This window comes from Pseudomonas sp. CFBP13509, assembly GCF_005233485.1.
Taxonomy (GTDB): domain Bacteria; phylum Pseudomonadota; class Gammaproteobacteria; order Pseudomonadales; family Pseudomonadaceae; genus Aquipseudomonas; species Aquipseudomonas marginalis.
Genome location: NZ_QGAA01000001.1, coordinates 507181 through 564851 on the forward strand (window position 1 = coordinate 507181; position 57671 = coordinate 564851).

The following is a 57671-nucleotide window of genomic DNA, read 5'->3' on the forward strand; positions in this document are numbered from 1 at the left end:
CAACTTCTCTTTAGCGCGTAATAAATCTCGACCCGATCGGAAAGAAAAAAACCTTAATATTCAATATTATAAATATTAACTGTCATCCACTAATTACATCCAAACATCACTGATACTACTTATATAAATCATAAAGCTGTAGGAGATCGGCCACACGACTAGAGCGGGCTTGAGCCTGCATACTTCTAGAGCAAACACTCCAACTAACAACTGTATTTAATATTCATGCAAATGCCATGTTTTCGCCCACTTAAAGGCGAGCAGTGCCACGCTCCGCTCACCCCTACCGACCACCCGCCAAGCGCAGATTTGCTTGCGCTACCGTTCGTCAGACGATTTTGCGCTCTTCATAAGATATATCTTAAGTTGTATCTTAATTAGACAGGAGAGAACGATCATGAGAGACCCTCATCACCACCGAGACCACGGTGACGACCGCGACGGCTTCGAAAAACGCCCCGTCCGCGAACGCGGCGGCCGTGGCCCGCGCGTCTTTGCGCCGGGCGACCTGAAGCTGCTGCTGCCCGCCCTGATCGCCGAACAGCCGTGCCACGGCTACGACCTGATCCGCCAGATCGAAGGCCTGTTTGACGGCGCCTACACCCCAAGCCCAGGGGTGATCTACCCGACGCTGACCTTCCTGGAAGAAAGCGAATTGATCAGCGGCGACGCCGAAGGCGGAAAAAAACGCTACACAATCACCGACGCCGGACGTCTCTTCTTAAGCGAACAGGCGGTTGCGCTGGACGGTGTGCGCATGCGCATCCAATTGAGCAAACGCTCGCTGCGCGGTCATGACCGCCCGCCGCAAATCCACGAGGCCGTGCACAACCTGCGCCATGCCTTGCATTCGCACCACGGGCGCTGGAGCCCGGAAGAAATCGTTCGTGTCGCGGCGCTGCTCAACGGCGCCGCCCAAGCCATTGCCGACGGGACAGCTCAATGAATACGCAAGCCATCCACCGTGTCACCCACGAAATCAAACGCCGCCGCCTTGAAGTATTGCGGGTAGTCGACCTCACCCCGCGCATGCGCCGCATCACCCTGGGCGGCCCGGAACTGGCGGGCTTTATCAGCCTGGGCAGTGACGATCACATCAAGCTGCTGTTCCCACAGAACGCTGCGGAACAAGCGGCGCTGGAAAGCCCGACCTTCAACATCAAGGGCGACGGCCCGCAGCCGGCGATGCGCGACTACACGCCACGCCGCTTCGACCTGAACATCGGCGAACTGGACATCGACTTCGTGCTGCACGGCGACGGCCCGGCCTCCACCTGGGCTGAACAGGCCAAGGTCGGCCAGCACCTGTATATCGGCGGGCCACGGGGCTCGATGATCGTGCCGGATATGTTCGACAGCTATTTGCTGATCGGCGATGAGACGGCGATCCCGGCCATTGCTCGGCGCCTGGAAGAATTACCGGCCGGGCGCAAGGTGCTGGCGGTGATCGAAATCGCCAATGCGGCGGAACGGCAGGCACTGGCAAGTGCTGCCGATGTGGAGGTGAAATGGATCGTGCGCGGCCAGGACGACCTGCTCGACACCGTGCAGAAACTGACGCTGCCGAGCGGTTCGTTGTACAGCTTTGTCGCCACCGAAACCAGGCTGTCGCGCCAGGTCCGCCGGGTGCTGCTGGACACACACAAGGTCAATGAGGCGTTCCTCAAGGCGGTGGGTTACTGGCGTGCGGAAGGCAGCGAAGAGGAGTAAGCCTCAGGGCACCCCCATTACAAGGACGCCGCTGCCGCTGACAACCCCAGCGGCAGGCAGTGAACCGAAACGCCGTACGAGGGAAAACGTCACATCGTCGCTCCCCACACTGTTGGTGATTTGGGTCAGGAATGAACCACCGACTTGAACCGCGCTTGCGCCACGAACCAGGGCCGTGCCCACGTCCGGGTTGGTCATGCGCAGCAGGCGCGTGTCGAACGACGAGGCGGTACCTTTGTAGGTGATGGTGATCGGCGTGGTAATCCCGCCGTCCGGGCATGAATAGGTGAGCCGGCGGTTGCTGCGGATGGTCGTGGTCAGCGGATCGGTACCTATTGCTCTTTGGTGCACATTGCCGAAGTTGATCTCGATCGGGTTGTTATTGTTGATCGTGCAGGTGGACGGGGAGATGGTGAAGTTGTTGGCAGCCGTATACGTGACCGTGAGTTGCGGCCGTGTCGCGTCGTAATTGTTCGAGCTGGTGAGACGCAACAGGCCGAGGGTATCTCCTGTTCGTATATCGATCGGATTGGAGGGACTGTGACGCACCAGGATGTAAGGGGTGATATTGATCGGATAGCCGATCCCGTTGTTGGGCATGGTAGCCACCCGTATACCCGCCGGAACCGGGGTATTGAGGAAAGCGCCATTGATACGCAAACCACTCCGTTCACTGACGAACTTGGGGCCGGATGTCCAAGGTGTCCCAGAGGCATTGCCGGTTTCCCAATAGTCCGCCCCCCAAGCCGGGCCTGCTCCAGCCGTAAACCGACATTCGAGCCGGGCACCTTCCATCAGGATCCTCGTGCGATCCGCATCGAGTCGTACCGTTACGGGGACGGTCAGATGAGTGACGCGCGCCCACTCACCGCCATTGACCCGACAGTCTACGGCCTGCGCGGTCGTGCTGACGCCAATCAGCAGGAGAAGCACAATGGCGCTGTCATATAGTCGTTTCATGTTGATCTCTCGTTGCTTATCTACACAGGCGCCATCCAGCGAACAATCAGTTCGTGCAGACCTGATTGATCTGGAGCCCCATGCGTATGCGCCCGGTTGTCGAGCGTTTGAATTACGGATAATCCAGCGTAAAAGTAGAGGTCGCGGTATAGCTGCCGTGCCCTATGGTCTGGTCCCTGATGGCCATCGGCTCCCCTTGCACGTAGGCTTTGAGTTCGATGACATTGCTGCCATTACTCAGTACCTGTTCGTCGCTGGTTTTATTCAGCGGCAAGGGCTTGTTACCCAGCGTCTCTATACCGATCCCGATACCGGAGGCGCCGCTTCCACCATCGAGTGCGAGCAACCCCGGAAGCTCCCGGTTTTCTACGCCGCCGAACGTGATGGTCACCGTGTCGCCGATGGTGGTGTCGCAGTCCTCCAGGTGCAGCTTGAAACCTTTGCCCACCGAACGCGTATTGATGTAGAGGTGCTTGCTGGTCAGGTCCCAGAGTTCCAGGCTGATTGCCTCGTCACCCGGGCGGATGGTGCAGGCTTCTTCAACCAGGTTGCCCTTGAAATTCAGGTTATCCGCCGCGTGTGCTTCGCAGATCAGGCCGAGGGCCGGCAGGCACGCCAGCACGGCGTACAGCCTGGCCCTATGAACAGTTTCATGTCCCATATCCAACTCCTACTGGTACTCGGCCAACAACGTCGCCACCGCGGTAAACCTGGCGGGGGCAAGCGTTGCACCGGGCTGTTTGACCGGCACGACTTCCAATACCGGCGGGGAAGACAGGGTGATGTCCAGTGGCGTATTGAGTCGAAACGGCAGGTTGTTTTGGAATATCCGAATACCCAGGTCAGGTGCACTGGTCTGCAATGCCGCGCCGTCGAACGTCGTGGGGGTACCGTTGACACTCAACTTGAGTACCCACGGGAGCGTGTCGACGCCACAATTGATGGTGTAACCCACCCCCCGGCGATATTTCACCCCATCGACCCGCTTGACCCCCACATCCCCAAAGTCGACTTCAATCTTGTTGCCCGCATCAATGGTGCAGGGCGGGGGCTCGTTAAGCGTTCCGCTGAACGTTACGTTGGCCGACGCACTATGGCAGAGGCCGATGGAACACAAAGCGAGCAAGGCTCGCTGCTGCCAGCATGTCATTGCGCGCTCCTCATCACTGGTAATCGATCACGAAGGTGGCGGCAGCGTCGAATGCGCCTCCCACCAGCCGGCTGCCCGCGCGCTTGACAGGCACCGCCTGCACCACGGGAAAGTTCGGATAGGTAAAATTCACGCTCGAATTCAGCGCCCAGTCAGCGCCATTGAGCGACAGCTTGACCCCCAGGTCCGGGTTGCGGGTCGAGAGCACACGCCCATCGAACGAAGCCCCGGTCCCCCTGAGCTGGAGAGTCATCGCGTTACTGAACGGGGCGTCACAGGTGACGGTGTAAGGCACGTTGCGACGGTAGTTGACCCCGTCGATCCGTGACGTAAGAAGGTCATTGCCAAAAGGCACATTGAGCGTACCGCCGCCATTGATGACGCAGGGCGGAGGCGCAATGATGACTGCGCGGATGATCAGGCTGGTCTCGGCCTGCGCGCCTTGACTGACCGCCCACAACAGGCCCCCCACGATAAGAATGGCCCGCGAGCCGACTGACTTAGCCATTGTTTTGCCCTTACTCATAACTGAGCCTGAAATCCACCACGGCCCGAAACGCTCCGCTGGTCAACGGCGCGGAGGTACGCGTGGGTTGAACATTCCACGTCTGGGTCGTGCTGCCCTCGCTCAGAAACAACGGTTCGCCCCTGGAGCCCAGCTGTACATCGCGCCCCAGGGCATCGGTCAACCGCAGTCCCATCCCGGTGATGCCTTGCACTTTGACCAGTCGTGGGTCGTCGGCATCGGCAGGGGCAACAAACGTTACCGACAACACCGGTTGGTGAGCGCTCCATGCCAGGTTCCCGGTACGTTCGCTGCGGATACTGCCTGCGGTGCGCTGGCAATCCTGAAAACGCAGTTGAAACGGCTTCGATGGGGCCTGATCGCCAGGTCGTTGCAGCTGACTGGCAGACACGGCGCCCAAGTCGACCGTTTGATGCAACGATGTCATCTCCAGCGTGCAAGGGGACTCATGCATGGATCCGGAAACGTTCAACCGGCCACGCTGGCCATCGATTCCATCGTCATCCTCGGCGCCCGCGCGCGTTGCCAGGACCAGTAACACACAGCCCAGGACTTTCACGTTGTGCAACTTCATGACGCTCTCCCGCTGCAGGCTGCTACTCATTAGGCGTCGAGACTTGCAAGTTCACCTTGCATGTTTCGCCCGTGCAGGTGAACGCCAGTAATGGACGCCCGCCGTAGTCATTCACGTAGGCCAGGTAGGGTGAATTGCCCAGCGCCTTGGCCGTCGGCCCGAGGGTTTGCGTGCCTTTAGGCGGGATCATCACGGGCTCGAAACCCGGCACGGTCTTGCCGTCTTTGCTGCTGCGAGCATCCACCAGAGACACGTAGTAAGGCGTAGGGTTGTTCACCTGGTAACGGTCGCCCTGGCGGGTCAGGGTCAGCTTTTCCTGCCAGGGGTTGGACAGGTCTTGCTGACTGGGAGCGATGGCCTGCGGTCGGTAGAACAATTTAATCCGGGTCTGCAGCGCGATTTGCAGGGTGTTGGATTTGTCGCTGCGCGGTGGAATCTCCCGCAGGTTGAAGTAGTAGACCGTCTCGCGATCCTGCGGCAACGACTTGGCCGCCGGCAACGCCTGCACTTTCACCTGGCTTTGCTTGCCGGGCTCCAAGCGTTGAACCGGCGGCAGCACGATCAAGGGCGAGGTGATCTTGTTGCCCTCCTCGTCCTCGATCCAGCCTTGGGCCAGGTACGGCAGTTGGGTGTTGTTATTGGTGATATTCACGCTGGTCGCATCCTTGCCACCGTCAAAAATCACCCGGGTTCGGTCCAGGCCAACCGCGGCGCCGGCACTCTGGCTCAGACCCAGAGCCAGCAGTGCGAAGACCAGGAGTGTGGGGTGCGTATTGAGCATCATGAGGCGTTGTTCTCCGTATCGGTACGCTTCCCGGTCAGCGCTGCTGGCTCGGGTGAGGATTGATCAGTGGCTACGCTCTGGCAGCGCAATTGCAAGGCATCGGTCAAACTGTCTGCGGGCAGCGCGACGGGCAGCGTGAGCAGGCAGCGTTCGATGCCGCCCCAACTGACGATCATTTGCTCACCGGCCTGAATACCGCTCAGGTAAACAGCGCCACCGTCGTTCACAATCCCGGTGTCCTGCTGTTTGGTGTTCTTCACCGTCGCGCCGAAGGGCGGTGCACTGCCATCCGGCAGGCGCAGGACAGCCATGGCCTTCTCACCGGCAATCACGTCCAGGGACCGATAACCAATGGCCCCTTCGGTAAGGGTCAGTTGGGTCACCGATTGAGTGGCTTCAACGTTGCTCGGCAGGTTCTCCAGGTCGACACTGGCGGCCGTACGCTGGTAGCTGCTGATATCGGAAATCACTGCCTTGCCGAACGCGTTGGTGCGGGTCGATGTGCCGTAACCACGCACAGGCACATCGGGCACACCTCCGGTGTCGAGCATCAGGCGGGTGCCACCGGTGCCATTGGTTCGGTGCAGCGCCGCACCGTAGGGCGTGAGCGTGCCGCCGCCGCGAATGGATGCACTGAGGGTCCTGCCACTGCCTTCCTGGGTGCTGGCGCTGAGATCGATGTCGGCCTGGTCGCCGATATGACTCAGATAGCCGCTGGCGGAGCGGTCGCTTGCATTGAGCTGGTAACTGTTGCGCTCATCGAGGCGATCGCTGTAGCGCGTCGAGAAACTCTCTTTACCCGAGGTCCTGTTGGCGTCCAGCGACAGGGTGCCGCTGCGCCCCAACGGCAGGCTGACCGTCAGCGCCATTCCGTTATCCTTGTAGGCATACTCCTGGGTGCGAAACATGTTCAGGGACAGGCTCATGTTCCTGACGGTTCCCACATTGAAGTAGCGCGACATCGACAGGTTCCAACGCTGAGTGTCCGGGCGCCCCCAATACGTCTGCTTGTTGTAGCTGGCGTAGACGGTCGCCCCAAGGTCACGAAACTGCTTGTTGAGCGTCACCGTATACAGGGCCTTGCTGTCGCCAATCGGCTTCCAGCCCTCGATGTATTCACCGCGCTCGATCCCGCCGCGCTCACCGTTCAACCCGTAATGACGGGCGTCCAGGTACTCGCTCATGCTCAAGTAGTTTTTCTCGGAAAACCGGTAACCGGCAAACGTGACCTGGCTGTCGTACTGCTCGAAGTGCTTGGAGTATTGAAGGCGGTAGGATTTGCCCGAGAATGTCTGGTTCCACACACTGGCGTGGGACTGGGTGGCATCCAGCGATACGGCGCCGAACGCCAGCAGGTCGCGACCGACCCCGACAGACAATGCGCGGTAGTTGTTATCCGTTATCCCGCCGCCAAACAGCGACCAGCCATTGCTGATCCCCCAGGAGAATTCGCCGGTGCCGAAAACGCTGCCGTTGGCGCCGTACTGAAGATCGGACGGGCGCCCGGTCGCCAGCTTGTATCGAACGTGCCCAGGACGTGTCAGGTAGGGAACGCCTGCCGTATCGATCTGGAAGGTCTGAACCGAACCGTCCTGCTCCTCGACCCGCACATCCAGAGTGCCACTCACGGCGTCGCTGAGGTCCTGAATGCGATAAGGGCCTGCGGCGACCAGCGTTTCATACAGCACGCGGCCCTTCTGGCTGATGATGATTCTTGCGTTGGTCTTGGCGACCCCGACGACTTCCGGTGCGTAGCCACGCAGGTTGGGTGGCAGTTGGCTTTGATCCGAGATCAGCGAAGCCCCGGTAAAACGGAAGCTGTCGAAGATGTCCGAGTACAGGTAGTCCTCTCCGACCGTCAAGCGTGCCTTCAGTGCAGGCACTGCGCGATAGGCGTAGTAGCGACTCCACTCCAACTGTTGTTGATCCCTGGGTGCCCCTTCCACGCCTTTCTCGATCCGCCCCTGCCAGTCGGCCCTCAGGCGCCAGGCCCCGGCATTGGCGCCAAGGGTTCCGTTACCACTGAGGTTGTTGCGGGTGCCGTCATTCTTTTGATAGCTGGACTGCGCCGTCATGTTGTAGTCAACCAGCAGCCCCGGCACCCCCTCATCCCACCGGGACGGCGGATCCCAATGGATGGCGCTGTACTCGAGGTAGGCCTGGGGCAGGTTGATGTTCAGTGTGGAGGTGGCCAGGTCGCCACTGACCTCCATGCCAGGCAAACTTTCGGTATCCAGGCACTCGCCGTTTTTCCACCATTTGAGTTTGGCCGCGTCCGACGCCTTGAGACCCAATTGATCGACAAGATCCAGCGATAAACATGCCTGGCTGCCTTTAGGGTCATTATCGGGGGGATAGAAAGCCACCGATTGCTCAGCAATGGGCTGGGCATTGATCTGCACTACCATCGAATAGGTGCCCGGCAGAATAAACCCGCTGCGGGCAAACTGAGACAAGTCAATATTAGTGCGATCACTCAGATCAAGAACATCAGTATTAAACTCAATATCCCCAGCAGCCAGTGCAGTGCCTGCCAATGATATCAACCCGCCAAAAAGGCTTGGGCGCAGCGTATTTTTGACCTTCGCTGTATTTAACATGCAAGCAACCCATCAACGTTCAAAAATATTCCAACTTGAACCGCACGGCAGTACGGTGGGCTCCGGCCACTATGGGCAATCCGTTACCGACAAAATGAAGCGTGTAGTGCAGCGTCATATCGCCTTCCGTTAACGGATGTGGAGTCATCGGCTGACCCGGAACACTTAACTGGCCAGCGGAATCCTCAATATTCATCGCAACGCCTTGGGAGCCACCAAAGACCGCAAAAGAACGACCGCCTCTGTCGGTGGGGCCGTCAAACGTCACCCGAAGGTGCTGCCAGTCGGGCAGCGTTACCCCTGGACGGGATGGATCGGTACGACTCAAGGTGCAATTGACCAGGCGCAACTGGAAGGACTGGTCCTGGCCCCTGGCGCGCCGCAGGAACCGGCCAATGGGCTCGGGGTCCGTATCGATGGTTTGATCGACGCTGACCAACTCCAGCCCGCAGGCCGAGTCGACGACCTCTCCTCCCAGCGTGACAAGCCCATCACCTTGAGCAGGCTCCTGGGCAACCACCCCAGGGCTGATGAACATCGCCAAAGAAGAGGAGATAGCGAGACTTATGAATGTTTTCACCTGTGCCTCCACCAGCCTCCCCCGCCACGCTGGGTGGCGGGGGAAAACGCTTACTGATAAGCCAAGGTGAAGTTGGTCACCGCACTGAAGTCGCCTGGCACGATGTCGCCCGTGGCAGCGCCTTGTACATAGGCACCGAACTCCAGCGTGTTGTCACCGGCGGCAATCACTTGCGGCGTGGTAGCCACGCCCAATTCAACGGGTTTACTGCCATGGGTCATCATGATGCCCACATTGCCCGCGCTCCCGACGGTGCCCAGCGCACCCGGCACAACGCTCGATGGCGCTCCGGTGAAGGTGGTGGTCACGGTGTTATCGGTGAGACCCGCCAGGTCGCAGCCCTCAAGTTCAATCAGCAGGCGACGCGGCTCGGACTTCCCGCCCGCTTGCAATTGATGTTTGGCGATTGCGCCAAGGGGAATGGTCTGATCGACCGAATCAGGCTTGATAGAGCAGGCACCCGAATGGACCGACCCCAAGAACGTGACAGTTCCGTCCGCCGCCTGGGCAACGGACATCGACCCCACCAACAGCCCGATAGAGAACAGCGCGGTTTTCATTTTAGCTTTCATTTATAGATGCCCACATTAGTAATAAACGTCGTTTAAGTGATTCCGCCGCCGTGGCGCACAGAATTCCTCTATTTATTCCAATTACTTGTATTGCAAACCAGCTCATTTGAAGCCAGGCGATTATCCCGACCAGATTCCAAAAACATAAGTCGGCCAGTTCTTCTAATTACGTAGCCCTGCAACACTTAAACACATAGGAAAAACATGGCAAATTGCCAAAACTTTAAAAACATCCGTAAGAATTGGACTACATCGGCCTTAGTTGCAAAAGCTTGTCTTCAGATATAACTGTAAGAGAGGGATTACACTCAACGAAAAATAACAACATTTACTGGAGCACATCAACTAACGTGTTGATAAGTGCGCGACGTGGCGAAACACCGCTCAATGGAAAACCATTGACGGTGCGCAGCGGGGGGAATGACGAGGCTTAAAGCCTGGGAGAAGGGAGTTGCTCCCTGCCCAGAGATCCGTACAGGTTAAATTCGGGGTGACTTCAAGGTCTTGTCCAGGCCGACCGCCGCCAGGGCAACCAGCACGAACCCCAGCAGGATCCCCCCGGCATTCACAAACACTTGTGGATAACCCAGGGTGCCGACATCGATGAACGGGTACTGGTACTGCCCGAGCAAATCCCCGCGCAGCAGCACATAGCCGAAGTACACCAGCGGGTAGATGACCCACAGGCCAATGTGCTTGAGGCGCAACTGGCCCTTGGGCACGCAGCGCCACCAGTACAGCACGAACAGCAGCGGCATCACGTCGTGCAGCAGTTCATCGGCGATCCATTGAAAGCCTTCGGGCTGCCACAGATGCCGCAGCAACAGGCTGTAGGCCAAGCCGACCACCACGATGCTGACGGCGATGCCGCTGCTGACGCCGGGGGCGAGGAAAAACCGCCTGGCTGCAGAATCGCGCTTCACCCACGCATAGCTCAGCACCACCGCTGCCAGGGTATTGGTCAGCACCGTGAAGAAACTGAAGAAGTTGATCAGCCCGCCGAGCAGACTGGCGCCGGACTCCCAGCGCGAATAGAAAATCAGGTATTGCTGAATCGCCAGGCCCACCCAACCGGCCAGCGCCGCTGCCGCCACATACCGCTTCATGAGGTCAATCCAGCGGGCGTTTGGTGCGCATCAGCTTGACGTACAAGCCTTCGACCTTCTCCCGCGCCCATGGGGTCTTGCGCAAGAAAGTCAGGCTCGACTTGATGCTCGGGTCGCTCTTGAAGCAACGGATATCAATGCGTTCGGCCAGGCCTGCCCATTCGTAGTGTTCCACCAGGGTGGTGAGGACGTGTTGCAGGGTCACGCCATGGAGGGGGTCGTTGTTTGTCGCGGTCATGCCGGGCCTATGAAAAAGTGCTCACGAAGGCGCACACCTTATCACTCCGCCCTGGCAGGTAAAAAAAGTTCCCGCTCCCGGCAAAAAAGAGATGTTATATTGTAACTATAAATCTCAAATCTTTTTCGTCGTTTTGCCAAGGAATGTCCGATGTCCCTCTCCTCCCTGTGGCGCTTGTCGCCGCTCGCCGCCGCCCTGTTGATCAGCTCGGAAGCCCACGCCCTGGAACTGCAACCCCAAGTCATCACCGGCAACCCGCTGGGCAGCGAGCAACTCGCCTCGCCGACCACCGTGCTGGAGGGCGATGAGCTGACCCTGCAACAAAAAGGCAGCCTCGGCGAAACCCTGAACAAGCAACCGGGCGTGTCCTCCTCGTACTTTGGCCCAGGCGCCAGCCGGCCGATCATTCGTGGCCAGGACGGCGACCGTATACGCATTTTGCGCAACGGCGTGGGCGCGCTGGATGCGTCGTCGCTGTCCTATGACCACGCGGTGCCGCTGGACCCGGTCAACGTCGAACGCATTGAAATCGTACGCGGCCCGGCAGCGCTGTTGTATGGCGGCAGCGCCATCGGTGGCGTGGTCAACACCTTCGACAACCGCATCCCCACCGAAGCCATCGAGGGCATCCACGGCGCCGGTGAATTGCGTTACGGCGGCGCCGATACCACGCGCAGCAGTGCGGGCAAGCTGGAAGCCGGCAATGGCACCTTCGCCTTGCACCTGGACGCCAACGCGCGGGAATTCAACGACCTGAAAATCCCCGGCCAGGCCCGCAGCCGCCACGCCCCGGACAGCGATGACGCACCCGGCAGGAACGGCCGCCTGGGCAACAGCGACGGGCGCCAGGACGGCGGTGCGGTAGGCGGCTCCTACACCTGGGACGACGGTTACGCCGGGCTGTCCTACAGCAACTACGACAGCAACTACGGCTCGCCGGCCGAGCAGGAAGTGCGCATCCGCATGAAGCAGGATCACTACGCCTTTGCGTCCGAGATCCGCAACCTGCAAGGCCCGTTCACCTCGGTCAAACTCGACGCGGGCTACACCGACTACGAGCACCGCGAAATCGAAGGCGGCGAAACCGGCACGATCTTCAAGAACAAAGGCTATGAAGCCCGCGTCGAAGCGCGTCACCAGCCCGTTGGCCCGTTCGATGGCGTGGTGGGCGCCCAAGTAACCCGCAACGAATTCTCGGCCCTCGGTGAAGAAGCCTTCGTGCCGCAGACCGACACCAACGCCGGCGCGCTGTTTATCCTCGAAGAAATGCAGGCCACCGAGCGCCTCAAGCTCAGCCTCGGCGGGCGCCTGGAGCACACCAGCGTCGACCCGGACGCCAAGGGCAACGCGCGTTTTGCCGGTGCCGACAAGACCAACGACTTCACCGCCGGCAGCCTGTCGTCCGGCGCGGTGTATACGCTGACGCCCATCTGGTCCCTGGCCGCGACCCTGGGCTACACCGAGCGCGCGCCGACCTTCTACGAGCTGTATGCCAACGGCGCCCACGTCGCCACCGGCACCTATGAACTGGGCGATGCCAACCTGAAAAAAGAAAAGGCCGTGTCCAGCGACCTGGCCCTGCGCTTTGACAATGGCACGCACAAGGGCAGCTTCGGCGTGTTCTACAGCCGCTTCTCCAATTACATCGGCCTGCTGGGCACGGGTCGTACGCTGAACGATGAAGGCGAAGAAGACGCGGATGGCATTCCTGAGTACGAATATTCCGGCGTGCGGGCACGTTTCGCCGGCTTCGAAGCCCAGGATCACATCAAGCTCGGCGAAGGCGCCTACGGCAAATTCGCGCTGGAGCTGTCAGGCGACTACACCCGCGCCACCAACCTCGACACCGGCGAAGCTTTGCCGCGCATCGCCCCGTTGCGCTTGAACAGCGGTTTGCTGTGGGAACTGGACCGCTGGCAGGCACGCATCGACGTCGAACACGCCGCTGGCCAGGGCCGTGTGCCGGATAACGAAAGCGGCACCGATGGCTACACCACATTGGGCGCGAGCGCCGGTTATCACTTCAATGTCGGCGGCAGCCAATGGCTGGCGTTTGTGAACGGTGAAAACCTGACCAACCAGACCGTGCGCTATGCCAGCTCGATCCTGCGCGATATCGCGCCGGCACCGGGACGCAGTGTGCAATTGGGCATCCGCACCACCTTCTAAACACACTGAAATTCCCCTGTGGGAGGAGGCTTGCCCCTCCCACCGTTATTTGGCAGCGACGATCTGTCACTGTTACCAAATCGGAAATGATGCATCTTGCGATTTGCGCTTTCTCTCGGCGCGTCCGCGCTTTATCCTTGTCGGCAATAAACTGAAACGTTTCACTTCCCCGGTCGATCCTATCTTGCTGATTATTCCTGCCCACCAAGACAGCGCTGTCTTACACCGACCCGCGCCTGGGGATAAATCGCCCGCCTGTGGATAACCCCCGCTTTCCCCAGAAAAACCGAATTAACGCTGAACCAAGCCCGTGCCGAATCGTCATCTACAGTGAATGAAGCACGGGGTTACACAATTATTCCAACGTCACGGAGAAACACACTATGAGCACTGATGGTGCTTCGAGCCCAAGCCGCCTGCTGCCCAGGCTGCTGGGGATCTTGCTGCTGATCATGGGCCTGGCCTTGCTGGCCGGCGGCGTCAAGCTGAGCCTGCTCGGCGGGTCGCTGTACTACCTGCTGGCCGGTATCGGCATCACCCTGACCGGCCTCCTGCTGCTGGCTACCCGCCGCGCAGCGCTGGGCCTGTACGCGCTGGTGCTGTTCGCCAGTACCGTGTGGGCCTTGTGGGAAGTCGGCCTGGACTGGTGGCAGTTGGTGCCGCGCCTGGCGCTGCTGTTCGCCCTGGGCATCGTCATGCTGCTCCCGTGGTTTCGCCGTCCGTTGCTGCGCGGCCAACCTGCCCCGCTGGGCACTGGTGCGCTGAGCGTGGCCGTGGTGCTGGCCGGTGCAACCGCCCTGGCCAGCCAATTCACCAACCCCGGTGAAATGGTCAAGACCGGCCAACTGGACCGCGACGCGGTACCGGGCATGGCCAGCGCTGCACCGTCCCAGGCCGATGGCGACTGGAACTCCTATGGCCGCTCGGCCTACGGTGATCGTTACTCGCCGTTGGCGCAGATCACTCCGGAAAACGCGCACCAGCTGGTACCGGCATGGACCTATCGCACCGGCGACATCCCCGGCCCGAACGATCCAGGCGAGACCACCGCGGAAAACACCCCGCTGAAAGTCAACGGCATGCTCTACGTGTGCACACCCCACAGCCAGGTGATTGCGCTGGACCCGGACACCGGCAAGGAAATCTGGCGCTTCGATCCGAAGATCAGCAGCCAGGGTGCCGAGAACTTCAAGGGTTGGGCGCACATGACCTGCCGTGGCGTGTCGTATCACGATGACGCCGCCTACGCTTCCGAGCAGAGCCCGACCGGCAGCGCCAGCCCGGCCGCCGCACCGAATGCCTGCCCGAAACGCATCTTCGTGCCGACCGCCGACACCCGCCTGATCGCCCTGAACGCCGACACCGGCAAGATGTGCGAAGACTTCGGTGACAAAGGCCAGGTCGACCTGCGTGCCAACATCGGCAGCTTCGCCCCAGGCGGTTACTACTCCACTTCGCCACCGGCCGTGACCAAAAACCTGGTGGTGATCGGTGGACACGTCACCGATAACGTCTCCACCGACGAGCCCAGCGGCGTGATCCGCGCGTTCGACGTACACACCGGCAAGCTGGTGTGGAACTGGGACAGCGGCAACCCGGACGACACTACCCCGTTGGCCGAAGGCAAGACCTACACCCGCAACTCGCCGAACATGTGGTCCATGTTCGCCGTGGATGAAAAACTCGGCATGCTCTACCTGCCGATGGGCAACCAGATGCCCGACCAGTACGGCGGCGATCGTACCGACGATTCCGAGAAATACGCTGCGGGCCTGACCGCCCTGGACATCGACAGCGGCCACGTGAAGTGGACCTTCCAGTTCACTCACCATGACCTGTGGGACATGGACGTCGGCGGCCAGCCGTCGCTGATCGACATCAAGACCGAAGCCGGCGTGAAGCAAGCGGTGATGGCGTCGACCAAGCAAGGCAGCATCTACGTGCTGGACCGCGCCACCGGCCAGCCGGTGGTGCCGATCCACGAAGTGGCCGTGCCCCAGGGCGCTGTCGCGGGCGACCGTACTTCCCCGACCCAGCCGAAGTCCGAGCTGAACTTCATGCCACCGCCCCTCAAGGAGCGTGACATGTGGGGCGTGACACCGTTCGACCAACTGCTGTGCCGCATCGATTTCAAATCCATGCGCTACGACGGCCCGTTCACCCCGCCATCGCTGCAAGGTTCGATCGTCTACCCAGGTAACTTTGGCGTGTTCGACTGGGGTGGTATTTCCGTCGACCCGGTACGCCAGATCGCCTTCGTGAACCCGAGCTACATGGCGTTCAAATCCAAGCTGATCCCGGCGGCCGATATCGCCAAGCAAGGCCCTCGCGTCAGCGAAACCCAGGGCGTGCAGCCGAACAAAGGCGCGCCGTACGGCGTGATCCTCGAAGCACTGCTGTCGCCCCTGGGCCTGCCGTGCCAGGCACCGGCGTGGGGTTATGTGGCCGCGGTCGACCTGACCACCCACCAGACTATCTGGATGCACAAGAACGGTACCGTGCGTGACAGCTCGCCGGTTCCGGTTCCGCTGACCATGGGCGTACCGAGCCTGGGCGGTACGTTCACCACGGCCGGTGGCGTGTCGTTCCTCAGCGGTACCCTCGACCAGTACCTGCGGGCCTATGACGTGAAAAACGGCAAGCAGTTGTGGGAAGGCCGCCTGCCAGCCGGCGCGCAAACCACCCCGATGACCTACACCGGCAAGGACGGCAAGCAATACGTGCTGGTCGTGGCGGGTGGTCATGGTTCCCTGGGGACCAAGCAGGGTGACTATGTGATGGCGTTTAAACTGCCGGATTAAGCAAGACTGGCGGTAAAACAAAGGCGGCTACCCTCAACAGGTAGCCGCCTTTTTCATGTGTGATGCAGGACTGAATGTGGTGTTCAGCAGACTAGTGCTCGATCACTTCTCCACGCATCGCAGCCAGCCGGGCAATCAATCGATTTTGCACCGCTACCGCAATGCCCTCGCGGTCCATCGCCTTGATCAAATCCTCCACCAACGCATTAAAGTCACTGCGGCTCACGTTCTGGCCCTTGTGACTCTCGGCCATGCTGTCACCGGTGTAGGTGCACGGCCCGCCTGCCTCGACGCAGAACTGTTCGATCAACTTGTTGCGCAAACGCTGGATATCGATGCGTCGGAAGCGTTCGACAATGCGCTCATCGCGGGCAATGTTGAGCAGCATGCCTTCGACAATCCGCGTGATGCCGGGCATGGCGCCGAGGTCGCGGTACAGGCTGTCGTCCTTGGGCGGTTGCTGGGCGCAGGCGCTGAGCAGCAGCACCAGGGCGATGGGTAGAAAGCGCATCAGAAACTCCCCTGCACCGACAGGTAGGTGCCGTTCTGGTTATCCAAGGTCGCGATTTCGCCGAGGCGGGCGTAGGCCAGCACAAACGACAGGTGTTTATTGGGAAAGTAGCCGACAAACACATCGGCCCAGTCGCTTTCGCCGGCGAACGACAGGTTGTCGGGTTTCTCGCGGTACTCCACGCCCACCGCCCAGCGCGGGTTGAACAGCAGCGCCAGCGAGCCTTCCTTGAGCAGGCTGCGGCTGTCGCGACGGTCGCCGCCAAAGCCGAGCAGGCCGGTTTCGTTGGCGCGGCTGTAGCGCAGGCTGGCGTTGACCAGCACGTTGTAGCCAAACGCGGCGCCCATGAACAAGCGGCTGGCGGCGAGGTAGCCCTCCACATCGCTGTCGCGCTTGGCGCCGACGAGGCTGGGGATATCGAAATTGGTCTGGTGCTTGTATTCCAGGCCGAGGGACACCTGCGGCAAGCGGTCGTAAATCACGTCACCGAACAGGCGAACCTTCACGCCCAGTACATCCTGGCCGAGGTTGTCTTCGGGCAGGTTGAGCTTATGCACCAGGCTACCGAGGTCAAAGCGCTGGCGGGCGAAAGACACTTCGACCCGGTTGTCATAGGCCAGCGCCAACCCGGCCACGTCCAGCCGATAATCCGGCAGGTTGACCGTGGTGGCGAACGCCGTGGCACCCCACTCGTGCTGTTCGCCGTAGCCGGTCAACACCGCCCACGGCGTGATCCCACCGCCGGCCGTACCCTCGATGCTGCTGGCACCGCCGGTGGCGATCAGGCGACCGCTATCGGCCAGGGTGGTTTGCACCGTCAGGGCGGCCAGGCAGCCGATCACTAGAGAAAGACGCACGTCAGCCACTCAATGAACCAGGGAAGTTTGCGCACTGAGGGGCAAGGCCACCCAGGCTTCGAAAGCGTCGGCGCTCAAGGGCCGGCTGATCAGATAACCCTGGGCCGTATCGCACTGCCAGCGTTCCAGAAGACGCAGGCTGTGGGCGTATTCAACGCCCTCGGCGACCACTTTGAGGCCCAGATTGTGGCTCATCTCGATGGTGGAACGCACGATCACTGCGTCTTCACTGGTTTCATCGAGGTTGCGCACAAAGGATTGGTCGATCTTCAATTCTTGCACCGGCAAGCGCTTGAGGTGCGCGAGGGACGAGTAGCCAGTGCCGAAGTCATCCACCGACAGGCTGATGCCGCAATTGCGCAGCAGGTGCAGGACTTTGAGGGCTTTTTCCGGCTCGCGCATCACCGCGCTCTCGGTGATTTCAAACACCAACTGCTCCGCCGGCAAGTTATAGCGCCGCAACAACGCCAAGACTCGGTGAGCCAGCTCATCGCCGAGCAAGTCGTCTGCCGAGATGTTCAACGACAGCTGCAGGTACAGGCCACGGCGGTTCCATTCACACAACTGACGAATGCCTTCCTCGATCACCCAATGGGTCAACAACTGGATGCTGCCCGAGCGTTCGGCCAGGGGGATGAACTCCGCTGGCGAGACCATGCCGAACTGCGGGTGCTGCCAGCGCAGCAAGGCTTCGGCCTGGCGCACATGGCCTTGGCGAATGTCCAGCTTGGGCTGGTAATGCAGCAGCAGTTGGCCCTGGTTGGGCGCGTGACGCAGGTCGCGGATCAGGGTGATCTGGCGGCGGTGCGCGAGGTCGCGGCCCTGCTCGTAGATTTGCAGGCGGCCGGGCATTTGCGCGGCGTCTTTCATGGCGATGGCTGCGCGCTCGAGCAAGGTGTGCGGGCTTTCGCCATCGGCCGGGAATGCCGCGATGCCCAGGCGGCAGTCCAGCGCCAGGTCATGGCCGTTGATGCGCTGGGGGCGCAGCAACAGTTGCTGGAGTTTGTCGGCCATGCCCACCGCCTCGTCGCTGCCGGCGCCTTCGAGCAGGAGCAGGAACTCGTCGGCAATCAAGTGCGCCAGGGTATCGCCGGGACGCAACACCGCCTCCAGGCGACGACTGACGGCCAGCAGCAATTGGTCCACCGCATCCGGCCCGGCGGTTTCGCTGGCGGCGCGCAAGTTGTCGATGCCCAGGTAAATCAGCGCGACCGGCCGATTCAACGCAATGGCGCTGCCCAGGCGCTCCATGGCCAGCGCGCGGTTCGGCAGGCCGGTGAGCCGATCATGCAGGGCGTTGTGGGCAAGCTGCTGTTCGCGCTCGGCGATCCCGCTTTGCATGGAGTTGACCGCATGGGCCAGCAAGCCCAGTTCGTCGCTGCGGGCCAGGGCCACCGGCGTCTGATAATCGCCCTGGCCAATGCGTTCGGCCGCCAGGGCCAGCGCCTGCACCGGGCGCGATACGGTGCGCGCCAGCAACAAGGCACCGATCAACGAGGCCAGCAATGCGATCAATGCGATACCGAGGATCTTTTCATCCAACGGCACAAAGGCCTGCATCGCCGCATCCAGCGGGCTTTGCAGCAAGGCCAGGACCTTGCCGTTTTCATCACTGGCCAAGACCAGCGACTGGCTGAGGAAGCTCTGCTCCAGATGATCGGTGGTGGACACGCCACGGCGCGTGGAATCGCCCTGCATCAGGCTCAGGATACTCCCGCGCAGCGCCTGGGGCTGGGTGGTGACCAACTCGCCGGGCTGGTCTTTATCAATCGCCAGGAACGACACTTCGAGGTTGCTCAACGAACGCAACTCATCGGCGAACACGCCGTCCATGCTGAAGCCCATCACCACCCGCGCAATCGGCAACGGCGCCAGCACCGAGGCCTCCACCAGCAGGTGCGGCTTGCCTTGCAGCGGCACGATCAGCATGGCCTGGCGATTGCGCCGGGCTTCGCGCAGCGATTGGTCATAGTGGAAGGTCGAACCTTCGGGCACTTCGCTCAGGGTGCTGGCCAGGACTTTGCCGTCCATGCCCAGCAGGATCATGTCGCTGGCGTTGATGCGCTTGCCGTGGTTGAGCAGCACCGAGCGCATCGTCGCCGAATCGCCACTGGCCACCGCATCACGAAAACCGAAGTCGGCCGCCAGCAATTGCACGCCGTCGGCGAGGCGCCGGCCGCGTGCGTCCAGCAAGCGCTCGAACACCCGCGCGCCCACGTCCAACTGGGCCAGCGCCTGGCTGCGCACCGCCGAGCTGGTGGCGGCCTTGACGCTGAAGTACAGCGCACCGATCACCACCAGCAGCAGCAGGATCAGAACGCTGGCGACCCGCGCCTGGAAACTACTGCGCAGGTTCACGGGCAGCTCGGTTGAAGGCATCGCCAAAGGCGCTTGGCATCGGTGTGGGTGGAAGATCTTCGGACGCGGGCTCAAGGGCCAGCACCACGCGGTGGCTCAGGCCGGCGGCGGGAACATGCAGGGTGCCGCCATCCAAGGGCTGCATATTCGCCAATTGCGGATGCCACAGGGTGGCGTGGTAATCGCCGGGAGGCAGTTGCTCCAGGCGCACCTGGCCCTGGGCATCGCTGACGCCAAAGTGCGGATCGTCGGTGACGTAGATATAGCCGAGCATCCAGTCATGGATATTGCAGCCCAAGACCACCACGCCGGGCTTGTCGAACAGCAGCGGCTCGCTGGGCGTGCCTTCATACAGGCGCAGTTCGAAGCGTTTGGCCGCGGAGAAGGAATACACCTGGTGCCGGATGTTATCGCTGTTGGGGAAACGCACCTGGGTGCCGGTATGGACCGCCAGCACATGTGGGGCAAAACGCTGGCCACGTTGGTCCATATTGGCCTTGAGCACACCGGCAGGCGCGCCTGCCGGGCCCTGGAGGGTCACGACTGCATCGGCAACCGGGCTGCCATCGGCCTGGCGCATCGAGACCTCAAGCGTGGCCGCCGACGCGGGGCATGCCACTGCCAGCACCAGCGCTACACGGGATAAGAAGTCAGTCATTCGAGCCATGGGATATCCGCAAAAAATGGAAAAAGAGCGGCCAGCCCTGGCACAACGAAGCACAGCCATGATGCCGCAAGCAAGGCAAAATGCCATCACTGATTATGAGATGAGGCTTGACCGTTGGTCGGCAAAAACCTATGCAATCGGTCAAGCTCTGTAGAGGATGTCGACCATTCAAGAGAAAGCTGTAGCCGAGCGCCCGTTTTTTCCGGCCGCCACGGCTACCTCAATCTACTGCCCTGGCCATGCTGGTTTGCGAACCGATCTCTACCGCAAACTTGCTGTTGAAGGGCAAGTAATGGTTGTAAGCCTCGGCAAAGGCTGTGGCGTCTGAAGAAGACAGCTTGATACCCGCGAGCGACGGATCCGTTGCCGCCCAACTCAAGTCATAGGCGCTGCCCATGGTTTTCCTCAGCACGTCGTTGAACAAGGTCGGCCCCGTGACTTCAAAAATCCTGGTCTGGTACTCATTGAACGTCTTTATCTGCTCGGCGGTAGGGGTTCCCTTCAAGTAAGGGCGATTACCTTCGAGCCATTGCTGATTGCCTTTGAAACGACGGTACAGCTCATCGCTGATATCGCGCAGCACAGGATTATTGGGATGACTTGCAAACACACTGGTGTTGTAGCCAATAAAATCGGTGTCTGCATAGGAAACATGCGAGTTCAATAACACCTGATTACCCGTCGCCTTGAGTTCCACCTCACCGATATTGGCCGTGACCACGTCATCACTGTCCAGGTAAATACCGCCCCGGTGGTTGATCAGCGGGTAACGTAATGCATCACTGGCCGCCGCGTAGTTTTGCCCCGCGCTTGGCGGAAGAACTGATAAACCTCGCCTGAATCCGATGCCTTGAAGGCTTTGAAAAAGGCATCATCGTTCAAGTTACGCACGTCCAGGTTGCGGCCTTTGCCCTGAAGTTGCGCTTTTATCTGCTCAAACACCTGCGGTGTGTCCGCATCGATATGCACAATGGTTTTATAAGCAGAGGTCTTTTCTGCGTTACTCAGAACAGTGGCGAGCCGATCATCCGGCATGCTGCCGCCCGCCCAGATGTAATTGATCTCCTTGGGGATGGCGGTGGCTGCCTGGGGAATAGGCAGCGCTGCAACGCGCACGGTTCTGATACTGCTGGGCGAAGGCAATGTGTCTTTGACTTTCAAGTATTCCTGTAACGGCCCGGCGCGCCAGTCGTAAGGCCCGGCTCGCCAGAAAACATCACCCAGCGCATCGCCCCGGCCGATTTTACGCCAAGCGCCCAGTTCGGCATCAAACCTGACTTCAGTCGTAAAGTTAGCGAGAAAGGTTATTTGCCCATCCCTCCTCACCACTTGCTCAACCTCGTCCATCGGCAGTTCAACCAGCTTGTAGTCCTGTGACGCAATGCCGTCTCCACCCTGTAACCCCAAGCGACGCCACTGTTCGTTGCCACGGTTGCTGAACAAGAACTCGGTTTGCCGGTTGGTCTTCGGGTTAATCAGCCGCGCCTGCACACTCCCCGGGCTGCCGGCCTGCGACACCTCGCGAACTTTATAAACCGAGGTTTTCCCCGAGCCGTCCGCGTTGCGAATGTACTGTGCGCCGTCCTCCCCTCGGTAGATACCCTGGCTGTCAGGCGTCAACCCCGCCAACTTCGCTTTACTGACCGCATACTTGTCGAAGTGCACATTATCAACGGCACCCGGCGCAACTGCGGGTGGGCTGACAGGGCGAAAATCCTTGAGCGCCGGGCCATAGGCCGTGCGAGTAGTGACATCGTAGGCATGCCACTTGCCCCGATGACGCTTGGCAATAACCTTCAATCCCTGCGTCGATGCACTCGCCAAACCCATCTCACCTTCGACAGCACCCGACATTTTTGCGTAGGCGTTGAGATTGAAACCCTGCCCCTGCAGCCATTTCAGTTCCCTGTGACCGGCCTGCCAGAGCGTTTTGATGCCTTGGGTGGCCCGCAGCCCCAAGCCCCCTAGACCTTCCACCGGGTTCAGACCGCTGAGGGCGGCCCGGAACAGGATGTCAGACGCCTTGAACGCTCGCGTTCCAAGCCGCTCAGTCACTTTGCCAGCCACCTTCGCCGCCGAACCCAGCCCCTTGCCGACTGGCACGACGAAACCAAAGATATCCAGCGCAAAATCGCGCACAGCAGCACCGACGTTTCCGTTGGCGGCATTCTCGATCGCGTTTTTGAGCGGAATCAAACCCGTGACAAAATCATGTCCGGCCTTGATCTGCGCCTCCTCATCTTCCACCGCCGTCGACCCGCGTGCGGCCGCTTTCATTGCTGCTGGGTCATACAGCAGGTGATTGGCCATGACCTCAGCAATCTGGCCGAAGCGAGGATGGTCGATAGTCGGAACCGCGTCGTCCATCGCCTTTCTGTCCTCGGGCAAGAGCGGCGCATTGAGTTTTTCGGTCAATAAATCATGGGAGTACGTGCCCGGTCGCGGGGCAGTGCCTGAACGGTAAGCCTCGTAGTCCAGCCATTCGCCGATCCCTTTGGCTTGACGGGCTGCATACCCCTCAGGATCCGCCACTCGGGGCGCTGGATTCGGCGGATTCCTGGGCAGGTCCTCGCGCTTTCGAATGAGCCCCTGCAACGGGAACAACTCATAGGACGCATGCTTGAAGTCGGCATAGGCCCAGCCAGTGTCACGCTTGTCCCTTGGGGTCAGGACCCGCATCCACAAACCGTAGCGCGCCACGGCGGCCTGCGCTTGGGCGTCGGACTCCAGCCCCTCGGCCTGGGCCTCACTGGCCTTGCGCAAGGAAAAAAACTCTACCTGGCCGGACGCGATGGTTTGCCTGTCGCTCAGCGGCAATTGCGAGAGTTGATGTGCGACCAATGTCGTGAGACTCGCCTTCAGGCCACTCACGTATGCATCGAATTGCTCATCGAAGATTTTTCCAACGTCAGGCAGCGGCGTGACCCTGTAATGCCGATTACCCAGGGAAAAATCGTGACGCACCCCTCGCGGGATACGGTCCATTTTGCCGGCCATGTAAATGTCCAGCAGTGAGTGCAGCTCACTCTCGCTGGCATCAATGTGGGTGATGCTGATGTTTGGGACTTCAAAAGAAACATCGTCTCCATAGGCTTTTTTCAGTTCGGCAAGCGCAATGTCTCTTCGGGTGGGCATCGTCGCGGCCAACTGACTCTGCGCCTTTTGCAGCCTGGTCATGGTTTCATTGAAGGTTGTCCGTAACCCATCCAGTTGTTCGGGCGTATACACCCTCGGATTGGCCGGGACTCTGCCCTGGGCAATGCCCCAATCGACCAGCGCCTGCTCCTGGGCGTGACGCTCGACGATTGCCTGAGTCAGCGAGACCGGACCATGGCTCTCACGCGTCATCCACTCGCCAAAAGGAATGCACGCGGCAACACCCGGTATCGCGTGTTCGCTGGCCTCAACCACTGCCGTGAGCCTCATCCAGGCGGGTGACCCCACCACCAGATTGGCGGGCATATCAGGCACAAGAAAGGTCGGTGCCGCGCCCACGAGCAGCAGCCAGGCCGCCGCAGGAGCCAAGGCGGAGGTGACTTTGCCCTGCGCCACCAAGTGCTGGCTCAATCGCTCCACTACCACGGCCGGGCTTACCCCCCAGTTGGCCGGCGCCAGCAAGTCATACCCGGCCACCTGCCCGCGTTGGCTGCCTGCGTGCGGGTCAAGTTCCAGCACCATCGCTGCCATCGCCCATTGAGCGGCGCTGGAAGGTGTAGATACGCCGTCGAAAGCCGCCTCGAGTTTTTTCCCCAACGCTTGGACTTCGGGACTTTCAATCATCTGTTCAATCCGCTGCACGACGCCTGCGGGTCGACTTGAATCAACGTGTTTCTCCTGAAAGAGCGCGAACAAACCCTTGCCAGGCGAAACCTCGGCCAGGGTCTGCGAGACCATCGCCTGCAGCCGACGCCTTTGCTCAGCGTCCAGCGCAAGCGGCATGGACAAAAGGCCCCAGTAGTTGCCCCGTTCAAGCGGCTCGGGCAGAGGGTTTGAACTCGCGTAGAGCAGGTCTGCCAGTTGTTCCGGGGTGTGTGGAACATTCAAGCCGGACTCCCTTAGAAACCAGGCCACCGGCACTTGCGAAGCAGGCTCAAGCCGATTTTCGCGTCCAAACGTTGAAAGGGCATCAGCAGGCATCATCTGACGGTCCAACAAGGTTGCAACCTTCAGGCTCGGGTTTTCCAGCGCGGCCTTTTGCACCGCCCCCAAGGCCGTTATCAGGCTCTGCGTGTTGCGGGTATTGCCAAGCCGTTCTCTCGCTTCATCCAGGCTCTGTTCCGAGCTAGACAGTGACCTTTGCAGCGAGCGCCCAGGGTTTACCTGCACGGCTGCGGGTGGCGAGCTTGAATCATGGATTTGGATGGGTTCGCGCTGATGCCCTTCCCAGGGCAGGGGCGACTGAAGTTCAGGGCGAGATTGGCCAGGGAGGACGGTTGTAGGAATGGTGCGCATGAATTGCCCCTCACAGGCCCGTCGAGAGCGGGCCAAGGTTAGGAAAGGCCGGAGAGAGTTCCGGAGTAACCTGAGTGCAACTTGGAGAAAAATCGGCGAGACGAAAATTTTAGAAGCTGTTTCACCCAGCCAAAACGGCATGGAATAGGTCAGTCACGGTGCCACCCGCTCACGCCGCATCCACCGCTCGAACGCCAGGGCATTCAACGGTCGGCTGATGAGATAGCCCTGGGCCGTGTCGCAGTTCCACTGTTTGAGCAACTTGAGACTAGGCTCGAACTCCACCCCTTCGGCCACCACCTTGAGCCCCAGGTTGTGGCTCATTTCGATGGTGGAGCGCACGATCACGCCGTCGCCCGTGGCGCTATCGAGGTTGCGCACGAACGACTGGTCGATCTTCAACTCCTGCACCGGCAGGCGCTGCAATTGCGCGAGTGAGGAGTAGCCGGTGCCGAAGTCATCCACCGACAGGCTGATGCCGCAGCCGCGCAGTTGCTCCAGCACGCTCAAGGCTTGTTGCGGGTTGTGCATGATCGCGCTTTCGGTGATCTCGAAAATCAGCTGCTGGGCGGGCACCTGGTAGTGCGCCAGCAAGGTGGTGACGCGGGTCGCCAGGTCATCATCGGCCAAGTCATCCACCGAGATGTTCACCGACAACTGAATGTGCATGCCGCGCTGCGACCACTCGCCGATCTGGCGGATGGCTTCTTCGATCACCCACAGGGTCAGGCCGCCCATGCTGCCGGTGCGCTCGGCCAGGGGGATGAATTCGGCGGGCGACACCAGCCCCAGGGTGGGATGCTGCCAGCGCAGCAGGGCTTCGGCCTGGCACACCTCGCCAAGCTTGAGGTCGAGCTTGGGCTGGTAGCACAGGTACAACTCGCCTTCGACGACGGCCCGGCGCAGGTCGCGGATCAGGGTGATCTGGCGCTGGTGGGCGAGGTCGCGGTCCTGCTGGTAGATCTGCAGATAACCCGGCAGCATCGCCGCATCGTGGCGGGCGATGGCGGCGCGACTGATCAACTCTTCCACCTGCTGGCCATCGGCGGGATAGGCGGCGATGCCGATGCTGACTTCGTGGCGCACTTCGTCATTGCCGATGCGCTGGGGCTCGGTGAGCAGTGCGTAGAGGCGGTCGGCGCGGGTCACTGCACGGTCGATCTCGGTGTTCTCCAGCAACAGCAGGAATTCGCTGCCGGTGATGCGCGCCGCGGTATCGCTGGCCAGAAGGCTCATGGACAAACACCGGCTGGCTTCACGCATCATCTCCTCCACGCCCTCGGGGCCGAAGCCTTCGTTGATCACCCGGTAGTTCTCGATGCCCAAGTACAGCAACACCACCGGCCGCCGCGCACTGATCGCGCTGCCCAGGCGCTCCATCGCCAGCGCCCGGTTGGGTAGACCGGTGAGTGGGTCGTGCAGGGCGTTGTGGGCCAGTTGCCGTTCGCGCACGGCGATGCCGCTTTGCATGGCGTTGAAGGCGCGTGCCAGCAAACCGAACTCATCCTGGCTGCGTACCCGCACCGGCGTGCGGTAATCACCGGCGCCGATGCGCCCCGCCGCCTCCACGAGGGCGTTGAGCGGGCGCGACACCCGCCGCGCCAGGAACAACGCGCCGGCCAACGACACCAGCAGCACCGCCAGGGCAATCCCGAGAAACTGCCGGTCCAGCGGCGCAAAGGATTCCAGCGCATGGTCCAGCGGGCTTTGCAGCAATACGCGCACGTCATCGCCGTCGCCGGTATTGGCCAATGGAAGCACGCGGCTGAGCACGCGCTGACCGTGGAACCCATGGATCTGTGCCTCAGGGTTGAGCGGAGCGTCGTGCAGCAGGCTGAGGGCGGTGGCCCGGTACGCGTCGGGCTGGGTGCTGAACAGCGGGCCGGGCGTGCCGTCCTGCACACTGAGAAACGACACTTCCAGGTTGCTCATGGAGCGCAGTTCATAGGCGAACAGTTGGTCCATGGCAAAGCCCATCACGATGCGCGCGATGGGCAACGGGTCGCGCACTTCATCCTGCACCAGCAGGTAAGGCCGCCCATCCAGGGCCACGATCACCATGTGCAGGCCATTGCGCCGCGCATGGCGCAAGGCGGCGTCATAGGGGAACGGCTGGCCGCGGGTGAGGATAGGGAGTGTGCTGACCATGACCTTGCCATCCAGGCCCAGCACAAACACGTCGCTGGAACGGATGCCGGTGCCGTGGCGACGCAGTGCCGCCAGGATCGGCGCGGGCTTGCCTCCGGCCACGGCCTGCTTGAACGGACCATCGCCGGCGAGCCAGTCGAGCCCGTATTGCAGGCGCCGCCCGCGCAGGTCCAGCAGACGCTCGAATACCTGGGTTCCGGTTTTCAGTTGGACTTGTGCCTGGTTCTCCACGGCACGGCGGGTGGCGCTCTTGACGGCGAAATAGGTGGCGGCGACCACCACCAGCAGCAACAGCGCCAACACCCCGGCGATGCGGGTTTGAAAGGTATGGCGCCATGTCATGGCAGTGCCCTCTGGCAGCGTTCGCCTCTCTCTGCCGCCGCGTCCCTTAGTCATGTGCAGTCCCTGCGCCCAAACCCGCCGTCAAAAAAACATCTATTTAGACTGGACATTTTGTTTTAGCAGAGTAGCTGGGACAGAGCAGAAGCGCACCGAATAAAACCGGGGATTTAACTGTCATTTTATTGGCGACAACCGCTTGGCCATACCCGCCTGTCAGCTGCGGGCGCGCATGAAGTCCCCCCAACGCCGCACCAGATAGTTGTGCTCATCCATGACCGAGTTCCACACCGCAATATGCCCCATGCGCTGCTCATAGGAGCCGCCATCGCGCACCTCGCCGATATCGATCAACGGCAACCCATCACTGCCGAGCAGCTCCTCCCGCGCAGGCTTGCCGGCGTACCAGTAATCCCACTCGGCACTGCTCAGGTGATCACGGCTGCGCGCCGGGTTGCCGATGTAGTAACCCTGGCGCGCCATCACCGCGCCCGGCCAGCCGGACAACCACCAATTGAGGTACGCGTAGGCCGCGTCCAGCACCGGCCCCTGGGCATGGCGCGACAATGACAAGCCGCCGAACCAGGCGCGATAGCCTTCGCGGGGCACCGCCAGGCGGTATTTCACCCCGGCGCGGTGCAGGCGCATCAAGGTTGGCGACCACAGGCTCTGGATATCGATGCTCGGGCTGAGCATCAGTTGCGCCGCCTCTTCATCGTCGGACCAAAACGCAGCGAAATGCCCTTCCTTCTGCTTGCGCACCAGAATATCGGCGAGCACGTCGATCTCTTCGATGCTCATATTGCCTATGTCGTTGAAGCGCGCCAGCCCCGCGCCCTGTACCGCCAGCGCCGCATCCAGTGCACCGATGGCGGCGTCGCTTTGCAGTGCCGTGCGGGCACGCCAGGCCGGGTCCAGCAGCCAGCCCCAGCTTTCGTTGCCGTGGCAAAAACCCTCGGGCAGGCGCTCGGGGCGGTAGGCAAAACTGTCCGCATTGTGGGTAAGGGGCAGCATGCTGATGCGTTCGGTGACGGTGCTGCCCAGGCTGCCATCGTGCTGCACGAACAACCGCTCACTGGGCACACTGCCGCTGCCCAGCCGGTCGTTGGGTGACAGGCGACCGCGCTTGGGCAAGTCGTTGATCTCGTGCCACAGCGCGATGCGCCGCGTGTCAATGGGCTGGATCGCCCGGGCCGGCCACACGAAGTCGACGTTGTGAAACCATTGGTCGTACAGGTCGTAGCTGTCGGGCTGCATCACTGCGATGCGCTGGGCCTGTTCCACATCGTGCACCTGGTACACGAGGCGAATCCCCAGTTCCTGTTCGGCGCGCACGCGCAGGCATTCGAGCAAAGTGACCGAGGTGCCGAGCACTCGTAAGGTGATCATTCGGCGAACCGCCGCGAGAACACCTCAAACGAGCGCTGCAGCAGCGCGGGGTCCAGGCCACGCAGGATAAACACCAGCCGCGATTGCCGCTCGGTGCCTGGCCACGTGGGCAGATGGACCGGGGCATGCAGGCAATGCTGCACGCCATGAATGACGATGGGGGCGTTACTGGCGTTCACGTTGAGCAGTCCTTTGACGCGAAGGATTCGTTCGCCGTGGCATCTTAACAGCATCGACAACCACACCCCGAAGCCGACCCAGTCCAGCGGCTGGTCAAAGGTCATACTGCACACTTGGGCCGCCCCATGGCTGGCGCTGGTGGTCTGGTGCAATTGCCAGCGGCTGACTTCCAGGGCGGGTTCGGCACTGCGCAGGCCTTCGCCGAGCAACAGTTGGTCGCCACTGTGGATAGCGTGGGTATCGAGGATCGGCGTACCGGTGTTGAGCGCCTGCAGGTGCGCACGCAGCGGTTCGCAGTCATCCACAAGATCAGTCTTGCTCAGCAGCAAACGGTCTGCGGCCGCAACCTGGGCCAGCCATTCCGGGTGCAGGCGTTCCTGCAACGCGGCGTGGCTGGCGTCGACCAGCGTCACCACCAGGCCGATATGAAAACGCCCGCGCAGTTGCACATCGTTGTTCAAGGTGGCGAGGATCGGGGCCGGGTCGGCCAGGCCGGTGGTCTCGAGGATCACCCGTTTGAACGCAGGAATTTCGCCACGCTCGCGGCGTTGCAACAGGCCGAGCAACGCGTCCTTGAGCTCGCCACGGATGGAGCAGCAAATGCATCCGCTGGGCAGCAGCACAGTGTTCGGCGCGACTTCTTCCACCAGCAGATGGTCGATGCCGATATCGCCGAATTCGTTGATCAGCAACGCGGTGTCGCCCAGGCTTTCGCCTTGCAGCAGGCGCTGGAGCAAGGTGGTCTTGCCACTGCCGAGGAAGCCGGTGATCACATTTAGAGCAATGCTCATATTTACCTCCACGCCCGGTAGGAGCGAGCTTGCTCGCGAAAAACCCGAGAGCGCCACGTACATCCAGACAACACGCGTTATCGTTGACGTTTTTCGCGAGCAAGCTCGCTCCTACAGTGGGGTGTTTTCCAGGTGGTCAAGCAGACGCGGATCAAGGGGATCCAGCGGCCGGCCGAGCATGGCTTCAGCTGCCTGCCACAGTTGATCCAAGCCGCTCGCCAGTGCCTGTTTACCGGTGGCGCCCAACAGCAGATAAGACGCGCCCTGGAAGTCTTCGACCTTGAGCCGGAACACCGCCAGCACCTGGTTGATCGCGGCGATACGGCGCAGGCGTTCGCGGCGCCTGGGCAATTCATCACCCAAGGGGTCGCTCCAGTGCAGGTCTTCGCCGAGCAATCCGCAGAGTCCGCACATGGCTACACCCCGCTCATGGCATGACATCGCCGGAGTTCGGGCCCAGGGTCTGGCCGACGAACAGGTTGCCACCCGGTTCACTGGCCAGCAGCACGGCGGTGGGCGCCACTTCGTCTGCCAGGCCGAAGCGCCCCAAGGGCAGCTCCTTGGCCTTGGCGCGCTTCCAATCGTCGCTGATACCGCCCACTAACGGCGTCTCGATCGGTCCGGGGGCGATGGCATTGACCAGCACATTGTCCTTGGCCACCTCCAACGCCAGGGACTTGGTAAAACCGATCACTCCAGCCTTGGCGGCCGCGTAGTGAGTCAGTTCGGCGCCGCCCTTGATACCCAGTTGCGAAGCCACGTTGATGATCCGTCCCCAACGCTGCGCGAGCATATGGGGCAAGGCACGTTGGCTGGCGACGAACACGCTGGTGAGGTCCACGCGCAGCATGTCGTTCCACATTTCGATGGACAGGTCGACGCAACGCGCCTGGGTGAGCATCCCGGCATTGTTGACCAGGATATCGATGCCGCCGAAGTGGTCGACGCAACGGTCGACACTGGCCTGGGCGCCTTCGACCGTGCCCACATCGGCCACGCACTCGACCACCTCGGCGCCCAGGTTACGGCAGGTGATCGCGGTTTCGGCGAGGCTGGCGGAGTTGCGGTCGGCCAATAACAGGCGCGCGCCTTCAACGGCATAGGCGCGGGCGATGGCGGCACCGATGCCGCTGCCGGCGCCGGTGATCACGGCGCGGCGGTCAGTCAGTTGGAACATGTTAAATCTCCTGAAGCAAACACAGTTTCAATGTGGGAGGGGGCTTGCTCCCGATAGCGGTGGTTCAGTTAGAACTGCTGTGACTGACCCACCGCTATCGGGAGCAAGCCCCCTCCCACATTTGGATTGAGTACATCAGTCAGTCGGGCCAGCGTACGGTCAGGCCGCCGTCGATAACGATGCTCTGCCCGGTCAAATAGCTCGACGCTTCACTGGTCAAGAACTGCACCAGCGACGCCACTTCATCCGCGCGCCCTACCCGCCCCAACGGAATCGCTCGCGCCGCTTTTGCCAGACCTTCCGGACCCAGCGAGTTCTTCGCATCCAGCGACTGCGGCGTCTCGATCAACCCCGGGATCACCGCATTGCAGCGAATGCCCAGGGGCGCCAATTCCACCGCCAGCGAACGGCACAACCCCGGCACACCGGCCTTGGCCGCAGCGTAATGGCTGTGGTCGTGCCAGCCATACACGCCGCCGGCAATCGAAGAGATCGCCACCAGCGCGCCGCCTTCGTTCATATGCCGCGTCGCCGCGCGGAAGGTGCGCATCACCCCGGTCAGGTCGACATTGAGCATCTCGTTCCATAACTCGTCGGTCATTTCCAGCAGCGGCGCACGGCGCAGCAAACCGGCGTTGGCCACCGCGTAATCCAGCCGACCGAAATGCTGTACCGCCTGTTCGGCGAGGGCGTCCACCGAGACGGTATCGCCCACGTCCAGCGGCAACATCAGGCACTCGCCCCCCGCCTCTTCCACCAACGACACGGTGGTGCCCGGGTCGTGGGGATCGGCCGGGTAATACCCGCCCACCACCGCCACGCCACAACGTGCATAGGCCACGGCGAGGGCTTGGCCGATGCCACTGGCGGCGCCGGTAATCAAGGCAACTTTACGGCTCATCGAACTCTCCTTACTGAACGGTTTCCGGACGCACATGGCGGGCGGCAAACATCAGGGCGCCGGACAAGAAGCACGGCAGCGCGCCGAACCACAGCGCGGCGGTCTGCCAGTCACTGCCGGCGGACAACACCTGGGTCGCACCAAAGCCCGCGACCACGGCACCAATCGGGCCCATGGCATGGATGATCGCGCCGCCGGTGGCGCGGATGCTGGTGGGGAAACTTTCACTGATAAAGAACAGCGCCGCCGAGTACGGCCCGATCAGGAAGAACAGGCCCAGGCTGTACAACCCGACCACCATCGGCATATTGCTTGGGCCAAACAGCATGCCGGCAAACGCCAGGCCGCCGAGCATCCAACCCAGGCCGATCACATTGCGACGGCCGATCTTGTCGCCCATCCAGCCGTGGCTGAGGTAGCCGCAGTAACCCACCAGGTTGGACAGCACGAGGATGATCAGCGAGTTCTCGAACGAGATGTGGTGCACGCTGACGATCACCGAGGTGCCGAGCACGCTGAACACCTGGATCGCTGCCCAGTTGAGCAGCAGCGCAGCGCCGATCACCAGGGTGGCGCGACGGGCCGGGCCACGGAAGGCCGCCTTGAGGCCGGCCTTGCTGTGTTCGTCGTAGTCCACACCGTAGGTCACGGCAACGTTTTGTGCTTCTTTCACCGCGCCGCTTTTACGCAACTGACTGATGCGCTGGTGGATCTGGAATTGCGGGCTCTCCTTGAGCTTGCGCGCCATGATCGCGATCACCACCGCCGGGATCGCGGCGAAGATGAAGCAACCCTGCCAGCCGATGATCGGCAGCAACAGCGCGGTCAAGCCGGCGGCGATCAACGCACCGACCGGCCAGCCGCCCTGCACGAGGCTGTAGATGAAGCCGCGGCGCTTGGTCAGTCGCGGGTCTTCCGAGGCGCCATACAGCTCGGTCAAATAGGTGGCGTTGACGGTTTCTTCGGCATACCCCAGGCCGCCCAGCGAACGAATCAGAATCAGCGGCGACTTGCCCCACGCCCCGCCAATGGCGGTCAGCGCCGAGCACAGTGCGGAACCGGCCACGGTGAAAATAATCCCTTTGCGCCGCCCCAGCTTGTCGACGATCGGCCCGATGGCCAAGGCAACCACGGCGGTACCCACCGCCACCCAGGTCGCGATTTCAGCCTGCTCCACTTCACCCCAGCCGAAGTGTCGGCCGATCTCCGGCAGCAAGGTGCCGAACAGGATGAAGTCGTACACCGCAAACACCCAGGCGAAAAACGCGATCCAGGTGGCGAAGCGCACTTCCTGGGACGTCAGTTGCCGGGGTTTCCAGCCAGTCAGGTCAAGCTTGTTGTAGATGGACATAATCGCGCCTCGGGAGGTGGAGTGGGCTTTCTGTAGGAGCGTGCTTGCTCGCGAAAATCGTCAACGATGACGCGGGCATCCTGAATGCACGCGGTGCTCTCAGGCTTTTCGCGAGCAAGCTCGCTCCTACAGGGTTGGGATCAGGTACGCGGTTGGCGGCGGATAAAGTCGTCGGCGATTTCGTCGAAGGTGACGAAGCGCACGCCGGCATGGCTCTGGATGTGTTCGATCAAGCGTTCAAGCATCAGCAGCACTTGCGGGCGGCCGGACACGTCGGGATGGATGGTCATGGTGAATACCGCGTGTTCGTGCTCGCGGTAGACCCAGTCGAACTGGTCGCGCCACATTTCTTCGAGGTGGCGCGGGTTGACGAAGCCGTGGCTGTTGGGGGCTTTCTTGATGAACATCATCGGCGGCAGGTCGTCGAGGTACCAGTTGGCCGGGATCTCCACCAGATCGGTTTCTTCGCCGCGCACCAGGGGTTTCATCCAGGTGTCGGGGTGCTGGCTGTAGTCGATCTTGGTCCAGCTGTCGCCCTTGCGCACGTAGTAGGGATGGAAGTCGTTGTGCATCAGGCTGTGGTCGTACTTGATGCCTTTTTTCAGCAACAGCTCGTTGGTGACCTTGCTGAATTCCCACCACGGCGCGACGTAGCCGGTGGGGCGTTTGCCGGTGACTTGGGTGATCAACTCGATGGATTTATCGAGGACGATTTCTTCCTGCTCGGCGGTCATCGCAATCGGGTTTTCGTGGCTGTAGCCATGCACGCCGATTTCGTGGCCGGCGTCGGCCACGGCCTTCATCTGCTCGGGGAAGGTTTCCATCGAGTGGCCGGGGATAAACCAGGTGGTGCGCAGGCCGTAGCGCTCGAACAGTTTGAGCAGGCGCGGCGCACCGATTTCACCGGCGAACAGGCCGCGGGAGATGTCGTCGGGCGAGTCTTCGCCGCCATAGGAACCGAGCCAGCCGGCGACGGCGTCGACGTCGACGCCAAATGCACAGAGGATGTCTTTAGCCATGGTGTGTCTCCTTAAAAGTTAAGTACGGACTCGACGGACAAGGCCGCACGCAACAGCCGCGCGTCTTCTCCGCTCGGGGCGCTCAGCAGCAGCCCGGTGGGCAGGCCCTGGGCATCGCGGCCACTGGGTAAGCTGACGCCTGGCATGTCGAGAAAGCTGCCGGGCATGGTCAGGCGCAGGGTGGCGAGGTTGGTTTTGACGAACAGTTCGTCGTCGGCCTCAAGCGGTGCCAACGCCGGGGCGACATGGGCGACGGTGGGGGTGATCAGGATCGCGCCGTCAAGCGCGTCGAGCAGTTGCTGTTGCAGGCGACGGCGTGCGTCGGTCAGGTGGATCAACTGGCTGGCCGGCAATGCGCGCGCGGCTTCAAGGCGGCGGCGCACACGGGGGTCGAGGTGTTCGGCGTCAGCACTGTCGAGCAGGTCCTGGTGCAGGGCGAAGGCTTCGAACGCGCCGAGCCAGCCTTGGTGCTTGATCAGGTCCAGGGTGGCCTGGAACGGGGTGCTTTCACGCTCTTCAATCAGCGCACCGTCCGCCTTCAGTCGCTCAACGGCGCGCAGCAGGTTGTTGCGCACGGCAGGCTCCACGTCAGCCAGCACACCCTGTTCCAACACAAAACGCTGCCCTTTCAGGCGACGGGCACTGTGCTGCCGGGCACGGCCATGGAGCAGGTCGTCGATGGCCAAGGCATCGCGCACGCTGCGGGTCAACGGGCCAAGGCTGTCGAGGGAACGGGCCAGGGGAAACACACCGTCGCGGCTGTAGCGTCGGCTGCTGCTGCGGTACCCCACCAGGCCGTTGAGCGCTGCCGGAATGCGGATGGAGCCTGCGGTGTCGGTGCCCATGGCGATCGGCACGATACCGGCCGCAACCGCCACCGCCGACCCGGACGACGAGCCGCCGGGAATGCGCGCCTGGTCCGTGTCATGGGGATTGTGCGGCGTGCCGAAATGCGGGTTCAGACCCAAACCGGAATAGGCGAGTTCGCTGAGGTTGGTCTTGCCGACGCTGACCATCCCGGCACGGCACAACAGGCCAACGCTGGGGGCGTCGAGCAACGCGGCGGGCGCAGTACGGCGGTAAGCGGCGCCGGCGGTGGTGATGCTGCCGGCTACGTCGAACAGGTCTTTCCAGGCCAGGGGCACGCCATCGAACACGCTCAAGGGCTGGCCGGCACGCCACCGGGCGGCGGACGCTTCGGCTTCACGGCGGGCGCGCTCGGCGGTCAGGGCAATAAATACGCTGGTCGAGCGGCTCGCTTGATCGAGTGCCTGCTCAAGGACTTGCACCGGGTCGCTGCGACCGCTGGCGAAATCCTCGGCCAGTGAAGTGGCGTCTGACATCAGGGAAACCTCATAAAACGTACATATTAATAAAATGTACATTTTACAAAGGCAGCTTTCGTGCCAGTCTCTGCGTAGCGCTCTTGGCGCGATTACGCATTCTTACCCAGAGCTACAGGATAGATGGTGTTGATCGATGGAAAAAAATCTTGCGCCACGGTTACGAAGCGTCCTCAATGAAATAATGTATCTTTTATTAATAAGTACATTTTGGTGCAGAAAAGTAACATTCCTACATTCAAGGCCCCAAAAAAGTGCCACCGACGTGGCGCAGAGTGACAGGCGCAACTTATGAGAGAATCCCCGGCCATCGTCCTACATGCCTTTGAGAAATCGATGAAAGCAGTGTCCGCCTCGGCCTCCCGTTACGCGATGATTCACCAGGTGTTGCGCGACGCGATCGTCAATGGCACCGCCCGCCATGGCCTGGTATTGCTGGAAGCGCCCCTGGCCGAGCTGTTCGGCACCAGCCGCGTGCCGGTGCGCAAGGCGCTGGACCTGCTGCACGCTGAGGGCTTGATCTGCCGTTTCAACGGCCGGGGCTACCTGATCAACCCCGACGGCCTGGCCATGGAGCCGTTGCGCCTGCCCTTGAGCCATGGGCACCTGGGCCTCAATGGCGAAGCCGAACTGGTGGACACCCGGCCGCTGGGCGAGCGCATCGTCGAGGAAATCGGCGCGGCGCTGTCCACCTGTATCGCCTTTGGCCATTACCGCCTGGATGAGCAAGCCGCCGCCGACCACTACGGCGTCAGCCGCGCGGTGGTGCGTGAAGCGCTGATGCGCCTGCGCGACCGCGGCCTGGTGGAAAAAGAGCCCTATTCCCAATGGCTGGCGGGGCCCTTGACCGCGCGGGAAGTCACCGAAGATTACGAACTGCGCGCCTGCCTGGAACCCGAAGCCCTGCGCCAGAGTGCCCCGAACCTCGACCGCGACATGCTGGAAGCCATGCTGCAGCGCGTGCTGGATGCCCAGGACAGCCCCCAGTGCAGCCTGGAAGCCATCGAGCAGATCGAAGAGGACCTGCACCAGCACTGCCTGGCCGGCCTGCAAAACCGCAAGATTGCCGCGCTGATTCGCCAGGGCCAGAGCCCGATGATCATCAGCCGGATTTTTTACCGATTGCTGGGGATCGGCGCTGATCCGGCGATGCTTGCCGAACATCGATTGATTCTGGAGCTGCTGCTGCATGGCGCATTCGATGCGGCGGCGTTGAACCTGCGCGAGCATTTGCAGCGGGCGCGGCAGCGGATGTTGCAGCGCCTGAAAGTGCTCTCGGTGCTGCCAGAACAGCCACTCCCCACCTACCTCCACAAAATCAGCTGACCCATATTGACCAATGTCGCCGCAGTAATTTCCTGCAATATGTTGCTATCTCACCCCCACCATTGAAACCACTGCTGCCCCGCCCCATCTAAGCTGCATACTTCCTTATGCAGGTGCCCCATGAGCGACCAGCAAGAATTCCCTGATTACGACCTCAACGATTACGCCGACCCCGAAAACGCTGAAACCCCTTCGTCCAATACCGGCCTGGCCCTGCCTGGGCAAAACCTGCCGGACAAGGTCTACATCATCCCGATCCACAATCGGCCGTTCTTCCCGGCGCAAGTGCTGCCGGTGATCGTCAACGAAGAGCCGTGGGCCGAGACCCTGGAGCTGGTGAGCAAATCCGACCATCACTCCCTGGCCCTGTTCTTCATGGACACGCCGCCGGAAGATCCACGCCATTTCGACACCTCCGCCCTGCCGCTGTACGGCACCCTGGTGAAGGTGCACCACGCCAGCCGCGAGAACGGCAAGCTGCAATTCGTCGCCCAGGGCCTGACCCGCGTGCGGATCAAGACCTGGCTCAAGCACCACCGCCCACCGTACCTGGTGGAAGTGGAATACCCGCACCAGCCGAGCGAGCCGACCGACGAGGTCAAGGCCTACGGCATGGCGCTGATCAATGCGATCAAGGAACTGCTGCCGCTCAACCCGCTGTACAGCGAAGAGCTGAAGAACTACCTCAACCGCTTCAGCCCCAACGACCCGTCGCCCCTCACCGACTTCGCCGCCGCGCTGACCTCGGCCACAGGCAATGAGCTGCAGGAAGTGCTGGACTGCGTGCCGATGCTCAAGCGCATGGAAAAAGTCCTGCCGATGCTGCGCAAGGAGGTGGAAGTCGCGCGCCTGCAAAAAGAACTCTCCGCCGAGGTGAACCGCAAGATCGGCGAACACCAGCGCGAGTTCTTCCTCAAGGAACAGCTCAAGGTCATCCAGCAGGAACTGGGCCTGACCAAGGACGACCGCAGCGCCGACGTCGAACAGTTCGAGCAACGCCTGGAAGGCAAGGTGCTGCCGGCCCAGGCGAAAAAACGTATCGATGAAGAACTGAACAAACTGTCGATCCTCGAAACCGGCTCGCCGGAATACGCCGTCACGCGCAATTACCTGGACTGGGCCACCTCGGTGCCCTGGGGCGTGTATGGCGAGGACAAACTCGACCTCAAGCACGCACGCAAGGTGCTGGACAAGCACCATGCCGGCCTGGATGACATCAAGAGCCGCATCCTCGAGTTCCTCGCGGTGGGCGCCTATAAAGGCGAGGTCGCTGGCTCCATCGTGCTGCTGGTGGGCCCGCCGGGCGTGGGCAAGACCAGCGTGGGCAAGTCCATCGCCGAGTCCCTCGGGCGGCCGTTCTATCGCTTCAGCGTCGGCGGCATGCGCGACGAGGCCGAGATCAAGGGCCATCGCCGCACCTACATCGGCGCCCTGCCGGGCAAGCTGGTGCAGGCGCTCAAGGATGTGGAAGTGATGAACCCGGTGATCATGCTCGACGAGATCGACAAGATGGGCCAGAGCTTCCAGGGCGATCCGGCTTCGGCACTCCTGGAAACCCTCGACCCGGAGCAGAACGTCGAATTCCTCGACCACTACCTGGACCTGCGCCTGGACCTGTCCAAGGTGCTGTTCGTGTGCACCGCCAACACCCTGGACTCGATTCCCGGCCCGCTGCTGGACCGTATGGAAGTGATTCGCCTGTCGGGCTATATCACCGAAGAAAAAGTCGCCATCGCCAAACGCCACCTGTGGCCAAAACAGCTGGAAAAAGCCGGCGTTTCGAAAAACAGCCTGAGCATCAGTGACGGCGCCCTGCGCGCACTGATCGACGGGTACGCCCGTGAAGCCGGGGTGCGCCAGCTGGAGAAACAACTGGGCAAACTGGTGCGCAAGGCGGTGGTCAAGCTGCTGGACGAACCGAACTCGGTGATCAAGATCGGCAACAAGGACCTGGAAAGCTCCCTCGGCATGCCGGTGTTCCGCAACGAACAGGTGCTGTCGGGTACCGGCGTGATCACCGGCCTGGCCTGGACCAGCATGGGTGGCGCGACCCTGCCGATCGAGGCGACCCGTATCCACACCCTCAATCGCGGCTTCAAGCTCACCGGGCAGCTGGGTGAGGTGATGAAAGAGTCCGCCGAAATCGCCTACAGCTACATCAGCTCCAACCTGAAGTCGTTTGGCGGCGATCCGAAGTTCTTCGACGAAGCCTTCGTGCACTTGCACGTACCGGAAGGCGCCACGCCGAAGGACGGCCCGAGCGCCGGGGTGACCATGGCCAGCGCGCTGCTGTCCCTGGCGCGCAATCAAGCGCCGAAAAAAGGCGTGGCCATGACCGGCGAACTGACGTTGACCGGGCATGTGCTGCCGATTGGCGGGGTACGCGAGAAGGTGATTGCGGCGCGCCGCCAGAAGATTCACGAGCTGATTTTGCCGGAGCCCAATCGCGGCAGTTTTGAAGAGTTGCCGGAGTACCTGAAGGAGGGCATGACCGTGCACTTTGCCAAGCGCTTTGCGGATGTGGCGAAGGTGCTCTTCTGATACCTCATTAGCCCGAGTGGGCCCCTGTGGTGAGCAGGCTTGCCCTGCGTTGGGCTGCGCAGCAGCCCCGAAACTGACGACCCTGTTCTTTCAGAAAGAATGGGGGTCTTTTTAAGAGGGGCTGCTTCGCAGCCCAGCGCAGGGCAAGCCTGCTCGCCACAAACGGCACCCGGCAGCCCTCTTGTCACACCTTGTCTCATCTTCGGTTATGCTCGGTCTTCGTCGCCAAACAACGGAGCCCCCATGATCGCCGCCCGCCTGCTTCTCCCCCTGAGCCTTTGCCTGCTCGCCGCCTGCGCCAGTGCGCCGAAGCAAAACGTCACCGTGGACAACCAGAGCGCCTGCCCGCTGCAACTCAAGACCGGGCAAAACCTGATCCTCACCCTGCCGAGCAACCCCACCACCGGCTACCGCTGGGCCATCCAGGATTCCGCCGGCGGCGTATTGCGGGCCCTGGGCCCCGAGGTGTACAGCAGCTCGGAATCCGGTGTAATCGGCGGCGGCGGCCAGTCCACCTGGCGCTTCCAGGCATTCACGGCCGGCCAGGGTCGTTTGCGCCTGACCTCCCAGCAACCCTGGGAACCGGAAGCCGAGCCCGCAGAGACCTTCGATTGCGCCATTACGGTGAACTGATATGCCATGGCTGATTCTTGCGTTGATGGGCGCAGGCACCTTTATCTACGGCCTGAGCACCCATGCCACGTTGCTGTGCCTGCTGGTCAAGCCGCTGCCGGTGCTGGCGCTGCTGGGTTGGCTGCATGATGCGCCGCCGACCGACTATCGACGCTGGATCAGCCTCGGGCTGATTTTTTCCCTGGTCGGCGATGTATTGCTGGCCTGGCCGGGCGACCTGTTTATCTTCGGCCTCGGCGCTTTCCTGTGTGCCCACCTGGCCTATCTCAGAGCCTATTTCAGCGACTGCCGCCGTCTGGCGCTGCTGCCGTTGGCGTTGGCGCTGGGCGTGGGCGCGATCCTGCTGGGCATCCTGATCTCCCACGGTCTTGGCGAACTGCTGGTACCGGTGGTGATTTACGCACTGGTGATCAGCGCCATGCTCTGGCGCGCGCTGGCACGTGTGGGCAGCGATGTACCGAAACGCTCGGCGCTGCTGGCGGCGGCGGGCGCGGTGTCGTTTGTGTTTTCCGACACGCTGATCGGCATCAATCGGTTTGTGCTGTCATTCGACGCCGCGCCGTATTTGTTGATCGTCACCTACTGGCTCGGACAGTGGGGCATCACCGCCTCGGCTTTCCATCAGACAACCCGCGCACACGAGGGCCAACTTGGCTAAAATGCCGGCCTTTCCCCTTCGTCGCCGGAACAACCGTGAGCAAAGAACCCGATCGCCTATTCGCCCAGCCCCTGCCCCAGGTGCCGGACTTCGCCTTTAACGAGGACGTGGTGCGGGTGTTCCCGGACATGATCAAGCGTTCGGTGCCCGGTTACCCGACGATTGTCGAAAACCTCGGCGTGCTTGCAGCGCAGTTTGCCCAACCACACAGCGTGCTCTACGACCTGGGCTCGTCCCTGGGAGCGGTGACCCAGGCCTTGCGCCGTCATGTGCGCACCGACGGTTGCCGCGTGATCGCGGTGGATAACTCGGCGGCCATGGTCGAGCGCTGCCGCGAATACCTCAATGGCCAGGACTCGATGTTCCAGGAGCTGCTGCCGGTCGAGGTGATCGACGGCGACATCCTCGCGCTGCAGTTCCAACCGGCCTCGGTGGTGGCGTTGAACTTCACCCTGCAATTTATCGCCCCGGATGAGCGCCTGGCGTTACTCGGGCGTATCCGCCAGTCGTTATTGCCCGGCGGCGCACTGATCCTTTCGGAAAAGCTGCGCTTCAACGACCTGGAAGAACATGCGCTGCTCACCGACCTGCATATCGCGTTCAAACGCGCCAACGGCTACAGCGAACTGGAAATCGCCCAGAAGCGCAGCGCCATCGAAAACGTCATGAAGCCCGACAGCCTCGAAGAACACCGCGAACGCCTGCTGGCGGCCGGGTTTTCGAAAGTCGTGCCGTGGTTCCAGTGTCTTAACTTTGCCTCGTTGATTGCCTTGCCATGATTGATCTGTCCCCCCTCGCCCGCCATCTGGTCGGTACCCCCCTGGCTGTATGGGCCCAAGGCCTGCAAGCGCAGCTCGATAGCAAGATGGAAAAGGGTCATGGCGACCTGGAGCGTTGGCAGAGTGCCCTGGACGCGCTGCCCAAGATCCAGCCCAGTGAAGTCGACTTGCTCAATGGCCTGGTGCTGGACACCGATTGCGACGACGCCACCCGCGCGCAGATGCACACCGCGCTGATGGGCTTGAGCCCGTGGCGCAAGGGCCCGTTCCACCTGTTCGGCGTGCATGTGGACACCGAATGGCGCTCGGACTGGAAGTGGTCGCGTGTGGCCCCGCACCTGGACCTGAAGGGCAAGCGTATTCTCGATGTCGGTTGCGGCAACGGTTACTACATGTGGCGCATGCTCGGCGCCGGGGCCGACAGCGTGATTGGCGTCGACCCGAACTGGCTGTTCTTCTGCCAGTTCCAGGCCGTACAGCGTTACCTGTCCGAACCCAAGGCCTGGCACCTACCGTTCCCGTTTGAAGACCTGCCGGCGAACCTGGAAGGCTTCGACACGGTGTTTTCCATGGGGGTGTTCTATCACCGCCGCTCGCCGATCGAGCATTTGCTGGCGCTGAAGGACACCTTGGTCAAGGGCGGCGAACTGGTCCTGGAAACCTTGGTGGTGGAAGGCGACCAGCAACAGGTGCTGGTGCCGGAAGACCGTTATGCGCAGATGCGTAATGTGTGGTTCCTGCCCTCAGTGCCGGCGTTGATGCTGTGGCTGCGGCGTGCCGGGTTCAGTGATGTGAGGTGCGTGGATGTGAGCGTGACCACGGTGGAGGAACAGCGCGGGACGGCGTGGATGAAGTATCAGTCCCTCAGCGACTTCCTCGATCCACAGGATCACTGCAAGACGATTGAAGGGCTGCCGGCGCCGATGCGGGCGGTGATCATCGCTAAAAAGTAAGCCCCCAAGCTCCCTGAAAAAATGAAGTGTTCTTTAGAGCGGGGGCTTGGCTCGGCGGGCCTTGAAGAATTCGCTCAACACCGTGCCGCACTCCTCGGCCAGCACCCCGCCTTCAAACAACACCCGATGGTTAAGAAACCCTTGGGTAAAAAACTGCCCCTGGCTTTGCACGATCCCCGCTTTCGGCTCAAGCGCGCCATACACCACCCGCGCAATCCGCGAATGCACGATCAGCCCGGCGCACATGCTGCACGGTTCCAGGGTCACGTACAGCGTACTGCCCGGCAGGCGGTAGTTGCTGACAGCCTGCGCAGCGGCGCGAATGGCGACCATTTCGGCATGGGCGCTGGGGTCATTGCCGCTGATCGGGCAGTTGAAGCCGCGACCGATGATTTCACCGTCCTGCACCAGCACCGCGCCCACCGGCACTTCGCCCAGCGCCGCGCCTTGGGCGGCAAGCGCCAGGGCTTCGCGCATGAAATCCTGATCGCGGCTGCGGTCGATAATCGCCGTGGGGCGAAACTGGCGCATCACGCCACCTCGATGGCGGCCATCAGGCCGGTTTCCATGTGGTCGATCACATGGCAATGGAACATCCACACCCCGGGGTTATCCGCCACCAAGGCCACGCGGGCGCGTTCGTTCTTGCCCAGCAGGTAAGTGTCGGTGAAATACGGGATCACCTTGTGGCGGTTCGAGGCGATCACCTTGAAGCTCATGCCGTGCAGGTGGATGGGGTGCTGGTACTGGGTCATGTTCTTCAATTCGAAAATGTAGCTCTTGCCTTTTTCCAGCTTGGCAATCGGGCGGTCGGCGCAGGTCTTGTCGGTGATGTCCCAGGCCTGGCCGTTGATCTGCCACAGGCTCGGCGGCTTGCCATTATCGACATTCACCGACACTGAACCGACCCACTCGAAATTGAAGTTGAGTTTCTCCGCATTGGCCAGGTCCGGCTCGGCAATCGGGTTGGCGGGCAATGCCGGGGGCCATTCGGTCGGTGCATCGGCGTTGACGACTGAGCGGAAAGTGCCCAGGCGCACCGGGCCGTTGCGGATCGACAGTTCTTCACCCGCCGGCGGCGCCTTGATCGCGAGGCAGATGCGCATGCCCGGACCCAGCCAGTATTCCTTGCCCAGCGGGCGCGGTTCGACAGGGTTGCCGTCCAGGGCGTAGATCTGCGCTTCGACGTCGGGGATGTTGATGCGATAGGTCAGGGTGTTGTCGAGGTTGAGCAGGCGCACACGGGTGATCTGCCCGGCAGGCAGGTCGATCACCGCCTGGGATACGCCATTGATCGTCGACAACCGCCCGGCCGTGCCCCCGCGCGCGGCCTCACGGGGAATGCTGAAGGCGACAAAGGCGCCCTCTTCGTCCACATGCCAGCTCTTCAGGCTCAGGGTGCGTTCGTGCTTGAACCCGGTGGGTTCGCGTTCTTCGATAATCAGCGGGCCGACCAGGCCGCGGCCGAGTTCTTCGCTGCTGTTCACATGGGGGTGGTACCAGTAGCTGCCGGCGTCGGGCACGCGGAATGTGTAGTCGAAGTATTCGCCGGGCAGCACCGGCAATTGCGAGACGTAGGGCACGCCGTCCATTTCCAGCGGCAGGCGGATGCCGTGCCAGTGGATCGTGGTGGCGACCGGCAGGTGGTTGATAAAGCGCACCCGCAGCCACTCACCCTGGCGCACGCGCAACTCGGTGCCCGGTGCCGAAGGGCCGAAGGCCCAGGCTTGGGTCTTGTGCCCCGGCACCAGTTCTACGTCGAGCGGCGCGGCGATCAGTTCGTAATCATGCCCCGCTTCGGCTTCGGCGACTTTCCCCAGCCAGTAGCGGTAGGCGCCACCGGCACCGACGCCCACTACGGCCAGGCCGGCAAGACCACCCAGGATTTGTCGACGGGAAAAGGATCGGGACACAACAACCTCACGTATCTGCCGCAGGCGCAGGGCCTGCAAAGGGCGGATACGATACACCTGCATTGGCTAAACAGTAAGGCTTCGCATTGCCGCGGATCTGCGATCAGCGCTTGGCGGCCGCCAGGATCAGGGCTTTCATCTCGGCCACCGCGCCTTTGAAACCGACGAACAGCGCGTGGGCCACCAGCGCGTGGCCGATGTTCAGCTCGTTGATGCCCTTGATCGCGGCCACGGCTTCGACGTTGTGGTAGTGCAGGCCGTGGCCGGCATTGACGATCAGGCCTTCATTAAGGCCGCAGTTCACACCGTCAATGATGCGCTGCAGTTCATCCGCCACTTCGGTCGGTGTGGTGGCGTCGGCGTACCGGCCGGTGTGCAGTTCGATGGCCGGCGCGCCGACACGGCGGGACGCTTCGATCTGGCGTTCGTCGGCGTCGATGAACAGCGAGACTTCGCTGCCGATCTTCGACAGGCGCTCCACGGCGGCCTTGATCCGCGCTTCCTGGCCGGCCACGTCGAGGCCGCCTTCGGTGGTCAGTTCCTGGCGGGTTTCCGGGACCAGGCAGATGTGCGCCGGACGGATGCGCTCGGCGAAGGCCATCATTTCTTCGGTGACGCCCATCTCGAAGTTCATGCGGGTTTGCAGCACGTCCTTGAGCAGCAGCACATCGCGCTCCTGGATGTGGCGGCGGTCTTCGCGCAGGTGCACGGTGATGCCGTCGGCGCCCGCTTCTTCGGCGTCCAGCGCGGCCTTGACCGGGTCAGGGTAACGGGTGCCCCGGGCCTGGCGCAGGGTAGCGACGTGGTCGATGTTGACGCCAAGAAGAATGCGATTGCTGGTGGTCACGGAAGCGCTCCTGAAAAGGGGAAAGAAACGCTGCACAGCATACACGGGGATGTCAGGGCTTTCGAAACAACTCGCGACTGACCAGCGGCCGTCCACCCAAGTGCACGGCCAGCGCCTGGCGCATCAAGCGCTTGGCGGCGGACAAGGCGCCCGGTGCAGTCCAGTCGGCTTCACTCATGGCCAGCAGCTCGGTGCCCTGGAACAGCCCCGGTTGCAGCAGGTACACACGCTCCAGACCCGCATCCACCTGCAGGCGATACATGCCGTCGGCGGCGATGGGGTCGCCGTGCAGGTCGTTGTGCAGTTCGAAGCCGTAGCCCAGGTCGTCAAGCAGGCGCCATTCGAAGGCGCGCAACAGCGGCTCCAGGGGGCGGCCCTCGGCCAGGGCCAGCAAGGTGGCGGCATAGTGATCGAAGACCGCCGGGTGCGGGTCTTCGGCGGGCAACAGGCGGATCAGCAGTTCATTGAGGTAGAGGCCGCTGAACAGTGCATCGCCATTGAGCCAGGCGGACGTGCCGACGCTTTCCAGGCGGCCGACGTTTTTCAGCTCGCCCTTGCCGCGAAACTCCACGTCCAACGCCACGAAAGGTCGCGCCAATGTCCCCGCCTTGCCCCGCGCGCTGCGCAACACCGCGCGCAGGCGGCCTTGGGGCGTGAGGAAATCCACCAGCGCGCTGGTCTCGCGGTAGGCGCGGCTGTGCAGCACGTAGGCGAGTTGGCTGGTGGGTGGGGATTGGGACATGGGTTCTCTATCTTGAAAACAATACAAACCTAATGTGGGAGGGGGCTTGCCCCCGATGGCGGTGGCTCAGTCACTTATTTATTAACTGATCCACCGCTATCGGGGGCAAGCCCCCTCCCACATTTTTTGCCCTGCGGTGTCTTTACAGGTCGCCGTAGCCGAGGGAGCGTAACGCACGCTCATCATCGGACCAACCACCCTTAACCTTCACCCACAGGTTAAGCATGATCTTGGAATCGAACAGCAATTCCATGTCCTTGCGCGCTTCGGTGCCGATGCGTTTGATGCGCTCGCCCTTGTCGCCGATGATGATTTTCTTCTGGCCGTCACGTTCGACGAGGATCAGCGCATGGATATGCAGGGTCTTGCCCTGCTGCTTGAACTCTTCGATTTCAACGGTGATCTGGTACGGCAGCTCGGCGCCCATCTGGCGCATGATTTTCTCACGCACCAGTTCGGCGGCGAGGAAACGGCTGCTGCGGTCGGTGATCTGGTCTTCCGGGAAGAAGTGCTCGTTCTCCGGCAGGTAGCCGGCGATCACGCGCTCCAGGGCTTCGAGGTTGTGGCCGTGCTGGGCCGAGATCGGCATGATCTGGGCGTTCGGCAGTTGCTCCTGCAGCCAGCTCAGGTGCGGCATCAGCTCGGCTTTGTCTTCGATGCGGTCGGTCTTGTTCAACGCGACGATCAAAGGGCCGGTGACGTACTGCACACGCTCGAGAACCATCTGGTCTTCGTCGGTCCACTTGGTGCGGTCGACCACGAAGATCACCACGTCCACGTCTTTCAACGCCGCCGAGGCCGTCTTGTTCATGTAGCGATTAAGGGCTTTCTCGCCGCCCTTGTGCATGCCCGGGGTGTCGACGTAGACCGCTTGCACGCTGCCTTCGGTCTTGATGCCCAGCATGTTGTGGCGGGTGGTTTGCGGCTTGCGCGAGGTGATTGCAAGCTTCTGGCCGAGGATATGGTTCAGCAGCGTGGACTTGCCCACGTTCGGGCGGCCGACGATGGCAACATAGCCACAGCGTGTTGCGGTTGAATCAGTCATGGCCATTCTCCACGCCCAGGGCAATCAGTGCTGCAGCGGCCGCTACCTGTTCGGCAATGCGACGGCTCACACCCTGACCTCGGCTTTTTTCATTCAGTAAGGTGATTTCACATTCCACGAAGAACACGCGGCAATGGGGCTCACCCTGGATATCCACCACTTCGTAGCGTGGCAGGTCGCAACCGCGCGATTGCAGGAATTCCTGCAGTCGGGTCTTCGGATCCTTGTTGGTGTCGACCAGCGTGAGGCTTTCGATCTCGGAGGTCAGCCACGCGGTGACGCGCTCCTTGGCCGCTTCCATGCCTGCATCGAGGTAGATCGCGCCGATCAATGCCTCAAGCGCATCGGCCAGGATCGACTCACGGCGGAACCCGCCGCTCTTCAACTCACCGGAGCCGAGGCGCAGGTACTCACCCAGGCCAAAACCACGGGCCAGTACGGCCAGGGTCTCGCCCTTTACCAGGCGTGCGCGTAAACGCGACAGCTGGCCTTCACGGGCTTGGGGAAAGCGCTCGAACAGAGCTTCACCGGCGACGAAATTGAGGATGGCATCACCGAGGAATTCCAGGCGTTCGTTGTTACGCCCTGCAAAGCTGCGGTGTGTGAGGGCAAGGACCATCAATTCCTGATCCTTGAAGGTGTAGCCGAGCTGGCGCTCGAGACGACTTAGAGAAACGGTCACGGTTTACCCATATCTGTGTGGTGGCACCGGCGGCCATCGACGATTGACGCAGTGTTCAAATTCAAATCCTGGTTGGTATTGCACGGGGACGGGAAATGTCCAGGCCCCAGAAAAGCATTCGGCGCTGTGTGCACAGCGCCGCTTGTATTACTTGATCAGCCCGACCCGCGAGAAGTTCGGCAGGTGGCTGAGCTTGGGTTCCGGCCAGCTCATCCAGACCGCAAAGGCCTTGCCGACGATATTCTGGTCGGGAACCATGCCCAGCAGGTCCTTGGGAATGCTCGGGTCATCCCAGTAACGGCTGTCATTGGAGTTGTCGCGGTTGTCGCCCATCATGAAGTAGTGCCCGGCCGGCACTTTCCACTCACCATCAGGCATGGCACGGTAGCGGCTCATTTCCTTGCGGATTTCGTGCTCTACCGCACCGAGTTTTTCCTGGTACAGCTCGGCACTGCCCAGGCTGTTCGGTTCGGAACCGATCAGCTTCTCGGCCACCGACTCGCCGTTGATGAACAGGCGCTTGTCGCTGGTGTAGCGAATCACGTCGCCCGGCAGGCCTACCACACGCTTGATGTAGTTGACGTTCGGGTCGCTCGGGTAGCGGAACACCATCACGTCGCCGCGCTGCGGATCACCGACTTCGATGACCTTCTTGTCGATCACCGGCAGGCGAATCCCGTAGGAGAACTTGTTCACCAGGATGAAATCGCCCACGTCCAGGGTAGGTTTCATCGAGCCCGACGGGATCTGAAACGGTTCCACCAGGAACGAGCGCAGCACCAGCACGATGAACAACACCGGGAAGAACGACTTGCCGTATTCAACCAGCAAGGGCTCTTTGTTCAGCTTCTCGATCACCATGCCATCGGGCTGGCTGACGCTGCCCTGATAGGACGCGATAGCCGCCCGCCGACGCGGGGCGAAGAACACCAGATCGAGCAACGCCAGGAGACCGCAAACGGCAACGGCGATGACCAGCAACAGCGGGAAATTTAGCGACATAGGACCTAACTATCCAACCTGAGCACCGCAAGGAAGGCTTCTTGTGGAATTTCCACGTTGCCCACTTGCTTCATGCGTTTTTTACCGGCCTTTTGCTTCTCAAGCAGCTTGCGCTTACGGCTGACGTCGCCACCGTAGCATTTGGCCAGTACGTTCTTTCTGAGTGCCTTGACGGAGGTTCGCGCAATGATCTGCCCGCCAATGGCGGCCTGGATCGCGACGTCGAACATCTGGCGCGGAATCAGTTCTTTCATCTTCTCGGTCAACTGGCGACCTTTGTAGTGCGCGTTGTCCTTGTGCACGATCAGTGCCAGGGCATCGACCTTGTCGCCGTTGATCAGCACATCCAGTTTCACCAGATTAGCCGATTGGTAACGGTCGAAATGGTAATCCAGCGAAGCATAGCCGCGACTGGTGGATTTGAGACGGTCAAAGAAGTCCAGGACCACTTCGTTCATCGGCAAATCGTAGGTCACTTGCACCTGGGTACCGAGGAACAGCATGTCGTGCTGCACGCCACGCTTTTCGATACACAGGGTAATGACGTTGCCCAGGTGTTCCTGCGGCACAAGGATATTGGCCCGCACGATCGGCTCGCGCATGTCTTCGATGGAAGACAGGTCTGGGAGCTTGGACGGGTTGTCGACGTAAATCGTTTCACCGTTTTTGAGCAGCAGCTCGAAAATAACCGTCGGCGCCGTGGTGATCAGGTCCAGGTCGTACTCGCGCTCAAGGCGCTCCTGGATGATTTCCATGTGCAGCATGCCGAGGAAGCCGCAGCGGAAGCCGAAGCCCAGGGCGTCGGAGCTTTCCGGGGTGTACTGCAACGACGAGTCGTTGAGGGTCAGCTTTTGCAGGGCTTCGCGGAAGTCTTCGAAGTCGTCGGAGCTGACCGGGAACAGGCCGGCGTAGACCTGCGGCTGGATGCGTTTGAAGCCCGGCAGCACGTCGACGTCAGGGGTGGAGCTCAAGGTCAGGGTGTCACCCACCGGCGCACCATGAATGTCCTTGATGCCGGCGATGATGAAACCTACTTCACCGGCTTTCAGATCAGTGGTCGCGGTGTGCTTGGGGTTGAATACACCGACGCTGTCCACCAGGTGGATCTTGCCGGTGGACTTGACCAGGATCTTGTCGCCCTTCTTCACACGGCCGTGGCGCACGCGTACCAGGGAGACAACCCCCAGGTAGTTGTCGAACCAGGAGTCGATGATCAACGCCTGCAGCGGATCTTCGTAGTTGCCGGTGGGGGCCGGGATAGTCTTGACCAGGCGCTCGAGCACTTCGTCGACGCCCAGGCCGGTCTTGGCGCTGCACTCGACGGCGTCGGTGGCGTCAATGCCGATGATTTTTTCGATTTCTTCTTTTACGCGGTCCGGATCGGCCTGTGGCAGGTCGATCTTGTTCAGCACCGGCATGACTTCCAGGCCTTGCTCGATGGCGGTGTAGCAGTTGGCCACGGACTGGGCTTCAACACCCTGTCCCGCGTCCACCACCAGCAGCGCACCTTCGCAGGCCGCCAGGGAGCGGCTGACTTCATAGGTGAAGTCCACGTGGCCCGGGGTGTCAATGAAGTTCAACTGGTACTTGATACCGTCTTTGGCGGTGTAGTACAGGGTAACGCTGTGGGCCTTGATGGTGATCCCGCGCTCGCGTTCGAGGTCCATGGAGTCCAGCACCTGGGCTTCCATTTCACGCTCGGCAAGGCCGCCGCACATCTGGATGAATCGATCGGCCAGCGTCGACTTACCATGGTCAATGTGGGCGATGATGGAGAAATTGCGGATATGACTCAAATCACTCACGGATCAACACTCAAAAAGGCTGCAGGCAGATTGCCCGCTGAAAAATAGCCGGGAATTGTACCTGATGCTCAGGCCGGGCGTCATCTTTGCTGACCAGAACAAAAATGCCCCACTCATCCGAGCGGGGCATTTTTTATCCAACGGTGCGGTATCAGCCGGCCCGGCGCAGCAGCCAGAACCCGGCCAGGGCGCAGATGGCCGTCGGCACCAGCACTGCAAACAGCGGCGAGAACCCGAACACCAGGCTCGACGGGCCGAGCAGATCCTGGGCGATGCGGAAGGTGAAACCGACCAGCACGCCAGTGAATACCCGCTGGCCGAGGGTCACGGAGCGCAACGGACCGAAGATGAACGAGATCGCCATCAGCACCAGTGCGGCGGTCACCACCGGCTGCAACACCTTGACCCAAAATGCCAGCCAGTAACGACCGTTATTCAAGCCTTGATCCTTCAGGTAGTGGATATAGCCCCACAACCCGGAGATCGGCAGGCTTTCGGGGATCATCACCACCGTATTGAGCAGTTCCGGCTTGAGGGCGATATCCCACTCTTCACTCGGCACATTGATCACTTCGGTGCTGGCCTTGGTGCCTTGGCCGACATTGCGGAAGTAAGTCGTGGTGACGTCGGTCAGTTGCCATTTTTCGTCGCCGTACTGCGCGCGTTTGGCGAAACTGGACGACAGCATGTGACGTTCCTTGTCGAACGTATAGCGCGTCACACCGATCAACAGCCCGCCCGGTTGCACGGCGTTGATGTGGATGAACTCATCACCCTGGCGGTGCCACAGGCCATGCTTGGCGCTTTGTGCATCGCCCGAGCCCTGGGCCAGGGCTCGATTGGCCTGGGCGGTGGTTTCGGCCGGCGGCGCTACGTACTCACCGATCAGCACGCTGCACAGCATCAGCAGCAACATAGGCTTCATGACCGCCCAGACGATACGCCCGATGGACACACCGGCGGCGCGCATGATGGTCAGTTCGCTGTTGCTGGCCAGGCTGCCCAGGCCGATCAGGCAACCGATCAGCGCGGCCATCGGCATCATGTCGTAGAGACGACGCGGCGCGGTGAGTGCCACGTAGCCGAGCACGTCCCATACGGTATAGGTGTCGCTGACGTTGCCGACTTCATCGATGAAGGCGAACAACGAGGCCAGACCCAGGATAATGCCCAGTACCGCCAGGATGGCGATCAGGACGCTGCTACCAATGTAGCGATCGAGCTTAGCCACGAGCCAACTCCTTCTGGCCACGACGGCTCATCATTTTCAAACGGATAGGCTCCCAATACAGCAGCCCCAGGCCGATCAACAGGAACATGCCGTGCACCCACCACAGGCCCAGGACCGGCGACAGCTTGCCTTTCTCCAGGGAGCCACGGGCGGAAATCAGGATGGTGAGGTAAGCCATGTACAGCAGGATCGCCGGCAACAGCTTGAGGAAACGGCCCTGGCGCGGGTTGACGCGCGACAGCGGCACGGCCATCAGGGTCACGATAAACACCAGCAGCGGCAGGGAAATCCGCCATTGCAGCTCGGCGATGGAGCGCAGTTCCTTGCTGCCGAGCAGGTCCGCCGTGGGGATCGCGTCGCGGTCGGTGACTTCGTCGCTGATATCCGGGCGGGCCAGCATCACGCCATAGGTGTCGTACTTGATCGCGCGATAGTCGGCCATGCCTGGACTGCCATCGTAGCGATAGCCATTTTCCAGGATCAGGTAGCGGCTGCCGTCAGGACGCACTTCCTGGCGGCCCGAATCGGCCACCAGTACGGAAATGCCCCGGTCTTTCTTGTCCTGGCCAAACCGTTTCTCGGAGATGAACACACCGCCCAGGTTGGCGCGGTCGTCGGTCAAGGTTTCCGTGTAAGTCACCCGCGAGCCATCATTGAGTGCCTGGAAACGGCCCGGCTCGAGGGTGTCGAACTCGGTCATCGCGTCCTGTTTGTTCAGCACCAACTGGAACTGCATCGCGCCCTGGGGAGCCAGGCTCAGGCTCAACCAGGCCACGATCAGCGCAACGCCGGCCGCCGGAATCATGGTCATGCCCAGCAGGCGCTGCTGGCTCATGCCGGTGGCCGAGAGCACGGTCATTTCACTTTCAAGGTACAAGCGGCCGTAGGCCAGCAGGATGCCGAGGAACAGGCCCAGCGGCAGGATCAGTTGCAAGAATCCCGGCAGGCGAAAGCCCATGATCAGGAACAGCGAGCCTGGGTCCAGGGCGCCGGAGGCAGCCTGGGCCAGGTATTTGACGAAACGACCACTCATGATGATGACCAGCAGGACCGCACTCACGGCACTCAGGGTCAACAGGACTTCGCGGGACAGATAACGGAAGACGATCAAACCAGACACTCCAGGGTTGTCAGGCTAAGGCGGCCAAACAAGCAAGCATACCGAGTCAGCCCGTTTGCACCGGGCCGGCTAAAAAGATGGCGCATTATCCTGTGATTGACCGCGCCTGTCACTGCGCAACCTCATGCGCAGGCACAAAGGGTTGTCAGGCTCCGTCGGCGAGGTTCAAACTGCGGCCTTTGTCGCTGGTGGTTTACACAGCCGCCACGCTTTAAAGCCTGCGTACAGACGCCAGGCTCTCAGACCTTATATAAGGGACCCGAAAATGGAATTGGTTGTAAAAAGCGTTAGCCCCGAAACGTTGAAAACCGCCACCCTCGTGGTCGCCATCGGCGAAGGCCGCAAGCTCGGCGTAGCCGCCAGGCAGCTCGACGAACTCAGCGGCGGCGCGATCAGCGCGGTTCTCAAGCGCGGCGACCTGGCCGGCAAAGTCGGCCAGAGCCTGCTGCTGCAAAGCCTGCCTAACCTGAAAGCCGACCGCGTATTGCTGGTGGGCGTGGGCAAGGACGCTGAACTGGGCGACCGTCCGTTCCGCAAGATCATCAGCGGCATCCTCAACACCCTCAAGGGCCTGGGCGGCAGCGATGCGGCACTGGCACTCGATGAAATCGTCGTAAAAGGCCGTGACAGCTACGGCAAGACCCGCCTGCTGGCCGAAACCCTGGTGGACGGCGGCTACATTTTTGATCAGTTCAAGAGCCAGAAAACCGAACCCCGCGCCCTGAAGAAAATCACCCTGCTGACCATCAAGGCCGCCCAGGCTGAAGTCGAGCGCGCCGTGACTCACGCCCAGGCCATCGCCAATGGCATGTCGTTCACCCGCGACCTGGGCAACCTGCCGCCGAACATCTGCCACCCGACCTACCTGGGCGAACAGGCCAAGGCATTGGGTAAAGAGTTCAAGGGCCTGAAAGTCGAAGTCCTGGATGAGAAGAAGATCAAGGAACTGGGCATGGGCTCGTTCTATGCCGTGGGCCAGGGCAGCGACCAACCGCCACGCCTGATCGTGATGCAATACAACGGCGGCAAGAAGTCCGAGAAGCCTTACGCCCTGGTGGGTAAAGGCATCACCTTCGACACCGGCGGCATCAGCCTCAAGCCGGGCCTGGGCATGGACGAGATGAAGTACGACATGGGCGGCGCCGCCAGCGTGTTCGGTACCCTGCGCGCCGTGCTGGAACTGAAGCTGCCGATCAACCTGGTGTGCATTCTGGCCTGCGCCGAAAACATGCCGAGCGGCGGCGCGGCCCGTCCGGGCGACATCGTCACCACCCTCAGCGGCCAGACCGTGGAAATCCTCAACACCGACGCCGAAGGCCGCCTGGTGCTGTGCGATGCCCTGACCTACGCCGAGCGCTTCAAGCCACAGGCCGTGATCGACATCGCCACCCTGACCGGCGCCTGCATCGTTGCCCTGGGTTCCCACACCTCGGGCCTGCTGGGCAATAACGACGAGTTGATCGAGCAGCTGCTCAGCGCCGGCAAGGCCGCCGACGACCGCGCCTGGCAACTGCCGCTGTTCGATGAGTACCAGGAACAGCTGGACAGCCCGTTCGCCGACATCGCCAACATCGGCGGCCCGAAAGCCGGCACCATCACGGCTGCGTGTTTCCTGTCGCGCTTCGCCAAGAACTTCAACTGGGCGCACCTGGACATCGCCGGCACGGCCTGGACCAGCGGCGGCAAGGACAAGGGCGCCACCGGCCGTCCGGTGCCATTGCTGACCCAATACCTGCTGGACCGCGCCAAAGCCTAAACACCTGCCCAACTGCCTGCCGCGGTCAACTGTAGGAGCGAGCTTGCTCGCGAAGAGCGTCAACGATAACGCGTTCATCTTGGATGAACGCATTGTTCTCAGGTTCTTCGCGAGCAAGCTCGCTCCTACATTATGACGGCGGCAGGCGCGGCAGCCCAGGAACCGCAATGACCCAAGTCGACTTCTATATATTGCCCAGCGCCGATCCGCTCGCGCGCCTGGACTTCGCCTGCAAACTCACCGAAAAAGCCTGGCGCATGGGCCACCGCATCTACCTGCATTGCAGCGATGCAGCCCAACGCGACGAGCTCGACGCCCGCCTGTGGCGTTTCAAGGGCGAAAGCTTCGTGCCCCACGGCCCCGCAGAATCAGAACCCGAAGGCCAGGTTGTCCTGGGTTTGGGGGACAGTTGCGGCAATCACCAGGACCTGCTGGTCAACCTGGACCTGAAAGTACCGCCTTTTGCCAAGGCCTTCGCCCGTGTGGCGGAAGTGGTGGTGGAAGATCCGGCTATTCGTCAGGCCGCGCGGGAGAGTTTCCGTTTCTACCGCGAACAGGGCTATCCTTTGCAAGATCACCGGCTACAACGACTTTGAGTACATGATGGACACTCCCAACCCGACAAAAAAAGATGACCACCTGCTGGACGACCTCGAGTCGATCCGTCAGTTGCTGGGTGATGATGACTTGCAACCGCCGCTATTGACCGAACAGGCCGATGGCGAGGTACAGATTCCGCTGTTGTTCGACATGGTCGGCGGCAAGCAGGTCGCCCCGGAACCGGTTGTCGAAGCCCCCGTTGTGGTGGACGCTGCCCCTGCTGCGGCTGAAAAGGGCCCCGACGCCCTGCTGCTGCACCTGGACAACGAACTGCGTGCCGCTGCGCAATTGATCATGCAAGACGTGATCGACGACTTTGCCCCCCATATCGAAACCGAGATCAAGCGCCGGATGGATGCGCGGATGGAGCGGCTGCTCAGCCAGTACCAGTCTTAAACCGTCCATAGACCCCCTGTGGGAGGTGGCAAACTCCTCCCACATTTGATTGCCTGCACCTTAAGCCCGCCTTCGCCTCGCCCTGCGCCCTATCCCCCGTTATACTTGCCGGCTTTCCTGAATATATGCCAACTAGGGTCCCGCCGCGCATGGATAAGACCTACCAGCCGCACGCTATTGAAACTTCCTGGTACAACACCTGGGAGTCCGAGAACTATTTCGCTCCGCAAGGCGCGGGCGAGTCCTACACCATCATGATTCCGCCACCGAACGTCACTGGCAGCCTGCACATGGGCCATGGCTTCAACAATGCGATCATGGATGCGTTGATCCGTTTCCGCCGCATGCAGGGCCGCAACACCCTGTGGCAGCCGGGTACCGACCACGCCGGTATCGCCACCCAGATGCTGGTGGAGCGCCAACTCGAAGCCACTGGCCAGAACCGTCACGATCTGGGTCGCGAGAAATTCCTGGAAAAAATCTGGGAATGGAAAGACCAGTCCGGCGGCAACATCAGCCGTCAGATCCGTCGCCTCGGCTCGTCCGTGGATTGGAGCCGCGAGCGCTTCACCATGGATGACGGCCTGTCGGAATCGGTGAAAGAAGCCTTCGTGCGCCTGCATGAAGACGGCCTGATCTACCGCGGCAAGCGCCTGGTCAACTGGGACACCAAGTTGCACACGGCGATTTCCGACCTTGAAGTGGAAAACCACGACGAGAAAGGTTTCCTGTGGAACCTCAAGTACCCGCTGGCCGACGGCGCCAGAACCGCTGAGGGCAACGATTACCTGATCGTCGCCACCACCCGTCCGGAAACCATGCTTGGCGACGCCGCCGTCGCGGTCAACCCGAACGACGAGCGCTACCAGGCACTGATCGGCAAGTTCGTCGAGTTGCCGCTGGTAGGCCGCCGCATCCCGATCATCGCCGACGATTACTGCGACCCTGAATTCGGCACCGGCTGCGTGAAAATCACCCCGGCCCACGATTTCAACGACTACGAAGTCGGCAAGCGCCACAACCTGCCGTTGTTGAATATCTTCGACAAGAATGCCGCCGTGCTGCCGGCCTGCCAGGTGTTCAACCTGGACGGTACGCTGAACGACAGCATCGACGGCAAGATCCCGGCCGAATACGCCGGCCTTGACCGTTTCGAAGCGCGCAAGCAGATCGTTGCTGCCTTCGACGCTGCAGGCCTGCTGGTCAGCGTCGACGACCACGCCCTGAAAGTGCCGAAGGGCGACCGCTCCGGCACCGTGATCGAACCGTGGCTGACCGACCAGTGGTACGTGTCCACCAAGCCACTGGCCGAGCCGGCGATTGCCGCCGTGGAAGACGGCCGTATCCAGTTCGTGCCCAAGCAGTACGAAAACATGTACTTCTCGTGGATGCGCGACATCCAGGATTGGTGCATCAGCCGCCAGCTGTGGTGGGGCCACCGTATTCCGGCCTGGTACGACGAGTCGGGCAAGGTCTACGTGGGCCGCGACGAAGCCGAAGTACGTGCCAAGCACAATCTCGGCCCGGACGTGGCGTTGCAACAGGACAACGACGTACTCGACACCTGGTTCAGCTCGGGCCTGTGGACGTTCTCCACCCTGGGCTGGCCGCAGCAGACCGAATTCCTGAAGAAATTCCACTCCACCGACGTGCTGGTCACCGGCTTCGACATCATTTTCTTCTGGGTTGCCCGGATGATCATGCTCACCATGCATTTGGTGAAGAACGAGGACGGCACCCCGCAGGTACCGTTCAAGACCGTGTACGTGCACGGCCTGGTTCGGGATGGCCAGGGCCAGAAGATGTCCAAGTCCAAGGGCAACGTCCTCGACCCACTGGACATCATCGACGGCATCGACCTGGAAACCCTGGTGCAGAAACGCACCTCGGGGCTGATGCAGCCGAAACTGGCGAAGAAGATCGAGAAGCAGACCCGCGACGAATTCGCCGACGGCATTGCCAGCTACGGCACCGATGCGCTGCGCTTCACCTTCTGCTCGCTGGCGTCCACCGGTCGCGACATCAAGTTCGACATGGGCCGCGTCGAAGGCTATCGCAACTTCTGCAACAAGATCTGGAACGCCGCGCGCTACGTGCTGGACAAAGGCGAAGACTGCGGCCAGAACGGCGAGGCCATCGAACTTAGCCTGGCCGACCGCTGGATCATCTCGCAGCTGCAGCGCACCGAGGCCGAAGTGACCCGTCAACTCGACCAGTTCCGTTTCGACCTGGCCGCACAGGCCTTGTACGAGTTCATCTGGAACCAGTATTGCGACTGGTACCTGGAACTGTCCAAGCCCGTGCTGTGGGACGAAAACGCGCCGATCGAACGTCAGCGCGGCACCCGTCACACCCTGGTACGCGTGCTCGAAGTCGCCCTGCGCCTGGC

General features: G+C 61.6%; 50 protein-coding genes (1 of these 50 running past the window's edge). 14 read left to right on the forward strand and 36 right to left on the reverse strand.

What is annotated here, in order from left to right; translation table 11 throughout:
- Positions 1–397: 397 nt before the first annotated feature.
- Both PspCFBP13509_RS02435 and PspCFBP13509_RS02440 read left to right on the forward strand, forming a co-directional pair.
- On the forward strand, positions 398–946 hold the full coding sequence (locus tag PspCFBP13509_RS02435) for a PadR family transcriptional regulator (protein WP_065948887.1): 549 nt from the start codon (positions 398–400) through the stop codon (positions 944–946).
- The gene (locus tag PspCFBP13509_RS02440; protein ID WP_065948888.1) at positions 943–1710 is read left to right on the forward strand and encodes a siderophore-interacting protein; all 768 of its coding nucleotides are present in this window, start codon (positions 943–945) and stop codon (positions 1708–1710) included. Before PspCFBP13509_RS02435 ends, PspCFBP13509_RS02440 begins: the two co-directional genes overlap by 4 nt.
- 3 nt (positions 1711–1713) lie before the next feature.
- Here the strand turns inward: PspCFBP13509_RS02440 and PspCFBP13509_RS02445 are convergent, their stop codons facing one another.
- The 11 genes from PspCFBP13509_RS02445 to PspCFBP13509_RS02495 form a co-directional block, all read right to left on the reverse strand.
- Complete coding sequence (locus PspCFBP13509_RS02445) at positions 1714–2670, reverse strand: fimbrial protein (protein WP_065926566.1); 957 nt, start codon at positions 2668–2670, stop codon at positions 1714–1716.
- A gap of 112 nt (positions 2671–2782) precedes the next feature.
- On the reverse strand, positions 2783–3331 hold the full coding sequence (locus PspCFBP13509_RS02450) for a fimbrial protein (RefSeq protein ID WP_065926567.1): 549 nt from the start codon (positions 3329–3331) through the stop codon (positions 2783–2785).
- 9 nt (positions 3332–3340) lie between these two features.
- On the reverse strand, positions 3341–3820 hold the full coding sequence (locus PspCFBP13509_RS02455) for a fimbrial protein (RefSeq protein ID WP_065926568.1): 480 nt from the start codon (positions 3818–3820) through the stop codon (positions 3341–3343).
- Between the two features lie 13 nt (positions 3821–3833).
- Entirely contained in the window at positions 3834–4328 is a 495-nt protein-coding gene (locus PspCFBP13509_RS02460) for a fimbrial protein (RefSeq protein ID WP_065926569.1), read from the reverse strand.
- A 10-nt stretch (positions 4329–4338) separates the two neighbouring features.
- Positions 4339–4920 carry a fimbrial protein gene (locus tag PspCFBP13509_RS02465; protein ID WP_065948889.1) on the reverse strand — a complete coding sequence of 194 codons (582 nt, stop codon included), beginning with the start codon at positions 4918–4920 and terminating at the stop codon, positions 4339–4341.
- 22 nt (positions 4921–4942) lie between these two features.
- On the reverse strand, positions 4943–5704 hold the full coding sequence (locus PspCFBP13509_RS02470) for a fimbria/pilus periplasmic chaperone (protein WP_065926571.1): 762 nt from the start codon (positions 5702–5704) through the stop codon (positions 4943–4945).
- On the reverse strand, positions 5701–8304 hold the full coding sequence (locus PspCFBP13509_RS02475) for an outer membrane usher protein (protein WP_153227260.1): 2604 nt from the start codon (positions 8302–8304) through the stop codon (positions 5701–5703). Before PspCFBP13509_RS02475 ends, PspCFBP13509_RS02470 begins: the two co-directional genes overlap by 4 nt.
- A 19-nt stretch (positions 8305–8323) precedes the next feature.
- Positions 8324–8884: a fimbrial protein gene (locus tag PspCFBP13509_RS02480; RefSeq protein WP_065926572.1), complete on the reverse strand. Its 561-nt coding sequence runs from the start codon at positions 8882–8884 to the stop codon at positions 8324–8326.
- Between the two features lie 50 nt (positions 8885–8934).
- On the reverse strand, positions 8935–9444 hold the full coding sequence (locus tag PspCFBP13509_RS02485; protein ID WP_065926573.1) for a fimbrial protein: 510 nt from the start codon (positions 9442–9444) through the stop codon (positions 8935–8937).
- A gap of 491 nt (positions 9445–9935) precedes the next feature.
- The gene (locus tag PspCFBP13509_RS02490; protein ID WP_065948890.1) at positions 9936–10562 is read right to left on the reverse strand and encodes a Pr6Pr family membrane protein; all 627 of its coding nucleotides are present in this window, start codon (positions 10560–10562) and stop codon (positions 9936–9938) included.
- A gap of 4 nt (positions 10563–10566) precedes the next feature.
- Positions 10567–10800 carry a VF530 family protein gene (locus PspCFBP13509_RS02495; RefSeq protein ID WP_027604640.1) on the reverse strand — a complete coding sequence of 78 codons (234 nt, stop codon included), beginning with the start codon at positions 10798–10800 and terminating at the stop codon, positions 10567–10569.
- Between the two features lie 150 nt (positions 10801–10950).
- Here PspCFBP13509_RS02495 and PspCFBP13509_RS02500 point away from each other — a divergent pair, with 150 nt between their 5' ends.
- Positions 10951–12969 carry a TonB-dependent receptor gene (locus PspCFBP13509_RS02500; RefSeq protein WP_065926575.1) on the forward strand — a complete coding sequence of 673 codons (2019 nt, stop codon included), beginning with the start codon at positions 10951–10953 and terminating at the stop codon, positions 12967–12969.
- 383 nt (positions 12970–13352) lie between these two features.
- Positions 13353–15770: a glucose/quinate/shikimate family membrane-bound PQQ-dependent dehydrogenase gene (locus PspCFBP13509_RS02505; protein WP_074844023.1), complete on the forward strand. Its 2418-nt coding sequence runs from the start codon at positions 13353–13355 to the stop codon at positions 15768–15770.
- Positions 15771–15861: 91 nt separating this feature from the next.
- On the opposite strand, the gene PspCFBP13509_RS02510 is transcribed toward PspCFBP13509_RS02505, so the two are convergent.
- The 15 genes from PspCFBP13509_RS02510 to PspCFBP13509_RS02585 all read right to left on the reverse strand — a co-directional run bounded on the left by PspCFBP13509_RS02510 (position 15862) and on the right by PspCFBP13509_RS02585 (position 35253).
- Entirely contained in the window at positions 15862–16281 is a 420-nt protein-coding gene (locus tag PspCFBP13509_RS02510) for a group I truncated hemoglobin (RefSeq protein WP_065926577.1), read from the reverse strand.
- Positions 16281–17138 carry a DUF3034 family protein gene (locus tag PspCFBP13509_RS02515; protein WP_065948891.1) on the reverse strand — a complete coding sequence of 286 codons (858 nt, stop codon included), beginning with the start codon at positions 17136–17138 and terminating at the stop codon, positions 16281–16283. Before PspCFBP13509_RS02515 ends, PspCFBP13509_RS02510 begins: the two co-directional genes overlap by 1 nt.
- A gap of 9 nt (positions 17139–17147) precedes the next feature.
- The gene (locus PspCFBP13509_RS02520) at positions 17148–19496 is read right to left on the reverse strand and encodes a bifunctional diguanylate cyclase/phosphodiesterase (protein ID WP_065949016.1); all 2349 of its coding nucleotides are present in this window, start codon (positions 19494–19496) and stop codon (positions 17148–17150) included.
- The gene (locus tag PspCFBP13509_RS02525) at positions 19480–20163 is read right to left on the reverse strand and encodes a methylamine utilization protein (RefSeq protein WP_083221283.1); all 684 of its coding nucleotides are present in this window, start codon (positions 20161–20163) and stop codon (positions 19480–19482) included. The genes PspCFBP13509_RS02520 and PspCFBP13509_RS02525 overlap by 17 nt, the downstream gene beginning before the upstream one ends.
- Before the next feature lie 220 nt (positions 20164–20383).
- Positions 20384–20884, reverse strand: a complete 501-nt coding sequence (locus PspCFBP13509_RS02530; protein WP_242001047.1) for a hypothetical protein — start codon at positions 20882–20884, stop codon at positions 20384–20386.
- A 38-nt stretch (positions 20885–20922) separates the two neighbouring features.
- Positions 20923–24615 (reverse strand): hypothetical protein, encoded by a 3693-nt coding sequence (locus tag PspCFBP13509_RS02535; protein ID WP_137211514.1) that lies wholly within the window; start codon positions 24613–24615, stop codon positions 20923–20925.
- Positions 24616–24768: 153 nt separating this feature from the next.
- Positions 24769–27105 carry a putative bifunctional diguanylate cyclase/phosphodiesterase gene (locus PspCFBP13509_RS02540; protein WP_065948893.1) on the reverse strand — a complete coding sequence of 779 codons (2337 nt, stop codon included), beginning with the start codon at positions 27103–27105 and terminating at the stop codon, positions 24769–24771.
- 213 nt (positions 27106–27318) lie between these two features.
- Positions 27319–28491, reverse strand: a complete 1173-nt coding sequence (locus PspCFBP13509_RS02545; protein WP_065926582.1) for an ABC transporter substrate-binding protein — start codon at positions 28489–28491, stop codon at positions 27319–27321.
- On the reverse strand, positions 28488–29462 hold the full coding sequence (locus PspCFBP13509_RS02550) for a CobW family GTP-binding protein (protein WP_065926583.1): 975 nt from the start codon (positions 29460–29462) through the stop codon (positions 28488–28490). Before PspCFBP13509_RS02550 ends, PspCFBP13509_RS02545 begins: the two co-directional genes overlap by 4 nt.
- Before the next feature lie 111 nt (positions 29463–29573).
- Positions 29574–29876: a hypothetical protein gene (locus PspCFBP13509_RS02560; protein ID WP_065926584.1), complete on the reverse strand. Its 303-nt coding sequence runs from the start codon at positions 29874–29876 to the stop codon at positions 29574–29576.
- Positions 29877–29889: 13 nt separating this feature from the next.
- Complete coding sequence (locus tag PspCFBP13509_RS02565; RefSeq protein WP_137211515.1) at positions 29890–30639, reverse strand: SDR family NAD(P)-dependent oxidoreductase; 750 nt, start codon at positions 30637–30639, stop codon at positions 29890–29892.
- 139 nt (positions 30640–30778) lie between these two features.
- Positions 30779–31540, reverse strand: coding sequence for an SDR family NAD(P)-dependent oxidoreductase (locus tag PspCFBP13509_RS02570; protein WP_065926586.1), 762 nt, complete (start codon positions 31538–31540; stop codon positions 30779–30781).
- 10 nt (positions 31541–31550) lie between these two features.
- On the reverse strand, positions 31551–32891 hold the full coding sequence (locus PspCFBP13509_RS02575; RefSeq protein ID WP_065926587.1) for an MFS transporter: 1341 nt from the start codon (positions 32889–32891) through the stop codon (positions 31551–31553).
- Positions 32892–33031: 140 nt separating this feature from the next.
- Positions 33032–33910 carry a polysaccharide deacetylase family protein gene (locus PspCFBP13509_RS02580; protein WP_003234086.1) on the reverse strand — a complete coding sequence of 293 codons (879 nt, stop codon included), beginning with the start codon at positions 33908–33910 and terminating at the stop codon, positions 33032–33034.
- Between the two features lie 11 nt (positions 33911–33921).
- A complete protein-coding gene (locus tag PspCFBP13509_RS02585) occupies positions 33922–35253 on the reverse strand; it encodes an amidase (RefSeq protein WP_137211516.1) in 1332 nt (443 codons plus the stop codon).
- Between the two features lie 336 nt (positions 35254–35589).
- Between PspCFBP13509_RS02585 and PspCFBP13509_RS02590 the strand changes: the two genes are divergently transcribed.
- From PspCFBP13509_RS02590 to cmoB, 6 genes are all read left to right on the forward strand, one after another.
- Entirely contained in the window at positions 35590–36579 is a 990-nt protein-coding gene (locus PspCFBP13509_RS02590) for a GntR family transcriptional regulator (protein ID WP_137211517.1), read from the forward strand.
- A gap of 120 nt (positions 36580–36699) precedes the next feature.
- The gene (lon, locus tag PspCFBP13509_RS02595; RefSeq protein WP_065926590.1) at positions 36700–39120 is read left to right on the forward strand and encodes an endopeptidase La; all 2421 of its coding nucleotides are present in this window, start codon (positions 36700–36702) and stop codon (positions 39118–39120) included.
- Positions 39121–39363: 243 nt separating this feature from the next.
- A complete protein-coding gene (locus tag PspCFBP13509_RS02600) occupies positions 39364–39753 on the forward strand; it encodes a protease inhibitor I42 family protein (RefSeq protein ID WP_065926591.1) in 390 nt (129 codons plus the stop codon).
- Position 39754: 1 nt separating this feature from the next.
- The gene (locus tag PspCFBP13509_RS02605) at positions 39755–40411 is read left to right on the forward strand and encodes a lysoplasmalogenase (protein ID WP_065926592.1); all 657 of its coding nucleotides are present in this window, start codon (positions 39755–39757) and stop codon (positions 40409–40411) included.
- 35 nt (positions 40412–40446) lie between these two features.
- Complete coding sequence (cmoA, locus tag PspCFBP13509_RS02610) at positions 40447–41190, forward strand: carboxy-S-adenosyl-L-methionine synthase CmoA (protein WP_065926593.1); 744 nt, start codon at positions 40447–40449, stop codon at positions 41188–41190.
- The gene (gene cmoB / locus PspCFBP13509_RS02615; protein ID WP_065926594.1) at positions 41187–42143 is read left to right on the forward strand and encodes a tRNA 5-methoxyuridine(34)/uridine 5-oxyacetic acid(34) synthase CmoB; all 957 of its coding nucleotides are present in this window, start codon (positions 41187–41189) and stop codon (positions 42141–42143) included. The genes cmoA and cmoB overlap by 4 nt, the downstream gene beginning before the upstream one ends.
- A gap of 33 nt (positions 42144–42176) precedes the next feature.
- Here the strand turns inward: cmoB and tadA are convergent, their stop codons facing one another.
- From tadA to lptF, 10 genes are all read right to left on the reverse strand, one after another.
- Positions 42177–42674 (reverse strand): tRNA adenosine(34) deaminase TadA, encoded by a 498-nt coding sequence (gene tadA / locus PspCFBP13509_RS02620; RefSeq protein WP_053133694.1) that lies wholly within the window; start codon positions 42672–42674, stop codon positions 42177–42179.
- Positions 42674–44056 (reverse strand): multicopper oxidase family protein, encoded by a 1383-nt coding sequence (locus tag PspCFBP13509_RS02625; RefSeq protein ID WP_137211518.1) that lies wholly within the window; start codon positions 44054–44056, stop codon positions 42674–42676. Before PspCFBP13509_RS02625 ends, tadA begins: the two co-directional genes overlap by 1 nt.
- A gap of 103 nt (positions 44057–44159) precedes the next feature.
- On the reverse strand, positions 44160–44903 hold the full coding sequence (gene pdxJ, locus PspCFBP13509_RS02630) for a pyridoxine 5'-phosphate synthase (RefSeq protein WP_027604659.1): 744 nt from the start codon (positions 44901–44903) through the stop codon (positions 44160–44162).
- Between the two features lie 52 nt (positions 44904–44955).
- Complete coding sequence (gene recO, locus PspCFBP13509_RS02635) at positions 44956–45645, reverse strand: DNA repair protein RecO (RefSeq protein ID WP_092356244.1); 690 nt, start codon at positions 45643–45645, stop codon at positions 44956–44958.
- A gap of 142 nt (positions 45646–45787) precedes the next feature.
- Positions 45788–46690: a GTPase Era gene (gene era, locus PspCFBP13509_RS02640; protein ID WP_027604661.1), complete on the reverse strand. Its 903-nt coding sequence runs from the start codon at positions 46688–46690 to the stop codon at positions 45788–45790.
- Entirely contained in the window at positions 46683–47372 is a 690-nt protein-coding gene (gene rnc / locus PspCFBP13509_RS02645; protein WP_027604662.1) for a ribonuclease III, read from the reverse strand. Before rnc ends, era begins: the two co-directional genes overlap by 8 nt.
- A gap of 147 nt (positions 47373–47519) precedes the next feature.
- Positions 47520–48374, reverse strand: a complete 855-nt coding sequence (lepB, locus tag PspCFBP13509_RS02650; protein ID WP_027604663.1) for a signal peptidase I — start codon at positions 48372–48374, stop codon at positions 47520–47522.
- A 5-nt stretch (positions 48375–48379) separates the two neighbouring features.
- Positions 48380–50179, reverse strand: coding sequence for a translation elongation factor 4 (gene lepA / locus PspCFBP13509_RS02655; protein ID WP_027604664.1), 1800 nt, complete (start codon positions 50177–50179; stop codon positions 48380–48382).
- Positions 50180–50330: 151 nt separating this feature from the next.
- On the reverse strand, positions 50331–51410 hold the full coding sequence (gene lptG / locus PspCFBP13509_RS02660; protein WP_065924180.1) for an LPS export ABC transporter permease LptG: 1080 nt from the start codon (positions 51408–51410) through the stop codon (positions 50331–50333).
- A complete protein-coding gene (gene lptF, locus PspCFBP13509_RS02665) occupies positions 51403–52521 on the reverse strand; it encodes an LPS export ABC transporter permease LptF (protein WP_065924181.1) in 1119 nt (372 codons plus the stop codon). The genes lptG and lptF overlap by 8 nt, the downstream gene beginning before the upstream one ends.
- Before the next feature lie 274 nt (positions 52522–52795).
- Here lptF and PspCFBP13509_RS02670 point away from each other — a divergent pair, with 274 nt between their 5' ends.
- From PspCFBP13509_RS02670 to PspCFBP13509_RS02685, 4 genes are all read left to right on the forward strand, one after another.
- A complete protein-coding gene (locus PspCFBP13509_RS02670) occupies positions 52796–54286 on the forward strand; it encodes a leucyl aminopeptidase (protein WP_065924182.1) in 1491 nt (496 codons plus the stop codon).
- A 167-nt stretch (positions 54287–54453) separates the two neighbouring features.
- Positions 54454–54882, forward strand: a complete 429-nt coding sequence (locus PspCFBP13509_RS02675; protein WP_027604668.1) for a DNA polymerase III subunit chi — start codon at positions 54454–54456, stop codon at positions 54880–54882.
- A gap of 7 nt (positions 54883–54889) precedes the next feature.
- Positions 54890–55282: a DNA polymerase III subunit chi gene (locus tag PspCFBP13509_RS02680; RefSeq protein ID WP_065924183.1), complete on the forward strand. Its 393-nt coding sequence runs from the start codon at positions 54890–54892 to the stop codon at positions 55280–55282.
- Positions 55283–55431: 149 nt separating this feature from the next.
- A protein-coding gene (locus tag PspCFBP13509_RS02685) for a valine--tRNA ligase (protein WP_074843998.1) crosses the window boundary here: on the forward strand, positions 55432–57671 show its 5' portion. 607 nt of this gene lie beyond the right edge of the window; 2240 of the gene's 2847 nt are visible here — the first part of the coding sequence; the start codon lies at positions 55432–55434; its stop codon lies off the right edge, out of view.

Bases quoted from the DNA above. Each gene is read 5' to 3' on its own strand.
- PspCFBP13509_RS02435 (WP_065948887.1), top strand. From the start codon at position 398: ATGAGAGACCCTCATCACCACCGAGACCACGGTGACGACCGCGACGGC.
- PspCFBP13509_RS02440 (WP_065948888.1), top strand. From the start codon at position 943: ATGAATACGCAAGCCATCCACCGTGTCACCCACGAAATCAAACGCCGC.
- PspCFBP13509_RS02445 (WP_065926566.1), bottom strand. From the start codon at position 2,670: ATGAAACGACTATATGACAGCGCCATTGTGCTTCTCCTGCTGATTGGC.
- PspCFBP13509_RS02450 (WP_065926567.1), bottom strand. From the start codon at position 3,331: ATGGGACATGAAACTGTTCATAGGGCCAGGCTGTACGCCGTGCTGGCG.
- PspCFBP13509_RS02455 (WP_065926568.1), bottom strand. From the start codon at position 3,820: ATGACATGCTGGCAGCAGCGAGCCTTGCTCGCTTTGTGTTCCATCGGC.
- PspCFBP13509_RS02460 (WP_065926569.1), bottom strand. From the start codon at position 4,328: ATGGCTAAGTCAGTCGGCTCGCGGGCCATTCTTATCGTGGGGGGCCTG.
- PspCFBP13509_RS02465 (WP_065948889.1), bottom strand. From the start codon at position 4,920: ATGAAGTTGCACAACGTGAAAGTCCTGGGCTGTGTGTTACTGGTCCTG.
- PspCFBP13509_RS02470 (WP_065926571.1), bottom strand. From the start codon at position 5,704: ATGATGCTCAATACGCACCCCACACTCCTGGTCTTCGCACTGCTGGCT.
- PspCFBP13509_RS02475 (WP_153227260.1), bottom strand. From the start codon at position 8,304: ATGTTAAATACAGCGAAGGTCAAAAATACGCTGCGCCCAAGCCTTTTT.
- PspCFBP13509_RS02485 (WP_065926573.1), bottom strand. From the start codon at position 9,444: ATGAAAACCGCGCTGTTCTCTATCGGGCTGTTGGTGGGGTCGATGTCC.
- PspCFBP13509_RS02490 (WP_065948890.1), bottom strand. From the start codon at position 10,562: ATGAAGCGGTATGTGGCGGCAGCGGCGCTGGCCGGTTGGGTGGGCCTG.
- PspCFBP13509_RS02495 (WP_027604640.1), bottom strand. From the start codon at position 10,800: ATGACCGCGACAAACAACGACCCCCTCCATGGCGTGACCCTGCAACAC.
- PspCFBP13509_RS02500 (WP_065926575.1), top strand. From the start codon at position 10,951: ATGTCCCTCTCCTCCCTGTGGCGCTTGTCGCCGCTCGCCGCCGCCCTG.
- PspCFBP13509_RS02505 (WP_074844023.1), top strand. From the start codon at position 13,353: ATGAGCACTGATGGTGCTTCGAGCCCAAGCCGCCTGCTGCCCAGGCTG.
- PspCFBP13509_RS02510 (WP_065926577.1), bottom strand. From the start codon at position 16,281: ATGCGCTTTCTACCCATCGCCCTGGTGCTGCTGCTCAGCGCCTGCGCC.
- PspCFBP13509_RS02525 (WP_083221283.1), bottom strand. From the start codon at position 20,163: ATGGCTCGAATGACTGACTTCTTATCCCGTGTAGCGCTGGTGCTGGCA.
- PspCFBP13509_RS02535 (WP_137211514.1), bottom strand. From the start codon at position 24,615: ATGCGCACCATTCCTACAACCGTCCTCCCTGGCCAATCTCGCCCTGAA.
- PspCFBP13509_RS02540 (WP_065948893.1), bottom strand. From the start codon at position 27,105: ATGACATGGCGCCATACCTTTCAAACCCGCATCGCCGGGGTGTTGGCG.
- PspCFBP13509_RS02545 (WP_065926582.1), bottom strand. From the start codon at position 28,491: ATGATCACCTTACGAGTGCTCGGCACCTCGGTCACTTTGCTCGAATGC.
- PspCFBP13509_RS02550 (WP_065926583.1), bottom strand. From the start codon at position 29,462: ATGAGCATTGCTCTAAATGTGATCACCGGCTTCCTCGGCAGTGGCAAG.
- PspCFBP13509_RS02560 (WP_065926584.1), bottom strand. From the start codon at position 29,876: ATGTGCGGACTCTGCGGATTGCTCGGCGAAGACCTGCACTGGAGCGAC.
- PspCFBP13509_RS02565 (WP_137211515.1), bottom strand. From the start codon at position 30,639: ATGTTCCAACTGACTGACCGCCGCGCCGTGATCACCGGCGCCGGCAGC.
- PspCFBP13509_RS02570 (WP_065926586.1), bottom strand. From the start codon at position 31,540: ATGAGCCGTAAAGTTGCCTTGATTACCGGCGCCGCCAGTGGCATCGGC.
- PspCFBP13509_RS02575 (WP_065926587.1), bottom strand. From the start codon at position 32,891: ATGTCCATCTACAACAAGCTTGACCTGACTGGCTGGAAACCCCGGCAA.
- PspCFBP13509_RS02580 (WP_003234086.1), bottom strand. From the start codon at position 33,910: ATGGCTAAAGACATCCTCTGTGCATTTGGCGTCGACGTCGACGCCGTC.
- PspCFBP13509_RS02585 (WP_137211516.1), bottom strand. From the start codon at position 35,253: ATGTCAGACGCCACTTCACTGGCCGAGGATTTCGCCAGCGGTCGCAGC.
- PspCFBP13509_RS02590 (WP_137211517.1), top strand. From the start codon at position 35,590: ATGAAAGCAGTGTCCGCCTCGGCCTCCCGTTACGCGATGATTCACCAG.
- lon (WP_065926590.1), top strand. From the start codon at position 36,700: ATGAGCGACCAGCAAGAATTCCCTGATTACGACCTCAACGATTACGCC.
- PspCFBP13509_RS02600 (WP_065926591.1), top strand. From the start codon at position 39,364: ATGATCGCCGCCCGCCTGCTTCTCCCCCTGAGCCTTTGCCTGCTCGCC.
- PspCFBP13509_RS02605 (WP_065926592.1), top strand. From the start codon at position 39,755: ATGCCATGGCTGATTCTTGCGTTGATGGGCGCAGGCACCTTTATCTAC.
- cmoB (WP_065926594.1), top strand. From the start codon at position 41,187: ATGATTGATCTGTCCCCCCTCGCCCGCCATCTGGTCGGTACCCCCCTG.
- tadA (WP_053133694.1), bottom strand. From the start codon at position 42,674: ATGCGCCAGTTTCGCCCCACGGCGATTATCGACCGCAGCCGCGATCAG.
- recO (WP_092356244.1), bottom strand. From the start codon at position 45,645: ATGTCCCAATCCCCACCCACCAGCCAACTCGCCTACGTGCTGCACAGC.
- era (WP_027604661.1), bottom strand. From the start codon at position 46,690: ATGACTGATTCAACCGCAACACGCTGTGGCTATGTTGCCATCGTCGGC.
- lepB (WP_027604663.1), bottom strand. From the start codon at position 48,374: ATGTCGCTAAATTTCCCGCTGTTGCTGGTCATCGCCGTTGCCGTTTGC.
- PspCFBP13509_RS02670 (WP_065924182.1), top strand. From the start codon at position 52,796: ATGGAATTGGTTGTAAAAAGCGTTAGCCCCGAAACGTTGAAAACCGCC.
- PspCFBP13509_RS02675 (WP_027604668.1), top strand. From the start codon at position 54,454: ATGACCCAAGTCGACTTCTATATATTGCCCAGCGCCGATCCGCTCGCG.
- PspCFBP13509_RS02680 (WP_065924183.1), top strand. From the start codon at position 54,890: ATGGACACTCCCAACCCGACAAAAAAAGATGACCACCTGCTGGACGAC.